Below are 57,671 nucleotides of genomic sequence, written 5' to 3' on the forward strand. Positions count from 1 at the left end.
GTCGGCGAGGGTGACACGATCGTGCATCCGCTTGCCGCCTACCCGACCTACGCGATCGGCGCCGCGATCGCGGGCGCCACGCCCCTGGCCGCCGACGACCCTGCCGAATGGCCGGACTCGACCAAGTTGATCTGGCTGAACAGCCCGGGCAACCCCGACGGGCGGGTACTCTCGGTCGACGAGCTGCGCGCCGCCGTTGACCGCGCGCGCGAACTCGACGCCGTGATCGTGAACGACGAGTGCTACGCCGAACTCGGCTGGGACGCCCCGTATGACATCGAACCGATCCCGAGCATTCTCGACCCCCGCGTCATCGAGGGGGATCAGCGCAAGATCGTCGCGATCTATTCTCTGAGCAAACAGTCCAACATGGCCGGGTACCGTGCGGCCTTCGCTGCCGGTGACAGCGACGTGCTGGGCCGGGTGCTCACGGTGCGCAAGCACGCCGGACTCATGCTGCCGGCACCGCTGCAGGCTGCCATGATCGCTGCCCTCGGCGACGACGAGCACGTCGCCGCGCAAAAGGAACGCTATCGAGCGCGCCGCGCTGTGCTCCGGCCGGCGCTCGAACAGGCCGGTTTTCGAATCGACCGCAGCGAAGCCGGCCTATATCTGTGGGCGACCGAGGGCCGACCAGCCTGGCAATCCATCGAACGGATGGCCTCCCTCGGGATCCTCGCCGGCCCTGGCCCGTTCTATGGTGACGTCTACCCCGAGCACATACGGTTCTCGCTGACCGCGACCGACGAACGCATCGCCGCAGCTGCCGCTCGCTTGCGCGCCTGACCTGTGGATGATCACCAACGAACCGCCCGAACTCTTAGCTGATGCAACAGTAGGCGGCCGGGCAGATTAGGCTGTAGTCGCGACGGAGTCGACCACGGCAGTAAGTTAAAGTGCCGACTCAGTGACGCGTCGCCACATTTCATCCGTCAGTGAGACCCGAGGAGGTTCCGTGACCGACGTTGCGCAGCACATTACAACCGGCGAACCGATGAGCGCTGACCCCAACAAGGTCACGCTTACCTTTCCCGGCGGCAGCGCAGAGTTCCCGATCCTGACCAGCGTGGACGGTGTGTCGAGCATCGACATCTCAACCCTGACTAAGAAGACCGGCCTCACCACGCTGGATTACGGCTTCGTGAACACGGCGGCTACCCGCTCCGCGATCACCTACATCGACGGCGATGCCGGCATCCTGCGCTATCGCGGGTATCCGATCGAACAGATCGCCAAGAACTCGAACTTTCTCGAGACGGCCTGGCTGCTCATCTACGGTGAGCTGCCCAGCGCGAGTGAACTCGCCAACTTTGACGATCGCATCCGTCACCACACTCTTCTGCACGAAGACATGCGCCGCTTCTTCGACTCCCTGCCGCACAAGGCCCACCCGATGAGCGTTCTCGCGTCCGGCGTCTCGGCACTGTCGACGTTCTATCAGGACTCGCTCGACCCGAAGGATCCGGAGCAGGTCGAGATCTCGACCATCCGTCTGCTGGCCAAGCTGCCGGTCATGGCCGCCTACGCGCACAAGAAGAGCATTGGGCAGGCGTTTCTCTACCCCGATAACTCGCTGAGCTTCGTCGACAACTTTCTCAAGCTCAACTTCGGCAACATGGCCGAACCGTACGAGGTCAACCCGGTCGTCAGCAAGGCGCTTGAACGCCTGCTCATGCTGCACGAAGACCACGAGCAGAACGCGAGCACCTCGACGGTGCGCCTGGTCGGTTCGACCGAGGCCAACCTGTTCGCGTCCGTTTCGGCCGGCATCAACGCCCTGTTCGGTCCGCTGCACGGTGGCGCCAACGAAGCAGTGCTCGCGATGCTCGGCGAGATCCAGGCATCCGGTCAGGGCGTCGAGAAGTACGTCGAACGCGTCAAGAACAAAGAGCACGGCGTGAAGCTGATGGGCTTTGGCCACCGGGTCTACAAGAACTACGACCCGCGCGCCACCCTGGTCAAGGAGAGCGCCCACGAGGTGCTCGCGGCTCTCGGCGTCAAGGACGACCTGCTCGACATCGCGCAGGAACTTGAGCACATTGCGCTGAGCGACGACTACTTCAAGGAACGTCGTCTGTACCCCAACGTCGACTTCTACACCGGCGTCATCTACAAGGCGATGGGCTTTCCGACCCGCATGTTCACCGTGCTCTTCGCGATCGGTCGGTTGCCTGGCTGGGTCGCGCACTGGCGTGAAATGAACGAGGATCCGGCCACCAAAATCGGTCGCCCGCAGCAGCTCTACGTGGGCTCCCCGGCCCGGGACTACCCGCGCCGTTAGCGGGTCGGCTGTTTGCCGCCTCGCTGTCCGATCTCGCGTCGTCACCAATTGGGTTGCGGTGGCGTCTCGCCTTCGCTGTGCGCCTGCCTACCCGCCCGACGTGCGTGAGGTGCCACTTGTGGCCTCTTGACCGGGTGGGTTCGAAGGTGAGGTGCCACTTTTGGCCCCTTCGCGAGCCCCTTGAGGACCTCGTCATGGGGCAAAAGATGGCATGTCGCAAGAACGATGGGGCCAGAGTTTGAATCTCGTGCGTCTCGTGCGTCTCGTGCGGCCAGAGTTGGCCGGGACAGTTTCGGCGACTATCCGCTGCACGGTCAGGTGGGGGGAGTCGCGCCGCTGTGGTTAGCAGCCGGGGCCGTGGGGGTTGGCGAGGCAGTCTTCGGCGACGAGTACGGTGGTTTCGTTTGCGGCCATGACGGTGAATGGGGCTGAGGGTATGGTGATGGTGCCGTCGACGGGGCGCCAGCCTTGGTCGCCGAAGCTGTAGTCGGCGTGGTATTCGATGGTGAGGACGACGGAGTAGGTGCCCTTGGCCGTGTACTTATGGCTGGTGTCGGTGGTGGTGAATTCAGGAAGTCCGAGGGCTTCCCAGCTGGCGCCGCCGGTCGGGGAGGTGGCGGTGTTTCCGTCGCCGAAGTCCCAGTGGTAGCCGATCGGGGTGAACATGACCTGCGCGGGTTGGCCGAGGAGGAGACCTTCGCTGATTTGAGTGGATGCGCCGGTCCAGAAGTTGGCGGCGAGTCCGACGATGGCCCAGCCGTTGGGTTCCATGCCTGTTGGAGCGATCGGCGCGGGGAAGTTCCGCAGGTCGGAGATGCGGACGATGGTCGCGGTGGAGCAGAGTGGGCAGGCTGCAGTGGGTGCGGCGATGGTGGGTAGGAACTGGGGGTGTCGTTCCACCATGTCGCTGAGGCCGCCGGTGTTGCAGGGAACCCATTGGCTGGGTTCCGTCGTCGATTTGTGGCTCACGCACATGGCCGGTCGTACCTGGCTGCCCGCCGAGCCGCCGCCGCCGGACCCAGTGGCCTTCCCCGTGCCGTCCGAAGTTGCAGACCCTTCGGCGAATACATCGACGCCGTGGCCATTGTTGAGTCCGCCCGAGACCAGCTCGGGGGGACAGTCTCCGATCAGACGGGACGCAAGTTCACACGCAGACGCACCTGGGACGATTGGCGGACAGAAGGTTAGCAGAGTGCCAATTATCAGTGCTAGCAGAAATTTCTGCCGGACCATACGTCCTCCTTGTCGAGGAGCAATAGCGAAGGGTTCGCCGCGCTCGAAGTAAAGCCCACTTGCAATGGCGTGCGGTTTGTGCGCCCGGCTGGAGTGACGTCAGCGCCTGTTTTGTCAATCAGTCGAACTTCCGAAATGTCTGAACAGAGGTAGAGCTCAATTGAGACTCCTCCACGTGGCTCGACGGAATTGCGTATTAATGAAACATTGTCAAAAGTTGACGAACCACGGCTAATGAAGCCCGTCTTCGAGAATCCAACGAATGAGTCCAACAGGTCCGGTAGGTATTTGGGACTAGCCGCAGGCTCTATCCGATCGCCGCCAGTTCCTCCATCGGCTGTGATTGAGTCTGAAAGCGCTTCGTACGCGGCATAGGCCGCCTCGGCGGCAGCGAGGGCTTCGTCGTTCGAGGCGAAGATCGGAGGAGCTTCAGCGGGAGCGGCCGTCGCTTTCGCGACGGGCGGTGCTGTGTTGGGCGGGACGGGAGCGGCCATGCATCCGCTCAGCGTGCCGGCAAGGAAAAGCACGGCAGCGGTGAGCACAGCTCTGTGCACGGGGCGGCGTCGCGGCGGGTTACGCATGGGGTCACCATAGACCGGATTGCTACAACCCCGTCAAAGTTCTCCACAGGCTGGTGTTCGGGCCAGAATCAGGCTACGCGGCGGGCTCGAGGGTGAGCGTGTCGGCCGCGTCGTCGTTGATGGTGGCGGGGGTGAACAGCCACGGGCGCGTCTCATGGTCGCGCCAGAGCGGTGCTTGATCGGTGTAGTTGGAATGAAAGGCGTGACCGGATGCCCCGGTGAGATTGATCCAGGTGGAGTCGTCGAAGTTCTCCAGGCTGATCACCTGCCGCATCGACGGCACCCAGTCAACCTGGTAGCCCTGGGTGGCATCCCAGCCGACGGCGTTCACGACGGCGGGTCCGCCCGCCAACTCGTAGGGTCCGCGGTTGAACAGCCACTCCAGCGGGGCGATCCCCGACTCACCGAAGCTCGCGTTTTTGAGCTCGAGCGTGTGGATGCTGCCCCACTGCCAGTCGGTCGGGTCGGATCCCATCAGATCGGCACTCTCGGCGGCGGCGTTCGTCATGACCCGCCGCAACATGCTCTCCTGACCGACGGTGCCATAGGTGGGGTTGGACCACCACGGCGAGTCAGGCTGGCTGAGCAGGCTCGTCACGACGGAGAACGCTCGGTCACCACCGGTGAGGTGGGCGCCGTCATCGACCTTTCCGGTGAACATGTCCTTCAGCAACGTGCGCCAGATCACGTTGAAGTAGGCGGCCGCCGCGCTGTCGGCATCCACCTGGTAGTCCCAACCATCGAGCAGCTGCTGCGCCTCAGCTGCTGAACCGGTGAGGCGCACCTCCTGTAGCCGAGGCACCAGCGCAGCCGCGATCGCACTGTAGTTGTCGCCCTGAATGTCGCTCATCAGCTCCGCGGTGAGCGGAGTTCCGACCGCGATGAGTTCTTGCAGTCGAGCGGTGATCTGGTTTGCCCGGTATCCGAGATCCCAGTCGGCGGTCAGCAGGTTCGGGGAGCCCGGGTCGGCGGCGGCGTTATTGGCCGTGACGATGTATCCGCTCGGCGGATTGAACGTACTCGGCAGCGCATCAAAGGGGATGTAGCCGGTCCAGCCGTATTCACTGGTCCAGCCCGGCACCGGGAGGGTGCCGTTACCGCTGGCTCGAATGGGGACGAGCCCGGGAGCCTGATAGCCGATATTGCCCTCGACGTCGGCGTAGGTCAGGTTTTGCGCCGGAACCTCAAACAGTTCAGCGGCCGCCCGAAAGCTGGTCCAGTCGGTCGCCTGGTTGAGTGCGAAAATAGCGGATGCCGTTCGCCCCGGTGTCAGCGCGGTCCACTGCAGGGACAGCTCATACGTCGTTAGGTCAACACCGCTGGCCTCAGCGCCGGACTCTGCTCCGGAGGAAGCGGTCGGCAGTCCAGCCGCTTTCGGATAGTCGCTGGCGATGCGTTGGTACGTGGTGCCGTCGAATCCGCTGAGTAACGGTCCGTGTTCGGTCGAGCGAATCTCGATCTTCACGTCATCGCCGCCGGCCACCGAGATCTTCTCGTCGCGCAGCAGGAGCGGCTTCGCCGCGCCGTCGAATTCGTAGCTGTCGCCGGTGATTTTTTCAATGTAGAGGTCGGCGACGTCGGGTCCGAGGTTGGTGAAACCCCAGGCGATGCGTTCGGTGTGACCGATGATGACGCCGGGCAAACCGGAGAAGCTGTATCCGGCGACGTCGAACGGGCAGTCGGCGGTGATCGACTGGCAGCGCAGCCCGACCTGGTACCAGACCGAGGGCAGCGCCGGCCCGAGGTGCGGGTCGTTGGCCAACAGTGGCATGCCGGTGTTGGTGAGGGAGCCGGCGACGACCCAGGAGTTGGAACCGATCTCGCCGCCGGCCGGCCCGAGCAGCTCCGGAATTGTCGAGAGTGCGGCGCGCAACTCGGTGAGCGCCCCCGCGTAAGAGTCGACGGACGCGGACGCGGGCTCGACGGTCGAATCGAGGCCGGTGCTGGCGGACGGCTCAGCCGTTGGTTCACCGGTCGGCTCGGCAGCCTCCGGCGCCCCGGCCGACGGAACGACGACCGTCTGGCTGCCGGTGATGGTCGGGTGTGCTCCCGCGGGGTACTCGGGGTGCAGCTGGTTTACCTCGGTCGGGGTGAGCGTCGTCGACAGCAGTGCCCGGTCGATCTCATCATCAAGGTTGGAACGCAGGTCCCAGGCCATTGCCTTGAGCCAGGCGACCGAATCCGCCGGAGTCCACGGTTCGACCTCATACCCGGGGTTCTGCAGGCCCAAAACGGCATACTCCAGCGACAGATCGGCGCCGTCATGGGTGTCGAGGTAGGCGTTCACCCCGTCGGCGTAGGACTGGTAATAGCCGAGCGCGACCGGGTCGAGCAGTGCTACCTCCTGTTCGGCGACGGCTCGCCAGCCGAGCGTCCGCACAAACGTGTCGGTGCCCACCTGGCTCTCGCCGAACAGCTCTGACAGTCGGCCGCTGGTCACGTGCCGGCGAAAATCCATCTCCCAGAAGCGGTCCTGGGCGTGCACGTAGCCCTCGGCCAGAAACAGGTCGGCCGCGGTCTTCGCCGTGATTTGAGGTATCCCGGCTTCGTCACGAGTCACGGTCACCGGGTTCGACAAACCCTCGATGTCGACAGAGCCCGACAACGTCGGAAACGACCGTGTCACCGTCCACACCCCGAGCCCGGCCGTGACCAGGACGAGGCTGAGCACCACACCGAGCGCGATCAACAACCGCCGAATGCGGCGATGGCCCTTGCTGCGCGGTGCGTCGGTGCCCACATCACTCCCTCGCGTGTTGGATCTACCCGGATGCTAGCGGAACCCGCCGACATCCGCTCTGCAGCTGCTAAGCGTGCAGCGCGGCGTTCAGCGTGATGCCGCTGCCGCTGCGGGCGAGGACCTCGACGGCGCCGGAGATGGAATTGCGGCGAAAGAGCAGGTTCGGCACGCCGGAAAGCTCCACGGCCTTCACCGTCGGCCGCGCGCCGTCGTCGCCGACCGGCTCGCCGATCAGAATCACCTTGGTTCCGGCCGTGACGTAGAGCCCGGCCTCGACGACGCTGTCGTCGCCGATGGCGATGCCGACCCCGGAGTTGGCGCCGAGCAGGGCGCGGGCACCGATCGAAATGCGCTGGGTACCGCCGCCAGAGAGCGTGCCCATAATGGATGCCCCGCCACCGATATCGGCGCCGTCACCGACCACGACACCCTGCGAAATACGGCCCTCGACCATCGAGGAGCCGAGGGTTCCGGCGTTGAAGTTGACGAAGCCCTCGTGCATCACGGTGGTGCCGGGCGCGAGGTGCGCGCCGAGCCGCACGCGGGAGGCATCCGCTATTCTCACGCCGGCCGGTACAACGTAGTCGAGCAGCGGCGGAAACTTGTCGACGCCGCTGGCCTGTATGCCGGCGCGCTGCAGGGCCGGGCGAAGCCGGGCAAAGTCGACCGGCAGCATCGGGCCGGCGTTGGTCCAGACCACGGTGGGCAGGTGCGCGAAGATACCGTCGAGGTTAATGCTGTTCGGCAGAACGAGCAGGTGGGAGAGCAGGTGCAGCCGCAGATAGGCATCCGAGGTGCTGGCTGGGGCCGCGTCGAGGGTGATCTCCACGGTGACGGCTTCGAGGCGCACCGCGCGACGCACGTCGTCGCCGGCTGCCTCGCTGAGTTCGGCCGGAATGATCCAGCGATCGCGGCCGGTCGGCAGGGCGCCGAGGGCCGGAGTCGGAAACCAGGTGTCGAGCACGGTGCCGTCGGTGGCGACAGAAGCGAGACCATACCCCCACGCCTGGGTCGGAGTGGCGTCAGAAGGGGCGTTTTTGGTCAGAACGGAGGGCATACCTCTAGATTAGTAGGGTGACTTCTAGACTTCCGGCCCCAGCAAAATTCACCGTACTTGACCTGACGGCAACGTCGATCGAACTGACCAGACAAATTTGCGATATGGAGTCGGTCTCCGGCAATGAGACCGCCCTGGCCGATGCGATCGTCGCCGCGCTGGAGGGCTTCGACCACCTCGAAATCATTCGCGACGGCGACACCGTCGTCGCTCGCACCAACCTGAATCGTGCCCAGCGCGTCGTCATCGCCGGCCACATCGACACCGTGCCGCTCAACGACAACCTGCCGACGCGCTACGAGACCATCGACGGCATCGACTACCTGTGGGGCCGCGGCACCACCGACATGAAGGCCGGCGTAGCCGTGCAACTCAAGCTCGCCGCCGAACTGAGCGACCCCGGCGTCGACGTGACCTGGATGTGGTACGACCACGAAGAAGTCTCCGACGAGCTCAACGGCCTCGGCCGTCTGGCCCGCAACCGGTCCGACCTGTTCACGGGTGATTTCGCCATTCTCGGCGAACCGACCAAGAGCCAGATCGAGGGCGGTTGCAACGGCAACCTGCGGGTCGAGATCCGCACGTTCGGACTGCGCTCGCACTCCGCGCGCAGCTGGGTCGGCGAGAACGCCATCCACAAGGCCGCACCCATCCTGAACATTTTAGCCGGGTATCAGGCCCGCGAGGTTGAGGTTGAGGGCCTGGTCTACCGCGAAGGACTCAACGCGGTCGGCATCACCGGCGGTGTCGCCGGCAATATCATCCCGGATGAGTGCATGGTGCACGTCAACTACCGTTTTGCGCCGAGCCGCAGCGGCGATGAGGCCGTCGCCCACCTGCGCGAGCTGTTCGCCGGCTACGATCTGACGGTCGTGGACCGGGCCGAGGGAGCGCGCCCCGGCCTCGACGCCCCGCTCGCCCGCGAATTCCTCGCTGCCGTCGGCGGCGTGGCCACGCCCAAATACGGCTGGACCGACGTCGCGCGCTTCTCCGCCCTCGGCGTTCCGGCCGTCAACTACGGCCCCGGCGACCCGCTGAAGGCGCACGCCGACGACGAGCGCGTGGCCGTAGAAGAGATCACGGCCTGCGAGATCGGACTGCGCGCCTGGCTGAGCGCATCCGTTCGCTAACGCAGCGGCAGAACGATGACTGAGCGGACGCTGCGTTCCCGCAACCAAGCCGCTCGCCGCCCAGACCCCCACCGCCCGCCCGCCCGACGGCTGCCCGCTGCGTGGCAGGCCCGCTATCGGCTGACGCCGTGGTGGGGCAAGGTGATCGTGGTCTGGGCGCTGTCGCGCGTGGTCACGACGAGCCTGGTCCTCATTCTGGCGAGCGTGCAGGGCCCCAACGCCTGGACCGGCGCGAGCCCGAAATACACCGACTTCGCCAATATGTGGGACGGCAACTGGTACAACATCGTCGCCGTTGTCGGCTACCCGAGTGTGCTGCCGGAAACCTCGACCGGCCAGATCGGCGAGAACGCCTGGGCGTTCATGCCGGGGTACCCGGTACTGGCGCGCCTGCTTATGGAACTAACCGGGTTATCCTGGGCGCCGGTGGCGGTGTTCGTCTCGGTCGCCTTCAGCCTCGGCACCGCGCTGCTGTTCTACCGGCTGATGGCCCGGGTTCAGTCGCCGGCCACGGCCCTGTTCGCGGTCGTTCTGTTCTGTGCCGCCCCGCTGTCGCCCATGCTGCAGTTCGCCTACGCCGAGTCGATGTACCTCTTCTTTCTGACCCTCGCGCTCTACCTGCTGCTCGAACGCCGCTACTGGCTGCTGTTTCCGGTGATCGCGGTGATGGCCCTGACCCGGCCGAGCGGGCTGGCCTTCGCGCTCGCGCTCGGGCTGCACGTGATCTATCGGTTCGTCACGCGCGCGCGTGATCCTTTTGCACCGCGAGAGCGGATGCTGGCGGCATCCGTTACCCTGTTCAGCGCTCTGATGGGACTGGCCTGGCCGCTCGCTGCGTGGGCGGCGACCGGCGACCTGATGGCCTACACCGACACGGAACTGGCGTGGCGAGCACCGTACATCGGCTATCAGGAGCTCGTGCCGTTCACGGCCTGGTTCCAGAGCGGCGTCTGGTGGCTCGGCAGCCCGTTGGGTATCGTCGTGGTGACCGCCCTGATTCTGGCCTTCGCGCTGCTGCTGTTCACCCCCGCCGTGCGACGCCTCGGCGTTGACCTGCGGCTGTGGCTGGCGAGTTACGCCCTGTACCTGCTTGCGGTGTTCTTTCCGCAGTCCAGCACGTTTCGGCTGCTCATGCCGATGTTTCCGCTGCTCGGCGCGGCCGCGATGCCGCGTAACCGGGCCTATCGCGTGGCGATCGTTCTGGTCTGCGTGGCCGGGCAGTGGGGCTGGCTGCTGATCTGCTGGGGCGTCGACGGCTACGACTGGACACCGCCTTAAACGACCGCGATCAGGCCCTAATTTACGTCTCGGGCCGAGATAGTCGATAATGGGTATACAAAGACGAATGGAAGGGGAGTTCATGGCGGCCATGAAGCCACGAACCGGAGACGGTCCAATGGAGGCGGTAAAAGAGGGGCGCCTAATCATAGTGCGTGTACCGCTCGAAGGTGGGGGTCGGCTCGTTGTCTCAGTCAACGACGCCGAGGCCAAGGAACTTCACGATGCACTCGCAGGGGTTGTCGCTGCGGCGAAGTAGCGTTCCTCTAGTTCGAAACAGAAAAGAACGGCTGCGCGAGCAGCCGTTCTTTTCTATGTGCGGTCGGTTAAGCGCTCAGCTTGGTGATCTGCAGCAGCCCATCGCCGACGGGGGAGAGCGCGCTGATCACGGCACTCGACCCGGCGATCTCGGTCAGCAGCGTGCGAAAACCGGTGGCCACGTCGTCGCGCTGCGCCGGGTCGGCGACGCGGCCGCGCCACAGGGCGTGCGCCACGAGTACGGTTCCGCCCGGGCGGGCCAGGCGCAGGCCGTGTTCAACGTATTCGATGACCGACTGCGGGTCGGCGTCAACGAACACAATGTCGTAAGAATTCTCGTTCATGCGGGGCAGCACCTCGCCGGCCTTGCCTGTGATCAGGCGAACCCGGTTGGCCGGAATCTTCGCCTCGGCGAAATTGGCTTTGGCGTGCTGTAGATGATCGACCTCGGTATCGATCGAGGTCAGGGTAGCGCCGGGCGCGCCGGTGAGCAGCCAGATCCCCGACACTCCGGCCCCGGTGCCGACCTCGAGGATGCTGCGGGCCCCGGTGGCGGCGGCGATCACGGCGGACTGTGCGCCCACCGAGGGTGCAATCGCGTCGATCCCGAGTTCGAGGGATTGTTGACGCGCGCGCGCGATGGCTTCGGATTCGACGACACAGTCGTCGGAGAACTTCCAGTTCAATTCAATGTCAGACACAAATAACTCCAGTAGATGATTAGCTCAAGACTAGGGCCGAGGTGGACTGGTCCATGGATGCCCCGCCGGGCAGATATTCTAGGGACATGTTTGGGCTGACGTTCGAAAAGATTCTGCTGATCGGGATCATCGCTGTCTTCTTGCTTGGCCCAGACAAGTTGCCGCACTACGCCGCCCAGCTTGCTCGCCTGGTACGCCAGCTGCGCGACATGGCCAATGGTGCCAAAGATCGCATGCGCGACGAGATGGGTCCGGAGTTCGACGATCTGGACTGGAAAAAACTCGACCCACGCCAGTACGATCCCCGCCGCATCATTCGAGAAGCCCTCGCCGATGAGGACCCGGTCAAGGAGCAATCCGCGTCAATTTCCCGGGCCGAGCCGAACCCCGACGGCGCCTATTTGAAACGCAAACGTGCCAGGGAAGCCGCCCTGGCCGCGCTCGAGCCGGCCCCGTTCGACTCTGAGGCGACGTAACGCTCCAAGGAGAACGGATGAGCGAGTTGAAGCAGCCCAAGCGAGTAAAAAAGTCCGTCTACGAGACCGAACTCGCCCGGCTGCAGGCCGAACTGGTCACGATGCAGCAGTGGGTGAAGGCATCCGGTGCCCGCATCGTGGTGATCTTCGAGGGCCGCGATGCTGCCGGCAAGGGTTCGGCGATCAAGCGCATCACCGAATATCTCAACCCCCGGGTGGCGCGCATCGTCGCGCTGCCGATGCCGACCGAGCGCCAGCGCGGCCAATGGTATTTTCAGCGCTACATCGAGCACCTGCCCTCGACCGGAGAGATCGTGCTGATGGACCGCTCCTGGTACAACCGGGCTGGCGTCGAGCGGGTGATGGGCTACTGCACTTCCGATGAATACCGTCGGTTTCTGCACCAGGCACCCCTGTTCGAACGGATGCTGGTCGAAGACGGAATTTTGCTGGTCAAGTACTGGTTCTCGGTGTCTGACCTGGAGCAGGAACGACGGTTTCGCTCCCGGCTGAAGGACCCGATGCGGCGTTGGAAGCTCTCCGAAACGGATGTGCTGTCGATCACCCAGTGGGTCGAGTATTCCAAGGCGAAGGATGAGATGTTCGTGCACACCGACATCGCCGAAGCGCCCTGGTGGGTGGTCGAGAGCGAGGACAAGCGGGCCAGCCGGTTGAACGTGATCAGCCATCTGCTCTCGCTCGTGCCGTACGAGAAAACGGACCCGCCGAAGGTACACATTCCGCCCAGGCCGCCGGCTTCGGACTATGAACGGCCGCCGCGGGAGGAGAACCACCAGGTTCCCGACCATGCCGCGACGCTGGTGAAGCCGAAGGAATAAGGATTCCCGGGCGGTTTCACCGGGCCGGCTAGCGCGGTGTGAGGCCCAGGCTGAGGCCGGCCAGTCCGCGGGCCCGCGTCTTCATACGGTGCGCGAGCTCCAGAATGGCGCGAGCGGCCGGGTCGTCGGGCGCGCCGAGCACGACCGGGAGCCCGGCATCACCGCCGCTGCGCAGGGCCAGGCTCAGCGGAACCTGTGCTAGCACCGGCACCGGCGCGGGCTGCCCGACGGAGAGGCGCCTGGCGACCTCGTCGCCGCCGCCCGAACCGAACAGCTCGAGCAAGCTGCCGTCGGGCTGCACCATCGCCGACATGTTCTCGATCACGCCGTAGACGCTCTGCCCGGTCTGGCGGGCCACGACGCCGCTGCGTTCGGCCACATCGGCCGCTGCGGACTGCGGCGTGGTCACGACGATGACCTCGGCGTGGGGGAGCAGCTGGCCGACCGTGATGGCGACGTCGCCGGTGCCCGGTGGCAGGTCGAGCAGCAGCACGTCGAGGTCGCCGAAGTACACATCGGTGAGAAACTGCTTGATCGTGCGGTGAAGCATCGGTCCGCGCCAGGCGACCGCGGCCGACGCGTCGTCGATGAACATGCCGATCGAGATGACCTTCACGTCGTGCGCGATCGGCGGCAAAATCATGTCGCCGACCTGGGTTGGTTTGACCGCGAGGCCGTCGTGCACCAGGCCGAGCAGGCCGGGAATGCTGAAGCCGTGCACGTCGGCGTCGACGATTCCCACTCGCAGGCCTTCGCCGGCCAGCGCCACGGCCAGGTTCGCGGTGACGGTGGACTTGCCGACGCCGCCCTTGCCGCTCGTGATCGCGTAAACGCGGGTGAGCGACTCCGGGCCGAACTGCACGCTGCGTGCCACCTGGCCGCCGCGCAGCTTCTCAGTTAGCGCGGTGCGTTGCTCGCGGGTCATGATCGCCACCTCGACGCTCGCGCGCCCCGGCCCGGACACCGACTCGGCGGCCGCGAGAACGTCGCTCTCGATCCGCGCAGCGGCCGGACAACCGGCAATGGTCAAGCGGATGCCGACGCTCACCTGACCGTCATCGCTCACGCTCACCCCGGACACCATGTCGAGGTCGGTGATGGGCTTGCGAATCTCGGGGTCAGTCACCCGGGCTAGGGCGGTGAAGACGCGGGAGCGGATGCTGTCGGGCGTTGGGATCAGCGGGTCAGGAGTCATACGGTGGGGCGGCTTTCCGTGTTGCTGTCTGGGTCTGGTGTTCGTCACTGCGCTCGTCCAGATGACTGCGCTCATCCAGATGCTCGAGCAACGCGCGCAGTTCCGCGCGAATGAAGTCCTTCGACGCCATGTCCTTGATGGCGATGCGCAGCGCCACAACCTCGCGGGCGAGGTATTCGGTATCGGCGAGGGTGCGCTCGGCCCGCTGCCGGTCCTGTTCGAATTGCACCCGGTCGCGGTCGTCCTGCCGGTTCTGTGCGAGCAGGATCATCGGCGCAGCGTAGGAAGCCTGCATCGAGAGCACGAGGGTCAGCGCGATGAAGCCGAGCGCAACCGAGTCGAACCGCCACGCCTCCGGCGCGAGGGTGTTCCAGGAGATCCAGGCGACGGCGAACAGGGTGAGCCCGAGCAAAAACCAGGGGGTTCCCATGCCACGGGCGATGGCCTCGGTGAAGCGGCCGAACCGGTCCCGGCTGTGGCCGCCGTTGCGCCCGAGACCCACGATGTTGCCGGTTCGCAGCCCCTTGGGCGCATCGAGGCGCAGGTCGGCGCGATTATTGCGGGCCACGAGTCGTCCTTTGCGCTCCGGGGAGCGGGATGCTGCCGGTTCTCAGCTCGCTGCGGGCGGCGGCGCGGCGACGCACATCGTCATTCCCGTCGTGGCTGCGCCAGTCGTCGGGCAGCAGGTAATCGAGCACGTCATCAATCGTCACCACCCCGACCAGTCGGTAATTCTCATCGACCACGGGCACCGACACAAGGTCGTAGCTCGCCAGAATACGGCTGACTTCGGCGGCCGACGTGTCGGCGGTCACCGGATCCAGACCCGCGTCGAGCAGCGTGCCGAGCCGCTCGTGGGGCGGATAGCGCAGCATCCGCTGAAAATGCACCATGCCCAGAAAACGACCGGTGGGAGCTTCGTAGGGGGGCAGGGTCACGCAAATCGCCGCACCGAGCGCCGGGGCAAGATCATGACGACGGATGCGCGCGAGCCCCTCGGCGACGGTGGCATCGGCCGAGACGATGATCGGCTCGGTCGTCATGAGGCCGCCGGCCGTGTCGGGAGCGTAGGAGAGCAGAAACCGCACGTCTTCGGCTTCTTCGGGCTCCATCAGGTCGAGCAGCTGCTCGCCGCGCTCCTCGGGCAGCTGGGCGATGAGGTCGGCCGCATCGTCGGGCTGCATCTGATCGAGCACATCGGCGGCGCGGGCATCGCCGAGGCTGGTCAGAATACCGACCTGATCGGTCTCTGGCATCTCCTCGAGCACGTCGGCGAGGCGATCGTCGGGCAGCTCGCCGGCCACCTCGAACATGCGCTCGCGCGGCAGGTCGAGCAGGGTATTGGCGAGGTCGGCCGGTTTCAAATCGGAATAGGTCGCGATGAGATGTTCGGCGGACTGCGCCTGGCCTTCGGTCGTTTTCTCGCGCACCTCTGCCCAGGTTGCAAAGGTCGTGACGCCCTTGACGAAGGGGGAGGCACTGGTCTTGGGGCGACGCACGAACAGCTGGCTGATCGCCCAGTCGGCCTCCGTGCCCTCCTTGATCGCGACGTCTTCAATGGTCGCGTCGCCCGAGCCGTCGGTGAAGAGCACCTTGCGGCCGAGGAGTTCGGCGATGACGCGCACCTCGCCGCCGCGCTGCTCATAGCGGCGAACATTGATGAGGCCGGTCGTGATGATCTGGCCGCTGCCGATGCTGGTGACCCGGTTGATCGACACGAAGACGCGTCGTTTACCGGGGATCTCCACGATCAGGCCGACGACGCTGGGCGGGTCGTTTTTTCGATACACCACGAGAACATCGCGCACCTTGCCCACGCGGTCGCCCGCGGGGTCGAAAACGGTGCACCCGGCCAGTCGGGCGACAAAAACTCTGGTGGCACTCACAATATAAATGTAGGCCACTGGCCCGACATTGGTGGCCCGGCACGACTTCCCGTGTCGGCCACCAGCCCGACGATGGTGACCAGGCACGAATTGCCGGCACGGAATAGGGTTGCGCTCATGACCGTTTGCGAACTTGCCCATGATTCCCGACAAAAGTTCACTGCGCGGTGCTCGGCCGGGCCCGCTTTCCGGGCGCAGGGCGAACGTTGAGCTTTCCGGCGAAGGACGGCATTCCGCCGGCGAGGCGAGCCGTGCAATTGATCTGGAGCGGAGTGGCACCCGACTACGGCAAAGTCAAAGACAGCGCCGCCGCCGGCCGGGCGCTCACCGGTCTCCTGAACGCAGCCCACGACATTCTCGCCTATCGGCAATTATCGGTCAAGGCCGAATCAATCCACCTGGTCTCCGGCGACCGGATGAGCTACCTGAAATTTGCGGTCGCAACCGGTCGCACCGCAGACAATGCCGTCTCGCTGTCCCACCTCCTGGCGGTCAACGCTGAGGAGGCACGGGGTCTCGGCGACCTGATCGGCGGGAACCCGCCGTTTCGCTCACTCCGAATCGTCATCCGCTCTTTGGAGGGCGACTTCGCCATCAACCGGCTCGACCTGGACCCCGAAAGCCCGGGCGGTGTCTCGTGGTACGGCCCGTTCGACCGCGAGCTCTTCAACGACATTGCTCTGGGCTTTGCACTCTTCGTCACCCACATGGTGGCCAATGTCTTTGACGACGACGACGGTGAGGAGACGTTCGCCGAGTCCATTGAATGGATTACCTGAGGTGGCACGATCGGGCATGTCAACAGGTCTGCGTGAAAGAATACCGGAATGAGCAACCAGAGTCTGTTTCCCCGGCGTCGCCCAGTTTTGCCTCCTGTGTTGCCGCGCGGAGAGGTACTCGCGACGTACAGCACCTACGCCGATGCGCAGAGCGCGGTCGACACGCTCGCCAAGGCGGACTTTCCGGTGAAGCAGCTGGCGATTGTCGGCAACGACCTCAAGAGTGTCGAGCGAGTGACCGGCAAACTCACCTACGGCCGGGTCGCGCTCGCTGGCGCGGCATCCGGTGCCTGGTTGGGAATCTTCTTCGGGATTCTGTTCTTTTTGTTCTCGCCGACCGGATCGAGCCTACCGTTCGTCTTCGCCGCCCTGATCATGGGTGCCGGATTCGGCATGCTGCTCGGCATTGCGAGCTACGCGATCAACCGCCGCCGCCGCGACTTCACCTCGACCATGCAGGTCATCGCGACCAACTACCAGATCATCGTCGACGCCGAACTGGTCAACCGAGCCCGCAACCTGCTCTCGGGCTTCCGCGAGGCCGAGCCAGCAGCGCCTGCTGCGCCCCCGGTAGATCCTCCGACCCTCCCGTAGTCGCCCCACCGATCCCCTCCGAATAGCCAACCTGTTTAGCTTTGCTTCGCGGCGATCCAGGCTTCAACTTCATTCGCGGTGCGGGGAATAGCTGCGGAGAGGTTTTCGGCTCCCGTGGCGGTCACCAGGATGTCGTCTTCGATGCGCACGCCGATGCCGCGGAATTCGGCCGGCACGGTGAGGTCGTCGGGCTGAAAATATAGTCCGGGTTCGATCGTGAAGACCATGCCCGGTTCGAGCACGCCGTCCATATACATGTCGCGGCGTGCCTGCGCGCAGTCGTGCACGTCGATGCCGAGGTGGTGGCTGGTGCCGTGCACCATGTAACGGCGGTGTTGGCCGTTGTCCGGAAGAAGGGCCTCCTCCGCGGTGACCGGGAGCATTCCCCACTCGGCGGTGCGCCTCGCGATGACCTGCATCGCGGCGGCGTGCACGTCGCGAAAGATGGCACCGGGGCGAACGACGGCGAGGGCGGCATCCGCTGCCTCGCGCACGGTTTCGTAGACCTGGCGCTGGACGTCGCTGTAGACGCCATTCACCGGGAGGGTGCGGGTAATGTCGGCGGTGTAGTAGCTGTCGAGTTCGACGCCGGCGTCGATGAGAATCAGGTCACCGGCGGCGACAACGCCGTCATTGCGGGTCCAGTGCAGAATGCAGGCGTGCGGGCCCGAAGCGGCGATGGTGTCGTAGCCGACCGTGTTGCCGTCGCTGCGGGCGCGGGTGTTGAACACACCCTCGACGAGGCGTTCGCCGCGGGCGTGCTGGCTGGATCGGGGGAGGTCGGCGATGACGTCGTCGAATCCGCGGGCGGTGGCGGCGACAGCGAGGCGCATTTGCGCGATCTCCCAGGCGTCCTTCACGAGGCGCAGTTCGGACAGATCCCGGGCCAGGCCGGCGTCGGGCTCATGCTGGGCATTGATCTCGATGCTGAACGGAGAGTCGGTGGCGTTGCTGCTGAGCACCCGCTCGGCGGCGAAACGCAGGCGGGCCTCGTCGACCTGCTCGGTGAAGGTCGGGTCGGCTTCACGCAACACGAGGGTTTCGCTGTCGACCGCCTTCAGCACTGCGGCGAGGTCGGCGATGCCGCGCACCTCGACGGCGAGGTCGCTGGCGACCTGGGCGACGGATGGACGCGGTCCGATCCAGAATTCGCCGATGTCGGGGTTGGCGTAGAACTCGTCGGAGTCGCGGCCGGCCCGCTCGCGAAAGTACAGGGTCGCGTCGTGGCCGACAGCGGCCGCTGGTTCCAGCACGAGCACGGCACCGGGTTCGCTGTCGCTGCCCCAGCCGGTGAGGTGGGCGAAGGCCGAGTGGGCGCGGAAGGCGTAGTCAGTGTCGTTGGAGCGCTGCTTGAGGCGGCCGGCCGGAATGATCAGTCGCTGGCCCGGGTACTGCGCGGATAGCCGGGCGCGACGTGCGGCGGCGAACGGTGCCTGCTCGCGAGCTGGAGGCAGAACGTCGGTGCGTTCGGCCCATCCGCTCGCGATGAAAGCTTTGAAGCCGGTAGACCCGGGAGTGGTCGAACGGTTCTGGTTCGAACGCGCGGCAGGAATAAGTGCGGGAGCAGTGGTATCAGCCATTCCCCCATTCTCACACCGCACTCTGGGCGGCGCCCGATCGGGTGCTGCAGATGCTGCGACGAGCGGATGCTGCGCGGCTGTCCGAAACTAACTGGCCGGCGTCAGCGTCGCCACGATCGGTCGGTGATCGCTTCCGGCCTCGTCCAGTGACTCGATCACCTGCAGGCCCAAGACCCGCCAGTTCGGGGTGGCCATCACGTGATCGATCGGGCTGCCGAGCAGCGCGGGCATCGCGGTCGGCCACGTGCCGACGGATGCCGAACCGACCGACAGGGCAGCATCCGAGCAGTTGCCGAGAACCGAGCCGCCGCCGCTCGCGCGCCCCGCCATATGGTCGAGCGTGGAATTGAAGTCGCCCGCCATGATCACATCGTCGCCCAGGCACTGGGTGGCGAGCCAGTCGAGATCGCTGCGCCAGTTCGACATCTCATACTGAATCGGTGCAACGGCATGCACCGCCACAATGGTCGGGCCGGTCCCGTCGACCGGTTCGGCCACCACGGTCGGCAGCACGTTGGTGTTGCCGGGCGGCCCGGACCCGGCCGCGTTGGTGACCGTGTAGTCGCCCAGGTCGGGGCTGATCAGCACGGTGGTGGAGCGGGCCTTGGAGACCAGATCGAAGGCCAGGGTGTGCACCCACATTGGGCGGCCGGCGTCGCGCATCGCTTCGGCGATCAGAATGCCGGTCTCTTCCGTCGTTTCGGGCAGGGTCACGACGTCGGCGTTTTGGGCCAGCGCTTGCGCGGCGATGACCGCGGCGCCGGGAGCGTCTCCGAGCGTGTTCCAACTGAGTACGGTGACGGAGTAGGCATCCGCTTCGGCGCTGAGCTGACCCTGGGTGGGCGAAACCGTGGTCGTGAAACCGCGGGAGGCCAGAATGCCGACGTTGGCGATACCGAACAGGGCGAGCAGCACCATGGCCATTCCCAATGTTCGACGCAGCGGGCGAATGAACCGCAGTACCCCGAGCAGGACGAGCCCGACGACCGCGCCGATGACGGCCACGGCGCGAAAGGACACCAGATGGGCGACCACCCAGCTGTTGTGCAGGCCGAACGCCTGCGGCCAGGTCACCACCAGCAGGATGACGGCGGCACCGATCAGAATCAGTGCCCGAAGGAGTCTGGAGAACATTGTTCTGAACCCTAGATCAGTATTCTGGGGAATCCCCAGTGCCGTGGTCAGCAACGAACGGGCGCTGGTGTCCAACTAGCATGGGAGCATGGCAGTCGCGCGGCAATTTCGGGGTCCGATCGACCTTCACGCACACTCGAGCGTGTCGGACGGCACCGAGACTCCGGCGGAGCTCGTGCACGCCGCAGCCGCGGCGGGGCTCGGCACGATCGCCCTCACCGACCACGATTCGACGGCCGGCTGGGCCGAGGCTTCCGCGGCCGCACGCACCGAGCACCTGACACTTATTCCGGGAATGGAATTCAGCACCCGCGTGCGGTACGCCAGTGTGCACCTTTTGGCATATCTTTTTGACCCTGACGATTCGGCGCTGCTGGCGGAGATGACCCGCGTGCGCGCAGCCCGGCTCAGCCGGGCTGAGCAGATGGTCGCCCGCATCGGCGCGGACTACGACCTGAGCTGGGACGATGTGCTCGCCCAGACCACTCCTGAGGCCACGGTCGGCCGGCCACATATCGCCGATGCCCTCGTGGCCCGCGGGCACGCCCTCAATCGCAGCGCGGCTTTCGCCGACATTCTGCACTGGAAGGCCGGCTACTTTCAGCCGCACTACGCTCCCGATCCGGTGCGAGCGATCGAGCTCGTGCGCGCCGCTGGGGGAGTGCCAGTCATCGCCCACCCCGCCACCCGTGGCATCGGCGACGTCGTCGCTGAATCCAGCTTGAAGACGATGGTCGAGGCCGGACTGTTCGGGCTTGAACTGGAGCATCGCGAGAACAATCCGGAACCCACCAAACGGCTGTACGAGCTCGCCGCCAAATTCGGGCTGTCCGTCACCGGTTCGAGCGACTATCACGGCACCGGCAAGCCCAACCTGCTCGGCGAGAACACCACAGCCCCCGACGTTCTCGACCGCATCATCGCCGAGGGCCGCGGCGCGGCTCCGGTTTACGGTTGATCCCCTGAAGCGGATGCCGCAGCACTGAACGCAAACGCGCCCCACCCCCGAGGCTGCCGAAGCCGAAGCGAGGGCAGCCCGGGTGCCGGGCGCGAGCGGTGCTGAGCAGCTATTAGATCGCGCTGCCGGTCTGCGGCGAGCGACGACGGGTGCGGCTGCGACGCAGCGGGGCGTTGTTGCCGTCGTGGTGCTCCGCTCCGCCGCCATCGTGCGTGCCGGCGGCCGGAGTTGCCGCCGGGGCGTCCGGGTTCGTGCTGGAGCCGACGCGGGTGCGTGACCGGGCGGGGCGACTGGCGTCGTCGGCAACCGGGCTCGTCGCTGGCCGGTCAGAACCGGTGCGCGCAGAGTCGCCACGGCCGGAGCCACGACCGCCCTCGGAGCGCCCGCTCTCCGAACGACCAGAGCGTGCCGCGCCGGATCGGCTGCCCGCTCCGGCGGAACGCGACCCGCCGGTACGTCCGGCCCCGCCGGTGCGAGCGTCACCCGCGGTGACCTCCTTCACCGGGGTGGCGCGCAAGCGGCCCTTGGAGCCGGCTGGAATGTTCAGGTCGGTGTAGAGGTGCGGTGACGAGGAGTAGGTTTCCATCGGTTCCGGCTGGCCGAAGTCGAGCGCCTTGTTGATGAGCGACCACTTGTGCAGGTCGTCCCAGTCGACGAAGGTGACGGCGATTCCGGTCTTGCCGGCGCGACCCGTGCGGCCGACGCGGTGCAGGTACGCCTTCTCGTCTTCGGGAATGGTGTGGTTGATCACGTGGGTGACGTCTTCCACGTCGATGCCGCGAGCGGCGACATCCGTTGCAATCAGAATCTCTTTCTTGCCGCTCTTGAAGCTGGCCATGGCGCGTTCGCGCTGTTCCTGGTTTAGGTCGCCGTGCACGGCGGTGGCGTTGAAGCCACGGTCGCCGAGTTCTTCGACGAGCTTCGCGGCGGCACGCTTGGTGCGGGTGAAGATGATGGTCTTGCCACGGCCCTCAGCCATGAGGATGCGGCCGATGACCTCATCCTTGTCCATGTTGTGCGCGCGGTAGACCAGGTGTTCGATGTTGGCCTGCATGAGGCCTTCGTCGGGGTCGGTCGCGCGAATGTGAATCGGGCGGTTCATGAAGCGGCGGGCCAGGGCAACGATCGGTCCGGGCATCGTCGCCGAGAACAGCATTGTGTGGCGGGTCACCGGGGTCTGCGCGAACAGCTTCTCAATGTCGGAGAGGAAGCCGAGGTCGAGCATCTTGTCGGCCTCATCGAGCACCATCTCGCGCACGTTGGCGAGGGTGAGCAAACGCTGGCCGGCGAGGTCGAGCAGACGGCCGGGGGTGCCGACGACGATCTGAGCGCCAGCCTTAAGCTGTTCGATCTGACCCTCATAGGCCTTGCCGCCGTAGATGGAGACGATCTTGGTATTACGGTTCGCCGCGGCGAGTTCGAGGTCTTCGGAGACCTGCACGCACAGTTCGCGCGTCGGAACGACGATGAGCGCCTGCACACCGGGCTCCGGGTCGAGTCCGAGGCGCTGAATCACCGGAAGCCCGAAGCCGAAGGTCTTTCCGGTGCCGGTCTTGGCCTGGCCGATGATGTCCTGGCCGGCGAGAGCGAGCGGGATGGTCTGGGTCTGAATGGGGAACGGTTCGAGGATGCCCTTGGCAGCAAGGGAGTCGACCATGTCCTGGTCAATATTAAGTTCGGAGAAAGTCACGAATGTATGCCTGTCATTAACTGGAAGCGAAATGCGCCCGTTTTTGCGTCTCGGGCAGCGGCCGCCGATCCTTGTCGGCGACGTAATTCCACCTTACTGCCCCGTCTGGACAGCGGCCACAGGCGCGCTGTTCTAAGCTAAGCCCGTGGTCACGTGGTTCGGTCGGCGCCCGCAGCGCAATGAAGCTCCGAGGCTTTCGGCCCGCGGGGCACCCCAGCCAACCGAAAAAGTGGACATCAGTTCGCTCGCGCCGGGCGTGCAGCATTTTCTTGGTCAGGCCGCGTACAGCGAGCTCGGCGAATTCGAAAGCCTCGCCCGTGCGGTGGCGACCGCACCGAACCTCGCCGTCAAAGAAGGCCTCAGCGCCGCTGCCGGTCGGGCGCTTAGCAAGCACCACGGACTGATCACCGAGATTCGTCGCCGCGGCCACGAGCCGGCCGTCGAGATGGCACCGTTCGTCGTGAGCCTCGATGCGTTCCGCGCGAAGACCGCCGGTGTCGACTGGCACGAATTACTGCTGAGCTGCTACCTCGTCGGTGGCTTGCTCGATGACTTCTTCATTCGGCTATCCGACGGCCTGCCGCGGGATATCGGGCCTCGCGTCGCGCAATTGCTCGGCGAGGATTCCGGTACCGACGTGCTCGTTCACGAGCTCCAGACCGCGATCGAAAACGACCGGGCGCTCGGCTCACAGCTGGCGATGTGGGGCCGTCGGCTCGTCGGTGACACCCTGCTCGTGGCCCGGTCGGCGATGCCGGCCACGGATCCCACTAACGGCCGCGCGGGCAGCAATGAGTCACGCATCGAACCGGTCTTCACCGAACTCATCGCGGCGCACACCCGCCGTATGGACGGCCTCGGCCTCACGGCTTAAGAATGTGAGATTAGGCCGTGCCGGTTTTGGCCAGGGCCTGAAGCATCCGCTGATCGGCATGAATGCGTCGCCGGCTGATCATAAGATTCAGCACCACGGATGCAGCGACGGCGGCACCGAGAGACACCCACCAGATCCACCCCCCGGCCCAATTCCAGCCGAGCCAGGTCAGCCCGACCCAGACCAAGGATGCCGCGGCCGTTCCGATCGCGGGGACCAGCACCGAGCCCTGGGTTGAGCGTCCGGGCAGGAAGTACCGTGCGCCGAGGCCGATGAGCGTGCCGAACAGCGCGACGAACAACAGCTCCATGGCGTTTTAGGCGACGAAGCCGACGCGGCGCGATTCTTCGCTGCCGAGTTCGACGTAGGCGAGCCCCACGGTTGGAACGATGTAGACGCGACCCTTGCTGTCGCTGAGCTTCAGATAGCCGGTCTGACCGGAGAGGGCCGCCGCAACGGTTTCCTCAATCTCGGTCGCTGGCTGCGAAGTCTCAAAACCGATCTCACGGGGAGAGTTGAAAATACCAATGCGAATATCCACCGAACTGCCTTTCGTAGCCTTGCGCCCAGATTACGACAGAACGCGCCCTCGCCCTGACCGATTTCACTGTCGGCGCAACCCGTTACCGTTGAAATGTGACCAACCACGACCTCGACGCCGACCAGCAGGCTGTTCTCGACCTCCCCGACGCGGTGAGCGCCGCCGTTATCGGCGCGCCCGGCTCCGGCAAGACCAGCACGCTCGTCGAACTCGTCGCCGACCGGGTGTTGAACCGGGGGTATTCGCCGAGCGCGGTGCTGGTGTTGGTGCCGACGCGCGCCGGTGCCACCGCGCTGCGCGACCGGATCGCGCTGCGCCTGGCCGTGCCGACCAACGGGCCGCTCGCTCGCAGCGCCAACTCCGTGGCCTTTCAGATCGTGCGCTCCGCGGTCGCCCAGGCCGGTGGGCCCACTCCGACCCTGCTCACCGGCGGCGAGCAGGACCAGATCATCGCCGAACTGCTGCAGGGCCACCTGGACGACGAGACGGCCGGAGCGCCGAGCGGCCCGGTCTGGCCAGACACCCTGGGCGCCGACGTACGCCAGTTGCGGGGATTTCGTACCGAACTGCGCGATCTCATGATGCGCGCCGTGGAATATGGCGTCACTCCGGGCCAGCTGGAGCGTTTCGGCCTCGGGCGGCCGGAGTGGGTGGCCGCTGCCGAGTTCATTCGCGGTTACGAAGAGGCCAAAGACCAGGCCCGCCCCGGGCAGTATGACTCCACCGAGCTGGCCCGCTATGCCGCGGCGATTGTGGCCGGAGCCGAGGTAGGCCCGGCCGGGGCGGCGACGCTCGGTACCCTGGCCGGACTGCGCCTGATCGTGCTCGACGATGCCCAGGAAGTCACCCAGGCCACGCTCACCTTGCTGGCCCAGTTTCAGGCGCGCGGAGTCGCGATCATCGCCGTCGGCGACCCGGATATCAGCACCGGATCATTCCACGGTGCGCATCCGGATGCCCTCGGTCGCCTCGGTCCGTACCTCGGCCTAGGCCCGGTCGGGGCGCCGGTGGGGTCATCGACCGGCCCCGCGGCGGCTTCGCCGTCCGGCGGGATCGCACCGCCGATCGTACTCGGCACCGTCTACCGACACGGCGCGGGCATCCGTCAGGTGATTCAGCAGATCACGAGTCGCATCGGCGCGGCTGCGGCCGGCACCCAGCGTGCGGCGGGCAGCGCGCAGGCCGAACCCGACGCGGTGAGCGAGATTGCTGTCGACGGCTCCGATGATCCTGCGCTCTCGGCTCCGAGTGCCGTGACCGCGCCCGAGACGCTGACCGCGACGGACGCCGTCCCCGAACCGTCCGTGCACACCGTCATCGCGACCAGCCCGGCCGACCAGCTCGCGGTGATCGCCCGGCTGCTGCGCGAACGCCACGTGATCGACGAAACTCCGTGGTCGCGCATGGCCGTGATCGTGCGCACCGGTTCACTCGTTCCCTCGATCTCCAAGGGGCTCGCCGCGCTCGAAGTGCCGACCCAGGTGTCGACCGCGAGCACGGCCCTGCGCGACGAGTACGCGGTGAAAGCGTTCATCGTAGCCCTCGAGGTAACCCTCGGACGCAAAGCGCTCAACTCCCAAGCGGCGATTGAGCTGCTGCGCGGTCCGCTCGGCGGCCTCGACCCGATCACCCTGCGTCGGCTGCGCGCGGCACTGCGTCAACAGGAATTGGCCACCGACACGCCCACCCCGCGCAGCGCCAATGACCTGCTCGTCGCAGCTTTGCATGACCCCGAGCTGCTCGCCACCATCGACAACCGCACCGCCCGCCGCGCGGCCGGTTGCGGAGCGAGCCTGCGCCAAGCCGCCATCGAGTACGCGGCCGGCGCCACCATCGAAGAACTGCTCTGGGGTCTCTGGCAGCGCAGCGGTCTCGACCGCGAATGGAAGGAGCAATCCACCGGCACCGGAATCGTCGCCGACGAGGCCAACCACAACCTCGATGCCGTCGTCGCCCTGTTCTCCGCCGCCCAGCGTTACGTCGAACGCACCCCGTCGGCCCCGCCGGTATTGTTCCTCGAACACCTCGTCGACACCGACGTGCCCGAAGACACCCTGGCGCCGCGCGCCGGCGGCGCGGCCGTCACCGTGTCCACGCCGAGCGGCACCATCGGGCGCTCCTGGGATGTCGTCGTGCTCGCCGGTGTGCAGGCCAACGTCTGGCCCGACCTGCGCATTCGCGGCTCCTTGCTCGGCGCCGGCGACCTCGCCCTCATCGCCTCCGGGCAAGACGCATCCGGCACCGACGCCCGCACCGCGGTGCTCCACGACGAACTGCGCATGTTCGCTCAGGCGGCCAGCCGGGCCACGACCGAACTACTCGTCACCGCCGTCAACAACGAAGAGAACGAACCATCGGTGTTCTTTCGCCTGTTGCCGCAGCCTGCTCCCGCTCTGGGCGCCGACGACCCCGCCCACTACCCCGTGTCGCTTCGCGGTCTGACCGGAAGGCTGCGGCGCGACCTGACCCGCGCCATCCACTCGCCGGGTCGGGTCGACTCCGCCACCCGGGCAGCGGATGCCGCAGCCACGCTCGCCCGGCTCGCCGACGAAAACGTGCCAGGTGCCTCGCCCGACGAGTGGTACGGCCTGGCCGACCCGAGCACCGTGCGCCCACTCAACGACCCGGAGGCCGGCGACCAACCGGTGCGGGTATCGCCGTCGCGCATGGCAGCCTTTGAAACCTGCCCGCTGCACTGGCTGATCGGTCAGGTCGGTGGCGGCGATTCCAACACCGCAGCCAACCTCGGCACGATCATCCACAAGGTCATGGAAGACGCCACCGATCGGCGCCCAGAAGCCCTGTGGCAGGGGGTGGAGGCCCGCTGGAACGAGCTCGACTTCGACGCCGACTGGCAGTCCCGGGTGCAGAAAGTTGCAGCCCGGGAGCTCACCGATCGGCTCGCCTCCTACCTGCTGGATTTCGAGAACGGCGGCGGAGAGCTGTTGAGCGCCGAGGGCACCTTTCAGCTCGAAGTGAGCGGTGCCGTGCTGTCGGGCACCATCGACCGGGTCGAACGCCAGGCCGACGGCCGGGCCGTGATCGTCGACCTCAAAACGGGCAAGGGCGATGCGACGAGCGATACCGGAGTCGCGGAGCATCCGCAGCTCGGCGCCTACCAACTGGCCTTTCAAGAAGGCGCCATCGACGGTGTGTCCTCGGACATGGCCCTGGCCGGTGCACGATTGGTCATCGTCTCCTCGGGCACCGTCAAGCAGAACTATCGCAATCCCACCCAGCCCGCTTTCACTCCGGAGCAGCTCGAGGCCTTTCGCACCCGCGTCGGTGACGACGCTGCCGGCATGGGCGGCGCCACCTTCATCGCCGAAATCACCTCGCACTGTCTCGACCCCAGATCCCACGGGTCCTGCCGCATCCACGTCATCAAGCAGGTCAGCTCATGAGTCTTCTCAGCACCGCCACCACGGTCTCCGCCCTCGATATCGCGGCGGCGCTCAACATGTTTGCGCCGACTATCGAGCAGCAGGCGGTCATCGAAGCGCCGCTCACGCCGACCCTCGTCGTCGCCGGAGCCGGCAGCGGCAAGACCGAGACCATGGCCAACCGGGTGCTTTGGCTGCTCGCCAACGGCCACGCCCGCCCCGACCAGATTCTCGGACTCACCTTCACCCGCAAAGCCGCCGGCGAGCTCAGTGAGCGCATCAACAAACGCATCAGCGATCTCGAAACGGCCGGCCTCATGCCGATCGCCGCCGACCCCGACTCCGCCCATGGCACGGCCGCCGAGTCGTCCGACCTGTTCAACACCCCGAGCGTGTCCACCTACAACTCCTTCGCCAGCCGCCTGTTCACCGACAACGCCCTGTTGCTCGGCCGCGAACCCGAGTCGGTGCTGCTGAGCGAAACCAGTGCCTGGCTCCTGGCCCGTCGCATCGTCATCGACTTCGGCGACGGGCGGCTCGTGCCTTTCGGCAAAAGCCTCGACCTCGTCACCGATGCCGTGCTGCAGCTCAGCCGTGCCCTGGCCGAGAATCCGCCCGCCGTTCACCTTGGTCAGCCCGGAGCTCCCCACGACCTCAGGGCGCTGGTCGACAGTTTCGGCTACCTGCCCGATTTGCCCTACGGTAATCCGCGCAAGAAGACACCGTACGGGTCGGTCACTGACTCCCTGGCCGCGGTCGCCCCGCTTCCGGTGCTGGCCGAGTTGGCCGCTCGCTACAGCAGCGAGAAGCGTCGCCTCGGACTCATCGAGTTCTCCGATCAAGTAGCCCTGGCACTGCAGGTCTGCCAAAAGGTCGACGCCGTCGTCGACCGCTACCGTGACCAGTACCGCGTGGTGCTCCTCGACGAATACCAGGACACCTCGGTCCTGCAAACCGAGCTGTTGCACACCCTGTTTCGCAACCACCCGGTGATGGCCGTCGGTGATCCCCACCAATCCATCTACGGATGGCGCGGCGCCAGCAGTGCAAACCTGCTCGGCTTCGGCCGAGACTTCAACACCGGAGACTTCAGCCGAGCAGCAGCCCCGACCATGTCGCTGTCCTTCACCTGGCGCAACCCGGCGCTCGTCCTCGACGCTGCCAACGCCCTCGTCGCCCCGCTGAGCGCCGCGCTTCGCGCAAAACCGGGCGGAATCCAGGTCGAAACGCTCAAGGTTCCCGCTGGCACCCGGCCCGGCGCGGTCGACGCGCTCATGGCTGAAACCATCGCTGAGGAGGCCGGAGCCATCGCCGACTGGTTCGCCACCCGTCTGGTCGGCGAACACAGCGGCGCGATGCTGTTTCGGGCCCGCCGCGAGATGGAATACTTCGCCGAGGTACTACGGGCGCACGGCGTGCGTGCCCACGTGCTCGGACTCGGTGGGTTGCTCTCTACCCCCGAGGTCGCCGACGTTGTGAGCGTGCTGCGCGTGGTGCACGACCCCGCCGCCGGCAGCGAACTCGTGCGTCTGCTCAGCGGTGCCCGCTACCGTGTTGGTGCGCGCGACCTGCAAGCGCTCGCCGACGTGGCGCGCTGGCTGGCCGGGCATGACTGGGCCCAGAAAGCGATCTCGGCCGATCTGCGCGGCAAGCTGCGGGCATCCGTCGCCGGCGATGAGGGCAGCTCGCTCGTGGATGCACTCGACTTTCTCGGGTCAGCGCCCGACTCGCACGGCCAGCTCGCCGGGTTCAGCGACCTCGGCCGGGCCCGGGTGCAGTCGGCCGGCCGTCAGCTGGCCTGGCTGCGCTCCCGCGCTGGCCTGCCTCTGCTCGACTTTGTACGCCTGATCGAGCAGGAATTTCGGCTCGACGTCGAGCTGATCGCGAACGAGGCCAACGACCTCGGCCTGGCCAACCTGTATTCCTTCCACGACACCGTCTCGGCCTTTCTCGACAGCGACGAGCAGGGCACACTGGCGAGCTTTCTGCGCTGGCTCAAACGGGCCGAACTGCAGGACGATCTCGGCCCGCGCGCTGAACTGTCGGAGCAGGGCACCGTGCAGCTGCTGACCGTTCACGGCGCCAAGGGCCTCGAATGGGATTTCGTCGCCATTCCCAACCTGACCGAGAAGAGCCTGCCCGCCGCCTCTCGCGATACGAGCGGATGGTTGCGCTTCGGCGAACTGCCCTATGCGTTCCGCGGCGACCGGTCCGAGCTGCCCGATCTCGATATCGTCGGCCACGACACCCAGTTCGACTTCGACCTGGCGTTCCAGGCCTACAAGGCCGAGCTGGCCGACCGGCACGACGACGAGGAGCGCCGCCTCATCTACGTCGCGACCACCCGCGCCAAGCGCGAGCTGCTGCTGACCGGCTCATTCTGGGGCCCCGGAGTCACCGCTCGCAAGCCCAGCCGTTACCTCACGGAACTCGCCCTGGCCGGGCTGATCGCCGAGATCCCCGACGCGCCCGCCGAGTCTGAGAAGCCCGCCTCGGCTTCCAGTGGCACCGAACTGTGGCCGTTCGACCCACTCGGCGGCAGACGGGCGCTGGTCGAGGCTGCCGCAGCGAGGGTGAGCGCGAGCGAAGCGGATGTCCCCACTCGCTGGTCGCACGCCGTCACCCTGCTGCTTACGGAGCGAGCCCTGCGCCTCACCGGCGGCGAGGTTGCCCCGGTGCCCACCCGCATCCCGGCCTCCCGGTTCAAGGACTACGTCGACGATCCAGCCGGTGTCGCGGCGGAGCTGCGCCGCCCGATGCCGCAGCGTCCGTACCGGGCCACTCGGCTCGGCACGCTGTTCCATTCCTGGGTCGAGCGTCGGGCGGGGGGAGCCACCGGCACCGACCGCGTCGATGCCAGCCTGTTTGACCTCGATCTGGCAGACGAAGACCAGGGCACCGGCACACTCGAGCAGCTTGACGTGCCGGAGCAAGAGCAGTTCGCGGTTCTCCAGGCCACCTTCGAACGCTCCGAATGGGCCGAGCGCAAACCCGTCGACGTGGAGATTGAAATTCACCATGTGCTCGCCGGGCAGGTTTTCGTCTGCAAGCTCGACGCCGTCTACCGCACCGAAACCGGCTACCAGGTCGTCGACTGGAAAACCGGGCGGGCACCCAAGAGCGCTGCAGACCTGGAACTCAAGCAGACTCAGCTTGCGCTGTACCGGCTCGCGTACGCCCGCTGGAAGGGGATCGATCCGAGCATCGTCGACGCCGTCTTCTACTTCGTCGCCGACGACACCGTCGTCGCCCCCGAGCGGCTCTACTCGGAGGCTGACCTTTTGGCGGCCTGGTCCGGGGCGATGGCCCCGGTGCTGGAATCGTCAGAATCAGAATCAGAATCAGAATCGACGGTCAGTCCCGAAAAGTTGTAGCTGTCGGTGTGCATCGCCGCGTGCTGGTCGTAATCGCGGGCGGCGCGCGGCATGTGGTCGAGCATATTCTCCACGTCGCCGACGCTCATGATCGGGCCGGTTTCGGGCGAGAGCGGCTGCTGGGTGTGGCTGTGCACCGTGTCGACCAGGCCGTCGAGCATGGCGACGGCGTCATCGACGATGGACTGGTCGTGGCTGCTGGAGCCGTGCAGCAGCCAACGGGCCAGTTCCAGCTCGGCATAGAGCATGGCGCGCTGGGTGATGTGCGTGTCGCTGCCCTGGCGGGCGCTGGAATAGGCGTCGATGGCCAGTTCGGCGGCGTCACCGCGCGCGGCGAGTAGCCAGTGCAGGTCGCGCGCCGGGTCGCCGACGGCCAGCCCGGACCAGCCGAGAATCCCCGACACGGCGTCGTCGGTGATCAGAATGGAATCGGCCGAGATCGACCCGTGCACCACGGCCGGCGCGAACTGCCACAGGGCCTCGTCGTCGGTGGCCTGCTCCCAGCGGCGCAGCAACGCGGCGGGCAGGTAGCCGGTGCCCGCGGCTCGATCGATCAGGTCGATGGCGTCCTTGCGGCACTGTTCGGCGCTCTGCTGCGGCAGCCCGGCGGTGCCGATGAAGGCGCTCGGCAACGAGTGGATGGCGGCGATCGCGCGCCCGATCGACCCGGCGACGCCCTCATGCCCGGTGAGGGCATCCGCATCAAAACTGTCACCAGCCAGCAGCTCATAGACCACCGCACGGGTGCCCTGAATCGGCGTCTGGCCGACATACTCGGGCACGTCGAACGGCAGCCGGCTGCGATTGCCAGTGGTGAGCGCGCGCAGCGCCACGAGGTCCGCGGACTGCTCGGTTTCGGCCGACTGGCTGGTGGGAACGCGAATAATGAGCGCCCGACCGGCCTTGTCGATGACGAGCGCCGAGTCGAAGAGTCCGTGCGCGCCGGCACTGTGCTTGCGGGCGTAGGCCACGTCGAGCCCCGGAACAGCGGAGGTGGCTAACGCGGCTAGAGTGAGTTGAGTTCTGGCCATGCCTACTAGGTTAGATCGACTTGCGGTCTGGCGGTTATTCGCCACGCCTCCACCCACGTTCTTGCAGAGCTCGGAGATATACCATGTCGTTCACTTTCACGACGCGGTTGCCGCTGTCTCGCCAGGCGGTCGACCGCGACCACCTCACCCGCGGCCTGCCGGACCTGTTCGACCAGCTCTGGGCGGATGCCGCCACCCGCGTTCTGCCCGTCTGGCACGGCAAAATTCTGCTCGCGCCGCACGATGCGGCCAGCACCGACCCGGCCAACACCGGTGTGCACCTCGCCCTGCTGCCGCCCACGAGTCTGCACAATGCCGGCCTGCGGGTCTACCTCGGCCGGTCCCTGCCCTCCGACCTGCCCGAGACTGCCGGTACCCGCATCGTTGCCGTGCAGCTCGATGATGACGCTGCAGCCCGGCTGGAGCCCGACGAGAGTCGCTGGGTGGGCCTGCGCACCGTCGCGACCGTGCTCGATGACCGTGACGCCGGCCTGTTCACCGAGGCCCTCGGCGTGCTCAACTGGCACGCTTCGCACGGCCACTGCCCGCGCTGCGGCGCCGCCACCCTGGTCGAGGAAGGTGGCTGGGTACGCCGCTGCCCGGTCGACAACAGCCAGGTCTTTCCGCGCACCGACCCGGCCGTCATCGTGCTCATCACCGACGCCGACGACCGCATTCTGCTCGGCTCCAACGCCATGTGGGAGATCAATCGGTACTCGCTCCTCGCCGGATTCGTCGAGCCCGGCGAGGCCCTCGAAACGGCCGTGATCCGCGAAATGTTCGAAGAATCCGGCCTGCGCGTGACCGATCCGGCCTACGTCGGCTCCCAGCCGTGGCCCTTCCCGGCCTCGGTCATGTTCGGGTTCACCGCCCGCCTCGCCGACGACCAGCAGGCCCACGATCTGCTGCCCGACGGAGCCGAGATTCTCGCGCTGCGCTGGTTCAGCCGAAAAGACCTGCTCGATGCCGGTGAGTGGATGCTGCTGCCCGGCCCGTCCTCCATCGCGCACGCCATGATCGAGCGTTGGCTCGGCGCGCCGTTGCCCGCCGCGACGGAATTGATTCGTCCGTGACGGCCACCGCCGACTCGCTGCTCCAAGGCCTCGATGAACAGCAGCGCATTGCGGCCGAAGCGCTGATCGGTCCGGTCTGCATGCTCGCCGGCGCCGGAACCGGCAAGACGCGCGCCATTACCCACCGCATCGCGCTTGGCGTGCTGACCGGCGCCTACGCCCCCAACCGGGTCATGGCGCTCACCTTCACGAGCCGTTCGGCCGCCGAACTGCGCGGGCGCCTGCGTCAGCTCGGCGCCGGGGGAGTGGCTGCGCGCACCTTTCACGCCGCAGCGCTGTCCCAGCTGAACTATTTCTGGCCGCACGTCGTCGGCGGGCAGGCGCCGCGCATCCTCGACGGCAAGGGCCGCATTCTCGGGCACGCCGCCGAGGCTCTGCACCTCAAACTCGACACCGCCACGCTGCGCGACCTCGCCGCCGAGGTGGAATGGCGCAAAACCAGCGGCCTGAGCATCGAGCAGTACGCGGCCGGCATAGCCCGCCGCAGCCTGCCGGGCCGACTCGACGTCGACCAGGTCGTCGCCCTGCAGCAGACCTACGAGAAGCTCAAAGACGATCGCAAGCAGATCGACTTCGAAGACGTCCTGCTCGCCATGGCCGGCATGATCGAGGCCGAACCCTCCGTGGCCCTGCAGGTGCGCGAACAGTACCGGTTCTTCGTCGTCGACGAATACCAGGACGTCTCGCCGCTGCAACACGACCTGCTCGCCCTCTGGCTTGGCGACCGCCGCGATCTCTGCGTCGTCGGCGACGCGAGCCAGACCATTTACTCCTTCGCCGGCGCTCGCAGCGACTACCTGCTGGACTTTCCGAAGCACTACGAAGACGCCACCGTGGTGCGGCTCGAACAGAACTATCGCTCGACCGCGCCGATCGTCGCCACCGCGAACCAGCTGATGCGTGGCCGGTCCGGCGCCCTGACCCTGCAGGCTGCCCAGACCGACAGCGGCCCCCACCCAACGGTGCGCGGCTACGCCTCCGACATGGCCGAGGCCCGCGGCGTGGCCGAGCAGATTCTGCAGCTCATCGACGCGGGCACCAAACCCGAAGACGTGGCCATCTTATTCCGAGTCAACGTGCAGGCCGCGCTGCTCGAAACGGCTCTGACCGAGGTGGGGGTGAGCTACCAGATTCGCGGTGCCAAACGGTTCTTCGACCTCCCAGAGGTGAAGCAGGCGGTGATGAGCCTGCGGGCGGCATCCGTTTCAATCATTGGGGAACCACTGTTCAAATCGGTCAGTGACGTGCTGCGGTCGCTGGGCTGGAGCCAGACCGCCCCGGAGACCCGCGGCGCCGTGCAGGCGCGGTGGGAATCGCTCAACGCACTGATGGGCCTGGTCGACCAGGCCGCTGCCGGAACCACATTCCGACAGTTCACCGATGAGCTGATGGAACGTCAGGCCGGCCAGCACGAACCGACGGTGTCGGCCGTGACGCTCGCCACGATGCACTCCGCCAAGGGCCTTGAGTGGGACGCGGTGTTCGTGGTCGGCCTGAGCGAGGGCCTGGTTCCGATCAGCTATGCGAGCACGTTCGAGCAGATCGACGAGGAACGCCGGCTGCTCTACGTCGGCATCACCCGCGCCCGGAAGCGACTCGCGCTGAGCTGGTCATCCTCTGGGGCACAGGCGCGGGCAGCTCGCGAACGCTCCCGTTTTCTGGAAGAGCTTGGCAGCCGCACCGCTCGTGCAGCCGGTGTACGGAGCCCGTGACCGCACCGCCCCGCGCGTCCAGGCGCAGTGACCGGGTGAACAACACGGATCGGCCTGTTTCCAGGCGATCCTGAACGAGTCCGGCCACCCGGGCGGCGAGCTCGAAGCTCAGCCGCGGAGTTTCGCTCGGGGCCTCGCGCAGCACGAGTTGACAGGCCATGGCGGGCCAGGACGGATCCGTGTCGACGTGGGCGAGCTCCAGACAGGTCAGGCAGGGTCCGCGGCCGGGTTCGACGAGCGGTCCCACCCGCGCGGCGCTGTCGCTGAAGACCACCGGCAGGTGCGGAATATCGCGGCGCAGCCAATGCCCGTGCCGTTCAGGCGCGAAGACGTACTGCCCGATCAACACGGCCAGCTCGGGGTCGTCTCCTGGAGCCGGCTCCTCTATTCCGAGGTTGGCCAGCAGCGCGCGCAGCCGGGTCGCGGTCGGTCCGTGGCCGTCAACCAGCACGGTGCGGGGCAGCGGGGTTACCGGTGCCGGCGCATCGTCTGGCACGTACAACAGTGCCGGTTCGAGCAGGTCGAGCAGGTGTGTCACTTCGACAGCGGATGCCCCGGCGGCCGTTCCGAGCAGCATCGCGCCCGATCGATGAACCCCCGCAGAAAGCGCGGACAGCACAGCCTCGTGAGCGGGCGTCAACCCGCCGATCGTGACAATGGCTTGGTCGATGCCGAGCTGCACGCAATTCGGTGTGCGCCACACCAGCGGATACCACGGATTCAGTCTGAGGGCCATGCCGACATGATGACGCGTCTGGCGGTCGCGCGTAAAAGTTATCCACAGACGGGTGCGGGCCCGCTTCCACCGAATATTGGGATTCGGTGGTCACGCGGCCCGCACCGTCAGATTTCTTCAGTAGCGGATGACGACGCGACCGTCGATCTTGCCGTGCTTCATCTCGTCGAGCACCTCGTTGACCTCGTCGATGCGGCGCTCAGAGACCGTGGGGTGGATCTGGCCGCGCGCGTAGAACTGCAGGGCTTCCTCCATGTCCTGGCGGGTGCCCACGATGGAGCCGCGAATGGTGAGGCCCTTGAGCACGATGTCGAAGATCGGGGCGGGGAAGTCTCCCGGCGGCAGACCGTTGAAGACGATGGTGCCGCCACGGCGGGTCATGCCGATGGCCTGGCCGAATGCGGCCGGGTGTACTGCGGTCACGAGCACGCCGTGCACACCACCGGTGGCTTTTTGAATGGCGGCGACCGGGTCTTCGTCCAGCGCATTGATTACGAGCTCGGCGCCGTGTTTGCGGGCCAGGGCGAGCTTGTCGTCGGCGATATCGACGGCCGCGACGCGCAGCCCCATCGCCTTGGCGTACTGCACGGCGATGTGGCCGAGGCCGCCGATGCCGGAGATGACTACCCACTGGCCCGGGCGGGCCTCGGTCATTTTGAGGCCCTTGTAGACGGTGACGCCGGCGCACAGCACCGGGGCGATCTCGATCGGGTCGGCGCCGTGGGGAATGCGCACGGCGAAGCGGGCGTCGACGAGCATGTACTGCCCGAACGAACCGTCCACGCTGTAGCCGCCGTTCTGCTGCGCTTCGCACAGGGTTTCCCAGCCGGTGCGGCAGTACTGGCAGCTGCCGCAGGCGCTCCAGAGCCAGGCGTTACCGACCAGGTCGCCGATGGCGAGGTCTTCGACGCCGTCACCGAGGAGGACGACTTCGCCGACCCCTTCGTGGCCCGGAATGAACGGCGGGCTCGGCTTGACCGGCCAGTCGCCTTCCACGGCGTGCAGATCGGTGTGGCAAACTCCGCTGCTGATCAGTTTGACCAGGGCCTGGCCGGGGCCGGGGCTCGGAACGGGCACTTCGTCAATGCTGAGGCCCTGGCCGAACTCGTGCACGACGGCCGCGTGCATGGTCGTCGGCACCCGGGTGGATTCGTAGCGCGCCTTGAACTCGTCCGTCGTGGTGGTGGTGGTCTCGGTTATCGTCATTGCCAAACTCCTTCGTTTGGGACATTTCGTCCGTTGAACGACGGTAGATCGGCACAGGTTGCGGCAACGTTGCGCGCCGTTACTCCTCGTGCGGGCGCTCGGCTCCGTCGTCGCGCAGCAGGTCTTCGAGAGCCTGGTCGACGTCGTCGAGCACCTCGGGCCCCCCGCGGGCTGCGCTGGTCAGCCGAATGATCAGCGGCTGGGGATCGTCGATGTCTTCCGAAGTGGGCAACAGGTCGGGGTGCGACCAGAGCGCGTCGCGCGCCTCGTTGCCCACGGCATCCGTCACGGCCTGCCACATCGCTGCAGCCTCCCGCAGGCGGCGGGGGCGCAGTTCGAGACCGACCAGGGTCGCGAAAGCGGATTCCGCCGGACCGCCTGAGGCCCGGCGGCGTTTGACCGTCTCGGCGATAGCATCCGCTTTGGGAAGTCGAATCGTGGCACGAGCGGTAACGACGTCGACCCAGCCCTCGACCAGGGCGAGCATCGTTTCGAGGCGGGACAGGGCCGACAGCTGCGACTCGGACTTCTGCTGAATGAGCGAACCGTCGACCATTGCCTGGCGCAGGTCTTCGGGGTTGGACGGGTCGAAACTTCCGGCCAGTTCTTCGAGCCGGCTCGAGTCGATGCTGATGCCGCGCGCGTAGGCGGTGACCGCGCTGGTCAGGTGCAGGCGCAGCCAGCGGGCGTGGCGGAACAGTCGCGCGTGGGCGATCTCGCGCACGGCGAGGTAGATCTGCACCTGGTCGGCCGGAACGTCGATGCCGGCTCCGAAGTCGGCAACGTTCTGGGGGAGCAGGGCGGCCTGCTGCTCACCGAGCAGCGGAATGCCGACATCGCCGCCGCTGACGACCTCGCTCGCCAGCTGGCCGACGACCTGGCCGAGCTGCATGGCGAACAGGGTGCCGCCGATGCTGCGCACGAGCTGGCTCGCGTTGGCGACCATGCCCTGCATCTCTTCGGGAACCTGTTCGGCGAAGACCCGGGTGAGGGAGTCGGAGATGCTCGTGGCGACGGGTTCGGCGAGCTGGGTCCAGAGCGGCATGGTCACGGTGACCCATTCGCGGCGGGTCATCAGGCGCGGTTCGACGGTGAGTTCGGCCACGGTAATGACGTCATCGAGCCAGAGCGCCGCAATGTGAAAGGCCTGGCGCAGCTGGGTCTGCTGTTCATCGGTCGCGCTGAGCTGACCGGTGGCCGCTCGCTGTTCACCCTGGGTGAGGGCGATCTTCCAGTCGACGCCGGTGCCCTGGGAGTTCATGGCGCCCTGCAGCTGCTGCATGAGCGCGGCCACACTGGCCGGATCATTGGGCAGACCGGCAGCGCCAGCGAGCTGGCTCGGGTCGATGCCGCTATTGCCGCTCAGAATGTCGCGCAGCATGTCACGAAACTCGTCGCTGGGTTCGCCGGGATTCTGATTGTTCGGGTTCTGATCGTTCGGGGGTAGGGAGTCGTCGGCCACTTCAGGCCCCTCTCAGTTGCATACTTCTACGCTAGTGCGAGTAGCCCGCTCGGGGCTGGAAAATATCCTAGGCTGAATGGCTTGCTGTGCGCCCGTCGCGAACACGACCCGCAACCTGGCACGAATCAACACTCAAAGGACCACGATGGCGCTCTTCACCAATGCACCGGCACCTCGACGTGCCGGACGCTCTGGCCCGTCCCTCGGTTGGACGGCACTGCTGATCGCCCTCGTCGCCGGAGTGATTCTCGGCATCATGCCGGCGCCCTACGTCATCGAGAAGCCGGGTCCGGTGTTCAACACCCTCGGCACCGCCACCTACGACGACGTCGAAACCGCTCTCATCACCATCCCCGACGAGACCGTCTACCCGACCGGCGGCACCCTCGATCTGCTCACCGTGTCGCTCTTCGGCAACCGGGAAGACCGGCCGAGCTGGCTCGCCGTGGCCGGTGCCTGGCTCGACCCGAGCGAGGCCGTCCTCCCCATTGACCAGGTTTTTCCCGACAATGTCAGCACCGAGCAGCGCGATGCTCGCAGCAGCGCCGACATGATTAATTCCCAACAGGATGCCATCGCTGCCGCACTCACTCATCTCGGCTACGACTACCCCACGACGGTGTCGGTGGTGAGCCTGCCCGACGGTTCTCCGGCCGCGGGCGTGATCGAACCCGACGATGAAGTGACCGCCGTGAACGGTATCGCGGTGGCCAATGTCGCCGAACTGCGCGCGGCTTTGCAGGACAACGGTGCCGAGACCGCGGCGAGCGTCGACATTGTGCGGGGCGGCCTCGCCCGGACCGTCGAGGTCACCCCGATCGACAACGACGGCACGATCGTGGCCGGCGTCAACGTGTCGGTCGCCTACGAATTTCCGTTCGAGGTGCAGATCCAGCTCGACAAGGTCGGCGGCCCGAGCGCCGGCATGATGTTCGCCCTCGGAATCATCGACAAGCTCACTTCCGGCGAGCTGCAGGGCGGCGAGAACGTGGCCGGCACCGGAACCATCGACCAATCCGGCGCGATCGGCCCGATCGGCGGCATCCAGCAGAAGCTCTATGGCGCGCTCGAGAGCGGCGCGACCTGGTTTCTCGCCCCCGCCGAGAATTGCGGGGAGGTAACCGGAAATATCCCCGACGGCCTGACAGTGTTCTCGGTCGCCACCCTCGACGACGCGCTCGACGCGCTCGACGCTATCAAGACCGGTGCCGACGCGAGCGACCTGCCGAGCTGCCCGGCCAGTTGACCCTTGGCGAACGAGCAAGAGTGATGACTCTCTCAGGGCCGCCAAAGTATGATGGTGCAAGACCCTGATCCTGCAGCAAATGATCACCCTGTATCTAATAACTGAGCGCAAGAGGCCAATTCGTGACTTCATCATCAGCCGACAACGCCCCACGGCGTAGCCGAGCCCCGCTAGCAATTACCGCAGCCATCATCGCAGGGTTGGTGATCCTGTTCTTTATCTTCGCCGGACTGTATACCGATGTGCTGTGGTTCGACCAGCTGGGGTTCGTCAACGTTCTGACCACCCAGTGGATCGCCGGAACCGTGCTGTTTTTGATCGGCTTCGTCACGATGGCCGTTCCGGTCTGGGTGAGTATTCAACTGGCCTACCGTCTGCGCCCGGTCTACGCCAAGCTCAACGCGCAGCTCGATCGCTACCAGCAGGTGATCGAGCCGCTCCGTCGCCTCGCGATGTACGGCATTCCGGCCCTCCTCGGCCTGTTTGCCGGTGTGGCCGCCGCCACTCGTTGGCAGACGGTGCTCATGTGGCTCAACCGCACCGAAACCGGTCGAGTTGACCCGCAGTTCAACTTCGACATCTCCTTCTATCTGATGGACCTGCCGTTCTATCAGGCCGTGCTCGCCTTCGCATCCGCTGTTGTGCTGATTTCGGCGCTCGTCTCGGTCGCGACCAGCTACCTGTACGGATCCATTCGAGTGTCCGGGCGTGAAGTGCTCATCTCCAAGGCCGCGCGCGTGCAGATCGCCATCACCGCAGCCCTCTATCTGCTGCTGCAGGCCGTGAGTATCTGGTTTGACCAGTACTCCACCCTGACCAACAACAACGCCCTGATCACCGGTGCCGGCTACACCGACGTCAACGCGACCATCCCTGGCCGCGCGATCCTTGCCGGCATCGCCGCCGTCGTCGCCCTGCTCTTCATTCTCACGGCCATCATCGGCCGCTGGCGTCTGCCGGTCATCGGCACGGCGCTGCTCATTGTGTCGAGCCTGCTCATCGGTTCGCTGTACCCGTGGGTGGTGGAGCGTTTCCAGGTGGAGCCGAGCGCGAAGGCACTCGAGGCCGAATATATCGAACGCAATATTGATCTCACCCGGGATGCCTACGGCGTCGCGGACATCGAGGAGATTCCCTACAACGCGAAAACTACCGCCGAGCCCGGCGCGCTGCGTGCCGACGCCGCGACCACGGCCAATATTCGTATTCTCGACCCGGCCCTGGTGAGCGACTCGTTCGGCCAGCTCGAGCAGTTCCGCCAGTACTACCAGTTCCCGGACAACCTCGACGTTGACCGCTACGTGATCGATGGCACCTCGCAGGACACCGTCGTCGCCGTGCGTGACCTGAATATCGACGGCTTGAACACCGGTAACACCTGGGTCAACTCGAAGACCGTATACACCCACGGCTACGGCGTGGTGGCCGCTTACGGCAACCAGCGCTCGGTTGACGGGCAGCCGGTGTTCCTCGAATCCGGCATTCCCACCAGCGGTGCGCTCGGCGACTTTGAACCGCGCATTTACTTCGGCGAGTCTTCGCCAGAGTACTCCATCGTCGGTGCCGAAAAGGGCGTCGATCCGATCGAACTTGATTACCCGTCGGGCGCAGAAGGTGCCGGACAGACCTACACTACATTCTCCGGCGACGGCGGCCCGAAGCTCGACAACGCGTTCAAAAAGCTCATCTACGCGCTCAAATTCCAGTCCGAGCAGATCTTCCTGGCGGCATCGGTCAACGACAAGTCCGAGATTCTCTACGACCGTGACCCGGTTACGCGCGTGCAGAAGGTCGCGCCGTACCTCACGCTCGACTCCGACGCTTATCCCTCGGTCGTTGACGGTCGCGTGAAGTGGATCGTAGACGGCTACACAACGTCGGCGAGCTACCCGTACTCGACACCGGTCAGCCTGAGCGAGGCCATCGCCGACACCCAGACGCCGGCGCAGCCCTACGCGCTCGACAGCATCAACTACATGCGCAACTCCGTCAAGGCCACCGTAGATGCGTACAGCGGCGAGGTCACCCTCTATGCCTGGGACGACAAAGAGCCGCTGCTGCAGACCTGGCAGAAGATCTTCCCGTCGACGCTCAAGCCGATGAGCGAGATGAGCGGCGATCTGATGAGTCACGTGCGTTACCCGGCCGACCTCTTCAAGGTGCAGCGGTCCATCCTCGGTCAGTACCACGTCACCGACCCGGGCTCGTTCTATTCCAAGGACGACGCCTGGATCTCGCCGAATGACCCGGACTCCCCGGCCACGAACCCGACCCTGCAGCCGCCGTACTACCTCACCATGCAGGTACCCGGATCTGACAAGCCGTCGTTCTCGCTCTACTCGACCTTCCAGCCGGAAGCGACCGGAGCCTCCAGTCGCAACGTGCTCTACGGCTACCTCGCCGTGGACGCCGACGCCGGATCTGCCGACGGTGTGCGCGCCGACGGCTATGGTCAGTTGAGATTGCTGAACTTGCCAAAGGACGGAACGGTGCCCGGCCCCGGCCAGGTGCAGAACGTCTTTAACGCCGACCCGACGGTGTCGACCGAACTCAACCTGTTGCGGCAGGGATCCTCGACCGTGCTCAACGGAAACCTGCTGACCCTCCCGGTCGGTGGCGGCCTGCTCTACGTGCAGCCGGTGTACGTGAAGTCAACGGGTGAGACCAGCTATCCGCTGCTGCAGAAGGTGCTCGTGGCCTTCGGCGACCAGATCGCGTTCGAGGACACCCTCAACGGTGCACTCGACGTGCTGTTTGGTGGCGACTCGGGTGCCACCGCCGGTGATACCGCTGTGCCTGACCAGGGTGCGACGGATGCCGCCGCTGGCGGAACCACGGGCGGCTCGACAGGCGGCACTACCGGCAGCACCGACGTGCCGACCGGGTCAACCGGCAATGAGGCAACGGATGCCCAACTCAAGTCGCTGCTCGCCGTCGCCAAGATCGCGCTCGCCGACAAGGCAACCGCCCTCGCCGCCGGCAACTTCGCCGACTACGGTACCGCGGACGCCAAGCTCGCCGAGACGATCGCGAGCATGCTCGCCCTGCTCGGGGAGTAGCCAGGCCGCACCACACAGGCCGCAAGCGTTCACTCTCTCGGGTGGGGGCTTGCGGCCTTTGGTATTGGAGGGCAGAGCGCGCCCGCCAGACGTGAGCGAGCGATGTGAGAAGCCGAAGATTCGGCCGGTCTCGACAACGGCTCCCTTCCACTCTCCGAGGCTGCCGAAACGGCCACAGTCACGAAACTTACCAATCTCGACAACGCCACCATTCCGTCGTCCGTCTCTCAACAGGCTCTAGAACCGGGTCGAGACCTCCATAGCCCTGCGCTGGCTGTCTGCTCAGCGCGGCCATCCCGTTGGCCGCGCACGCGACCGCGCGGGCCTACTTTTCCCAGTTGGGTTTCTCGGCCGGGGTGGCGGCACGGTTTTGGCCAGCAGGGCGCCAGGTTTGAGTGGGGTCGAAGATGAGCGGTCCGCGCACCCAGGGGCGGCCGTCTCTCATGTCAATGTCCCAGCCGGATGTTTCGATGCTCGCATGCCCGGCGTTACAGATCAGTACGGCGTTGTCGATACGTTGCTAATACGACCCCAACCTTGGCCTGTGGCGAGGTATGATGCGCCTTCGGTGCCTAATTCGTTGCCTTCAATCGCCCTACCGGGCTCCCGAGTTACGTTGCTTATTCAAGCTCAGGCGGGCTTTCTGAGCAAATGTGATCCCTTTTCGCTCGCCCATAGCGAACGCTCTTTGTCATTATTCAGGGGGTGGCGAAACGGGTGGCCATCATCATTCAGGATTTGGTGTGGCCCACGAGGCGGATGTTGCTGGTGGGACAGCGCCCCGGCCCTCGAAGGTCATGCTGGCCAGATACTCCTAAATTCTGACGGTCGCACCGCCCAGGAACTCCCGAATGGTGAAAGGGAAAGGGGCCGGGATGCTGGCGGCATCCGATCCCCGCCAGTCGCGCTACTGCTTGTTGAGTGGCAGCAGGATTCCCTTCACCGACGGATCGGTCGCGAGGAACTTCTGCACGGCCGGGTCCTGGAAGGCCGCGACGAGCTTCTTGATGTTGTCGGTGTCGGCGTAGTCGCTGCCGATCGTGAGCTGGCCGGCGAAGTCGTCCGGTGCGGCGGGGGCGAAGATTTGCTGCTCGAGCGGGATCTTTGCGGCGAGGTAGTACTCGGTGTACCCGGCGGCGGCATCGATGTCGGGCAGCGCGCGCGACTGGGCGGCGAAGTCGAGCAGCACGAACTTCAGGTTCTTCGGATTCGACGCGATGTCGTCCTGGGTCGCGGTGCCGGCGGTTGCGCCGTCCTTGAGGGTGATGAGCCCGGCGTTCTCGAGCAGCCATAGCCCCTGTGCCTCGTTGGCGGGGTCGGAGTAGAGCGAGATGGTGGCGCCATCCGGGATCTCCTCGACGCTGCCCCACTTCTCGGACCATAGCCCGAAGCCCCACCGGAAGACCGGTGTCGCCGCCGTCTCCCGGAAGTCGGGGTTGGCCTCGAGCACCTGGCTCAGCCAGAGCTTGTGCTGGTAGATCGTGCCGGCGACCTCGCCCTCGCTCACCGCACGGTTGATCGTGTTGCTGTCGGAGAGTCCCCTGAAGGCGACCGTGATCCCATAGTCGGCGGCCACGTTCTTGGCGACGAACTCGACGAGGGCCTGCTCGGCCGCGTTGCCCTCCGCCGTCGCGATGACGAGCGTGGCGCCCGCGACCTCGTTCGGCGAGACGCTCGGATTGAGCAGCGGGATGCCGATCGCGGCGGCGACCGCGACGACGGCCACCGAGGCGCCGGCGATCCAGGGCCAGCGGCGGCGCGTCTTGAGCTCGAAGCCGTGCGGCTCGTCGGGGTCCTGCGAGGTGGGTTTGGTGATCGTGCCTTGGGAAATGGTGTTTCCTTTCGAGGTGCTGGAGTCGTGGTGACGCAGTGGCGTGAACGGGCGGGTGGCAGGGTCGAGCGGATGCCGGGTGGGGAGGCTCATGCCAGGCAAAAGTGGTTCGGCGGAAGCGTCCCCGCGCTCAGCGTGGGACGGGCATCGACTTCGCGCGCCTCGGCTGGCGCTCGCGGGCGTGCGGCGTCGCCAGTCGCACGAGCCGGTCTCCGAGCAGCTGCACCGTGGCGACCGTCGCGACGAGGATGATGATCGTCGCGAGCATGACGGTGTTGTCGAAGCGCTGGTAGCCGTAGGTCACCGCCACGTATCCGATGCCGCCGGCGCCGATCGTGCCGGCGATCGCCGAGTACTCGATCATCGCGATCGTGTTGATCGTGAGCCCGCCAATGATCGCGGGCAGCGCCTCGCTCAACTGCGCGGTGCGGACGATCTGCAGAGGCGACGCACCGGACGCCCTCGCGACCCGCACGAGCGTGGGCGGTACGCCACGCAGCGAGTTCTCGACAATGCGGGTGAAGAACGCGATCCCGGCGATCGCCATCGGCACGACGGCCGCGGCGATGCCGATGTTGGTTCCGGTGATGAAGCGCGTGAACGGAACGATCGCCGCCATCAGGATGAGGAACGGCAGCGACCGGCCGATGCTGACGATCCAGCTGATCGACTGGTGTAGCGCGGGGTTCTCGACTAGGCCGCCAGGCGCGAGGTTGTGCACGAGCGCGCCAAGCGGCACCCCGACCAGCACGACGATGACCATGACGATGCCGACCATGATGAGGGTGTCGATCAGCGCCGGGAACACGAGCGCCGGGATCTCGGCGTTCGGCACGTTGTTGTTCGTCGGAAGGGCCGTGCGGATGCCGGTGGCGAGCACGCTCAGGGCAGCGCTCATGCAACACGCTCCAGTGCGGGCACTGTGGACGAGATCGAGGCCGCCGGGGTTGTGTCGCCTGCCGCAGCCGGGGCGGACGCATCCGCGGACGTCGAACGCCCGCCATCCGAGGACCTCGAAGACTCCTCCGCCGACCGGTCGGCCAGAGCCGCAGCCTCCGGATCCTCGGGCACGGGCCGGGCATCCAGCCCCAGGCGGCGGGCAGTCTCAACAAGCAGGGCCGGGTCGACCGCGCGCACGCCGATGTTCGCGTGCCCGACCGTCTGGCCGGCGACGGTCTCGATCGACGCGCCGAGCACGGAGACCGGGGCGTCGAGCTCGCTGGCCAGCCGTAGCACCCAGTCGGCCGGCACCGCGCCGGAGGTGTAGCTCACGAACCAGTGCGTCTCGCCCAGCTGCGGTGTGGCGTGCGGGCGGGCCGGGCGGAGGGCGCGGCCGAGGGCGGATGCCGGGTCGCGCAGCAAGTCGACGATGCGCCCGGACTCGACGATGTGGCCGTGGTCGAGACGGGCGACGGCGTCCGCAACCTGGAGCACGGTGTCCATCTCGTGGGTGATGAACAGGATGGAGAGGTCGAGGTCGTCACGAAGCTCCTTGAGCAGGGAGACGATGGATGCCGTCGACTTGGGGTCGAGGCCGGATGTCGCCTCGTCGGAGAGCAGCACCTGCGGGCGCAACGCGAGCGCGCGGGCGATACCGACGCGCTGGCGCTGGCCGCCGGAGAGCTGGTGCGGGTAGTGTCCGGCGCGGTCGGAGAGCCCGACGCGGTCGAGCAATTCGGCGACGCGGCGCTTCGCCTCGGCGGTGGTGACGCCGAGGTATTCGAGCGGTAACGCGACATTCTGGGCCGCCGTGCGACGGCTGTAGAGGCCGTCGGACTGGAAGATCGTTCCGATGCGGCGGCGGGCCGCGCGCAGCTGGCGCTCGCCGAGCTGGGAGAGGTTCTCACCGTTGACAAGCACCGAACCGGACGTGGGCCGCTCGAGCAGGTTGACGCACTGCGCGAGGGTCGACTTGCCGGCGCCGCTCGGTCCGACGACGGCGAAGATCTCGGCGGCGTCGACGCGGAAGTCGAGCCGGTCGAGGACGACCGTCGCCTTGGCGCCGTGACCGTAGACCTTGGTCAGTTGTTCGATGCTGATCATGGCCGTGAGCCTATTGTCGGCGCGGCGCGGCGCCTAACCGCGGCGAAACAATGTTGCGTCGCGTGACGATGTGTGACGCGAACGACTTCCGCTGGTTGAGCAGGTCTCGGAGCGATCGTCTCGAAATCAGAAGATGCGGCGGGGTTTCGACTCGTGCCAGAGCGCGTTGCTCAACCAGCAGAAAACAGCCCGGGGGTCGTGGTGGTCTCGGTACGAAAAGTTTCCAGCGGCGCTTGGGTTTGCGGCTGGGGTCGATGCTCGCTGGTGGGGCGAACCAGCGCACGTTGTCGACGACCTGCACCCTTCAGCCTCTATGGATCACGTGGTGGTGGCTGGGGCCGGGCAGCGTGCCGTTGTCGTTGTCGATGTCGGTGAGGCCGCCCTTGCGCCAGGGCACGACGTGGTGCGCTTGGGTTAAATGCGGTGGCACGGTACAGCCGGGGATGACGCAGCCGCCGTCGCGGGCGGCCAATGCGCGGCGCTGACTGGCGGTGAAGAACCGGTTGCTGTCGCCGAGGTGCAAAACCTGACCCTTGTGGCCGAACAACACGGGCTGATACCCGCCGGCGCAGAGCAGCTCATCGACTTGTTTCACGGTGAGGGGTCCGTCGATGCCGTCGATCCAGCCGGCGCCGCGGTCGGCGAGGAGGTCGTTGATATTGATGTGCACGAGTACCGTCGGTGCCGCGCCGCCCATCGTTGGGGTGCCCGGCTGCCGGGCGGCCGCTTCGAACACCGCGCGGAGGATCCCGGCCTGCTTCTCACTGATCGACCGGGTATCGGCGGGTTCCTGCGGGCAGAGGCTGAGGGCCTGGCCCGCGTTTGCTCCGGTCCGCTCGTCGTAGCCCTGTTCGCAGCCCTGTTCGTAGCCCTGGGCGTGGCCGATCGGGCCGTTCTCGTCGTCGGCCTGCCCGTGCTGGCCCCCGGTCTGCTCGCCGCTTTCGCAGTGCTCGACCGGGACGTTGTTCGAGGCCTGCGCGCCACGGTCATCGTTGGCGCCAATCGCGAGGACGTCGCTGGCGCTGCTATCAGTGCTGGTGCTTGCTTTGCTGTCATTACCGTCGCTGTCCGTGATGCCGTCGGTTTCATCGTTGTGCGTGCTGTCCGCATCGGATAGTTCGCACGGTTCGGTCTCGTGGAAGGCGACCGTGGCTCGGGGTACCGCGCCGGGAACGGGGTTTACGGCAGCGGAGGAGAGGTAGGCGTCGAAGACGGTGCCGATGATGGCCCGGTCGAGAGTGGTCAGCCAGCCGTTCAGGCTGTAGCCGCCGTTATTCAGTCCACCGAAGGCGAACCAGCTGCGCCGTTCCGCCGTGGCCTCGCCCGGCGCGCACCCGTCGGGCGCGAGGCGCGCCTGCCACGCGATGCCCTGCTGCCGGAGTAACTCCGGCGCAAATGCGATACCGGCGCCGGGCAGTCCCTCGGTCTCCGGGGTGATGGCGCCGGACGCGCTCGCTACCAGGGAGCGTTCGACGCGGTCGAGGTCGTCCACCAGCACCGAGGCGCGTAGGCCGTCGAGCACGGACACGATGACGCGGGCTTGCTCGACACCGAGCTCCCCGCCCTGCAGCGCCTCACCCACCACGGGGTAGGTCGGTGCGAGGGGCCGGCCGAGCAGCATCCGCTCGCCGGCATTCTTACCCAGTGACGCGCGCTGCCGCACCTCACTGCGGGACAACCGCGCCAGGGTGGACACCAGCACGAGGCCGCTGCGGCAGCCGAGCCGGCGGGCCAGAGACACCGCGCCAGCCGCTTCTATCTCGGTCTGATCGGCGGTCATCGTCGCGGCAGTCGTGGCCACGGACGCATCAAGGTATTCGGAGCGGCGCAGCACATCCGTCGTCGACAGCACCCGGGCACCATCAACAACCCGGCCGACGCTCTCGAGGGCGAGCAATATGCTCAAGGATTCTTCATCACCCAGCGACCCGAACGACACCGAACCCAACGCTTTCAGGAGAATCTCCCGAGCCTGCCCGACCGCCACAATGACAGCATTCGGACTGGCCTCACCGGTGTTTTCCATGAACATGGGCGCCATTGCCTCCTTCGCAACGATTCTACTCCGAATCGAATACAAAAGCGAGAGCAACTCATTTTCGATTTGTGCGGAGAAATTTCAAACTCCAGTGGTCCGATCCGCAGTTCTACGTGATTCACCTTTGAATAAGCGGGATCTCACTGGCGGTCATCATTTGAGGCGGTTGGTCAAGTTGATAGTAAATCGAATATATAAATGAAACTTTTACACTGTTTGTTTACATGGCCAACACTGCGGAGTAATGCATTCCACACCACACTTCGGGTGAGCTGCGATACCGGGCCGAGGATCGGACAGTGGACCCAGCCATCGCTGGGCCCGGAATAGGGCGTCTCTGAGATGCGGCGAGGCCGGGAGCGCTGAGACGCCCGGAAGTGGTGCACTGGGAACGCCGCGGACCCGTGGCGTGCAGCGGCAAGGTGGAAGGCCGTGGATCTTCCCGTGAATCGATTCCGACTACACCGGGTTAGAGCATCTGTCCATACCTGAACACCTGTTGGTGCGGAGAATGGCGATCACTTGCGGCTGTCCTGCTTGATGGTGTTTGATGCCAGTAGAGGAACCCATTTTCGGCGCCCAACTGGAAATATCACCACAAGTGGTCGACCGAGCTTTCAGGGTGTGCTAAATTTGTTCTTGTAGCGCGGGGTGGAGCAGTTCGGTAGCTCGCTGGGCTCATAACCCAGAGGTCGTAGGTTCAAATCCTGCCCCCGCAACAGATGCCCCCGGAACCCTTGGTTCCGGGGGCTTTTTTGTGCCCGCCGTGGCAGCTTCCGACCAGGACGCCCACCGCTCGTCCGCTGATCCAACCCGTCGAGATCGCCATCGACCAACGCGAGCAAATGTTGCCGACTCGGCCATTCTGCTGATCGGGCCGGACCGTCCGCGGATCGAGCATGCCTATCCGCAGATCGAAATGTCGACAAGCGCGATCCGAGGCTGGTCCAGATCGCCATCGACCACGGGCGCAATCAGGGTGACCCGTCCGTTCCGCATCCGCTCTAAAATATCGACTTGTGAATATGTCATGACATTAAGCGTAAAGAGCGCTACTGTGGAGATACCGGCGACCGCGTCGGTCCCTCCTAGCTCAGAAAGTTGTACATCGGAGTATGACGACTTCACCTCGCACCCCGCACGATGTGCTGACCATTGGCCGCGTCAGCGTTGACATCTATCCCTTGCAGGATGGCGTCGGCCTCGAAGACGTCTCAACCTTCGGCAAATACCTCGGTGGCAGTGCCACCAACGTTGCCGTAGCTGCGGCGCGGCACGGACTGAACTCGGCCGTGGTCACCCGCACCGGAAACGACCCGTTCGGCAACTACATCCACCAGGAACTCCGCCGCCTCGGCGTGAGCGACGAGTACGTCTCTGGAGTGCCCGACCTGAACACCCCCGTTGTGTTCTGCGAGATCTTTCCGCCGGACGACTTTCCGCTCTACTTCTACCGCGCGCCGAAAGCCCCCGACCTCGTCATCAACCCCGACGAACTCGACCTCGAGGCCATCAAGAAAGCCCGCATCTATTGGTCAACCGTGACCGGCCTCAGCGAGGAGCCCAGCCGATCCGCTCATTTCTCTGCCTGGGAAGCTCGCGGTCGTAGCCCGCTGACCATTCTCGACCTCGACTACCGACCCATGTTCTGGGCATCGCCCGCCGAGGCCAGCGCCCAGGTGGCACTCGCCCTCGGTCATGCAACGGTCGCGGTCGGCAATAAAGAGGAGTGTGAGGTTGCCGTCGGTGAGACCGAACCGCTGCGCGCCGCCGACGCCCTGCTGGAACGCGGCATCGAACTCGCCATCGTTAAACAGGGTCCCAAGGGCGTGTTGGCGAAAACTCGCACCGAAACCGTCGAGGTACCGCCGTACTTCGTCGACGTCGTCAACGGCCTCGGCGCCGGCGACAGCTTCGGCGGGGCACTCTGCTACGGGTTGCTGCAGGACTGGCCGCTGCGCCGCATCCTGCAATTCGCGAACGTGGCCGGCGCCATCGTCGCCAGCCGCCGGGAATGCTCGACCGCCATGCCCACGACCAATGAGGTCGAAGAGATTCTGAAGGGACTGCCAGCATGACCGGGCTTGACTTCGACGCGCTGCGGCATGCCCGTGCGGCGCACCCCGAGCGCATCGGCGAGATTCTGGCCAGCCGCACCCGGCGCGAGCTGATTCGCGGCGACGGCCGGCTGTTCATCGTCGCCGCCGATCACCGTGCGCGTGGCGCCCTGGGCGTGCGTAAGGACGCCACAGCTATGGCCAACCGCTACGCCCTGCTCGAAAGCCTCGCCACCGCGCTTCGCCGCCCGGGCGTTGACGGTGTGCTGGGCACCCCCGACATCATCGACGACCTGGCCCTGCTCGGTCTGCTCGACGACAAGATCGTCGTCGGTTCGATGAACCGCGGCGGGCTGTGGGGTTCCTCCTTCGAGATGGACGACCGCTACACCGCCTACGACATCGACAAAATCCAGCGCGACCGCCTCGACTTTGCCAAGAACCTCGTGCGCATCAACCTCGAAGACGCCGGCTCGCTGGCCACCCTCGAGGCGACAGCCCTCGCCGTGAGCGAAGCGGCCAAGTCCGGCATTCCGATCATGCTCGAACCGTTCATGAGCTCCTGGGTCAACGGTCGGGTCAAAAATGACCTGACAGCGGATGCCGTCATCCTCTCGATTGCCATCGCCGAGGGCCTCGGCAACTCCAGCGCCTACTCGTGGCTGAAGCTGCCGGTCGTTCCCGACATGGATCGCGTCATGGCCGCCACCACCCTACCGACCCTGCTCCTGGGCGGTGACCCGGTGGGTGACCAGAACGAAACCTTCGAATCCTGGCGCCACGCCCTCGCCCTTCCGGGCGTGCGCGGCCTGGTCGTGGGCCGCAGCCTGCTCTACCCGCGCGACGGCAACGTCGAGGCAGCCATCGATACCGCTGCGGAACTCGTGCACGGCGCCTAAAAACCTCTCATTCATTCCACTCTCGTTCAGAAGGAAGCAACCATGCCCGCAATTGCAACTGATTTAGCCCTCGTCGCGCACTGGATCGACGGAAAAGAACAGCCGGGAGTCTCCGGTCGCATCGCGCCGGTCTTCGATCCCGCGCTCGGCACGGTCAGCAAGAACGTGTCGCTCGCCAACCAGGCCGAGATTGCGGCCGCCATCGCCAGCGCCAAGGCCGCCTTCCCGGCCTGGCGCGACCTGTCCATGGCCAAGCGCCAGCAGGTGCTGTTCAGCTTTCGTGAACTGCTAAACGCCCGCAAGGGTGAAATGGCCGAGATCATCACGAGCGAGCACGGCAAGGTACTCTCCGACGCCCTCGGCGAGATCTCGCGTGGCCAGGAGGTCGTGGAATTCGCCTGCGGTATCCCGCACCTGCTCAAGGGCGACTACTCCGAGAACGTCTCCACCGGCGTCGACGTGTACTCCACCCGTCAGGCCCTCGGCGTCGTCGCCGTGATCAGCCCGTTCAACTTTCCGGCGATGGTGCCGATGTGGTTCTTCCCCCTCGCCCTCGCGGCCGGCAACACCGTCATTCTCAAGCCGAGCGAGAAAGACCCAAGCTCCGCCATCTGGATGGCCAAGCTGCTCCAGGAGGCCGGCCTCCCCGACGGTGTATTCACGGTGCTGCAGGGCGACAAGGAATCCGTCGACGGCCTGCTCGAACACCCCGACGTGAAGGCCATCTCCTTCGTCGGCTCGACCCCCATCGCCCAGTACGTCTACGAAACCGGCACCCGCCACGGCAAGCGCATCCAGGCCCTCGGCGGAGCCAAAAACCACATGCTCGTGCTGCCCGACGCCGATCTCGACCTCGTCGCCGACTCCGCCATTAACGCCGGCTTCGGCAGTGCCGGGGAGCGCTGCATGGCCATCAGCGTCATCGTCGCCGTTGAACCCGTCGCCGACGTGCTGATCGAGAAGATCGTCAGCCGCATGAACACCCTCACCGTGGGCGACGGCCGTCGCTCCTGCGACATGGGCCCGCTCGTCACCGAGGTGCACCGGGACAAGGTCGCCAGTTACATTGACATTGCCGCCGAGGACGGCGCGACGATCGTCGTCGACGGCCGCGGCATCGAGGTGAACGGCGACCCGAACGGGTTCTGGCTCGGCCCGACCCTGATCGATGCCCTGCCGGTGACCTCCAAGGCGTACACGGAAGAGATCTTCGGACCGGTACTCTCAGTGGTACGCGTTGCGAGCTACGAAGAGGGCGTCGACCTGATCAATTCCGGCGCCTTTGGCAACGGAACCGCCATCTTCACCAACGACGGCGGCGCGGCTCGCCGTTTTCAGAACGAGATTGAGGTGGGCATGATCGGCATCAACGTGCCTATCCCTGTGCCCGTTTCCTACTTCTCCTTCGGTGGCTGGAAGAACTCGCTGTTCGGCGACACCAAAGCTCACGGCGTCGAGGGCGTGCACTTCTTCACGCGCGGCAAGGCCATCACCAGCCGCTGGCTCGACCCGAGCCACGGCGGCATCAACCTCGGCTTTCCCGAGAACAACTAACGATGACGATGCCATCCGCGCACTGGTTCTACGCCCGGGGCTCCCTCGAGCGTGACGGCTGGGAGACGGTCGTCGACACCGCCATCAGCGGATGGCGTTACACCGGAATCCGCGTCGCCGCCCTGGCCTCGGGGGACTCCTCGACACTGCCCGCCGAAGCCGTCGAACGCATCGTGGTGCCCCTCGCCGGGTCTTTCACGGTGCGCTACACCCTCGCGGGGGAGACCGAGGTGCGAGTGCAAGTTCTCGCTGGGCGAGCATCCGTTTTTCACGGCCCGACCGACACGCTCTACCTGCCCACCGGCACGGCTCTTTCGATTGAAGGCGCTGGGCGGGTGGCGGTGGCCGAAGCGCCGACCGACCAGGTGCTGCCGGTGACGTATATTCCGAAAGCGGATGTTCCGATCGAGTTGCGCGGGGCCGGTCGGTCCAGCCGTCAGGTGCACAACTTCGGTACCCCGGCCAGCCTCACGGCCGACCGATTGATCGTGTGTGAAGTGATCACCCCGGCCGAGAACTGGTCGAGCTACCCGCCGCACAAGCACGACGAATACCGGGAGGGCATGGAGTCGCGGCTCGAGGAGATCTACTACTTCGAGAGTGCCGTCACCCGCGGCCAGAGCGCGCCGCAGACGGCGAGCCCGTTCGGCCTCATGCGCACGTATTCATCCGAGGCCGGAGACATCGACATCTCGGCGGAGGTGCACACCGGCGACGTCGCGCTCGTTCCCTTCGGCTGGCACGGCCCCTGCGTTGCAGCCCCAGGCTACGACCTCTACTACCTCAACGTGATGGCCGGGCCGGATCCCGACCGATCATGGCGCATCAGCGATGATCCGGCGCACGGCTGGATTCGCGATACCTGGGTAGGCCAGGACTTCGACTCCCGGCTTCCCTACACGTCTTAATTCTCTACCGGCAGCACCCCGAAAGGACACAACGTAGTGACTACTCGTCGTATGACAGTCAGCCAGGCACTCATCGAGTTTCTCGCCCACCAGTACACGGTCGACGGCTCCGTCCGTGAGCGCACGATCGTCGGCACCTTCGGCATCTTCGGTCATGGGAACGTCGCCGGCATCGGCCAGGCCCTCAAACAGCTCTCCGTCCAGGACCCCACGCTGATGCCGTACCACCAGGCCCGCAACGAGCAGGGAATGGTGCACGAGTCAGTGGCTTTTGCCCGGATGCGTCGGCGTCGGTCGACCTTCGCCTGCACCGCCTCGGTCGGGCCCGGTGCCACCAACATGCTCACCGGTGCCGCCCTCGCCACGATCAACCGCTTGCCCGTGCTCCTACTTCCCTCCGACACCTTCGCCACCCGGGTGGCCGACCCGGTGCTGCAGCAGTTGGAACTGCCCCAAGACGCGAGCATTAGCGTGAACGATGCCTTTAAGCCGCTGTCGCGCTTCTTCGACCGGGTGCAGCGCCCGGAGCAGCTCTTTTCCGCTGTCATCGGCGCCCTGCGGGTGCTCACCGACCCGGTCGAAACCGGCGCGGTCACGCTGTGCCTTCCCGAAGATGTGCAGGCGCAGGCGCTGGACGTGCCGGTGGAGTTTCTGGCCGATCGTGAGTGGCAGATCCGTCGCCCCCGGCCGGATCGGGGCGTCATTGACCAGGTCGTGCGCGCCATCCGTGAGGCCAAGCGGCCCATGATCGTCGCGGGCGGCGGCGTCATCTACTCCGATGCTGCAGCTGCGCTCGCCGCATTCGTTGAACTGACCGGCATTCCGGTGGGCACCTCGCAGGCCGGTGTCGGATCGCTGCTGTGGGACCACCCGCAGAGCCTCGGCGCCGTGGGCGCCACGGGAACGACCGCCGCCAACCGAATCGCCCGTGATGCTGACCTGATCATCGGAATCGGCACTCGGTACAGTGACTTCACGACCGGCAGCCGCACCGCGTTCCAGCACCCGGGCGTGCGCTTCATTAACATCAACGTGGCATCATTCGACGCGATCAAGCATGGCGCAGCCATCGCGGTGGTAGCGGATGCCCGTGAGGCACTGCTGGAACTGACCGAGGGTCTCGATCGCTACCAGGTCGATGCTGAATTCGCCGATCGCATCCGCTTGGAGAAGACGGAGTGGAATGCGGTCGTCGACGCGGCCATCGCCCCGAGTGGGCGGCCATTTCCCGCCCAGTCCGAGATTATTGGTGCCGTGCAGCGGGCCTCGGAGCCGCGCGACGTGGTCGTCTGCGCGGCCGGGTCGCTGCCCGGCGACCTGCACAAGCTCTGGCGGGTGCGCGACGAACTCGGCTATCACGTGGAATACGGCTTTTCCTGCATGGGCTACGAGATCGCCGGAGGCATCGGTGTACGCCGAGCGGCCCCTGACCGCGATTCCATCGTCATGGTCGGCGACGGCTCGTATCTCATGATGCACACCGAGATCGTGTCGGCCGTGGCCGAGGGGCTCAAATTCATCGTCGTGCTGGTGCAGAACCACGGCTACGCCTCCATCGGGCACCTCAGCGACACGGTGGGCTCGCAACGGTATGGCACGCAGTATCGTTTTCAAGACAAGGCTCACAACAACTTTGAAACGGATGCGACGCTGCCGATCGACCTGGCAGCCAACGCGGCAAGTCTCGGGATAGCCGTGATCAGGGTGGAGCCCGGGGTGAACGCCATCGCCGACCTGGCTGCGGCCGTGGCCACGGCGAAGGCTTCCAGCACGGCGACCCTGATTCATATCAACAGCGATCCTTTGCTGTTTTCGCCCGATACGGAGAGTTGGTGGGACGTGCCGGTGGCCGAGGTATCGGCCCTGGAGAGCACCACGCACGCGCGGATCGACTACGTTGCCCAACGTGCGATTCAGCGCCCCTATCTCGGGGCCCAGCTTGTCTCGAAAAAACAATTGTAAGTATGTCCAGACAAACCCTTGACGCCGGCTTGACAGCCGTATAGCGTTGTCAAAAGCAACACATCAGGACATTAAAACAAACTCAAGGTGGAGGCAATAAAGTGCGATTCGTAGTTCTGGGTGCCGGCAGGATCGGGCTGTCTCACGTCGGCACGTTGAAGGCGCAGGTCGGTGTCACCGACCTCCTGATCGCTGACCTCGATCCAGCCCGCGCAGCTGCTGCGGCTGCTTCGGTCGGCTCGGCGTCAGCCACCATCGAGGAGGCATTCGCATCGAAGCCAGACGGCATCGTCATTGCCGCGCCGACCTCGGCCCACGCCGAGCTCATTGTGCGGGCCGTGCGCGCCGGCATCCCGACCTTCTGTGAGAAGCCCCTCGCCGAGAACCTCAGCTCCAGCATCGCGCTTGTCGAGGAGGTCGAGCGTCACGACGTTCCCGTTCAGATCGGGTTCCAGCGCCGTTTCGACGCTGGTTATACCGAGGCCAAACTGGCTCTGCAGAACGGTGACATCGGCGAACTGCGCCGCATGCACGTGCTGACTTGCGACCCGACGCCGCCCCCGGCCGAGTACATTTCCACCAGCGGTGGAATCTACCGCGACTGCCACATTCACGACTTCGACATTCTGCGTTGGGTCACCGGCCGCGAGGTCGCTACGGTCTTCGCGACCGGTGCCAACCGTGGAGCGTCCTTCTTTGGCGATGCCGGCGACGTTGACGAATCCGCAGCACTGCTGACACTCGATGACGGAACCCTGGTCACTGTGCAGGGCTCGCGTTACAACGGTGCCGGCTACGACGTGCGGATGGAGCTCGCTGGAAGTCTCGGAAACCGTTCGGTCGGACTCGACGAGCGCGTGCCGCTGACCAGCGCCGAGCCGGGCGTCAGCTTTCCCACCGGTTCAGCCTGGCCCAACTTTCAGGAAAGGTTCGCTTCGGCCTACGCAGCAGAGCTGGCCCGATTCGTCACCGTCGCCTCCGGCGAGACCGTCAGCCCGTGCACCCCGCGAGATGCATTGGAAGCGCTCTACATCGCCGAGGCCGCCGAGCTGTCCCGCGCCGAAGGACGCCCCGTGCGCCTCGACGAAGTCAAGCGGTGACTGTGTCCGAGACACGTCTCCTGAGCCGCATTGCCGCCGCACCCATTTCCTGGGGTGTGTGCGAGGTTCCCGACTGGGGTTTTCAACTCACCCCTGAGCGGGTGCTCGGTGAGATGCGCGAGCTGGGCGTCGTGGCCACCGAGTTCGGTCCCGAAGGTTTCCTTCCGGTGAGTCCGAGCGATAAAGCTGCGACCTTGGCGGATGCCGGGCTGAAAGCCGTCGGAGGATTTGTCCCGATTGTGCTTCACGATGCCGACCGCGATCCCGTTCCGGTCATTGAAGGCGAACTCGACTCGTTTGTGGCGGCAGGGGCAACCAGACTCGTTCTCGCCGCCGACACCGGACAGACCGGCTACGACTCGCGGCCGACGCTGAGTGAGCAGGAATGGGACACGCTCCTGACCAACCTCGATCGGCTCGTGCAGACGGCGGCCGCGCGGGGCGTCGTGGCATCCATCCACCCCCACGTCGGAACGATGATCGAATCTAGCGACGATGTCGAGCGCGTGCTTAACGCCTCGCAGATCGGGCTCTGCCTCGACACCGGACACCTGTTGATCGGTGGCACCGACCCGGTCGAACTGGCCCGTAGCGACGCCGCTCGGATCAGTCACGTGCACCTCAAAGACGTGCGCCGCGACCTGGCCAAGAAGGTGCAGCGCAAGGAGCTGACCTACACCGACGCGGTCCGCCTGGGCCTGTACACACCGCTCGGCACCGGCGACATCGACATCGCGACAATTGTCACCTGCCTCGAGGCTGCCGGCTATGCGGGCTATTACGTACTCGAGCAGGACACGATTCTGAGCGAGAATCCGCCCGTGGGCCAGGGCCCATTCGCGGATGTGCGTACCAGCATCGATTTCATCGCCAGTTTGGCGACTTCCTAAGACTCTTCACGACCGACAGCACGATCCGCACCACACACGGCACGGCATCAGTCACAATGTATCCAATGGAGGATCCACTCATGAAGCTCAAATCTCGCTGGATGGCGGCGCTCGTCGTCCTTCCGTTCGCCCTCACCGGTTGCACGTCCACCACCAACACAGCAGCCACCACCGACGTTGCTGCTTCCGGTGACAAGGTCACGATCGCCGTCGTCACCCACGGCTCACCGGGCGACACCTTCTGGGACGTCGTCAAGAGCGGCGCAGAGCAGGCCGGCACAGATCTCGGTGCCACGGTCACC

The 57,671-nt window shown here is 65.9% G+C and carries 44 protein-coding genes and 1 tRNA gene (2 of these 45 only partly in view); 26 read left to right on the forward strand and 19 right to left on the reverse strand.

The annotated features are described in order from the left end of the window. On the forward strand, nt 1-786 hold the 3' portion of the coding sequence (gene dapC / locus E3T31_RS03150) for a succinyldiaminopimelate transaminase (RefSeq protein WP_304993877.1). Its footprint begins 315 nt before the window's first position; the window shows 786 of its 1,101 coding nt (coding positions 316-1,101); its start codon lies off the left edge, out of view; it ends in the stop codon at nt 784-786. A gap of 208 nt (nt 787-994) precedes the next feature. Then, on the forward strand, nt 995-2,281 hold the full coding sequence (locus E3T31_RS03155) for a citrate synthase (protein ID WP_134442015.1): 1,287 nt from the start codon (nt 995-997) through the stop codon (nt 2,279-2,281). A 342-nt stretch (nt 2,282-2,623) separates the two neighbouring features. Here E3T31_RS03155 and E3T31_RS03160 read toward each other — a convergent pair whose 3' ends face one another. The 3 genes from E3T31_RS03160 to dapD all read right to left on the reverse strand — a co-directional run bounded on the left by E3T31_RS03160 (nt 2,624) and on the right by dapD (nt 7,892). Beyond that, nucleotides 2,624-3,250: a PKD domain-containing protein gene (locus tag E3T31_RS03160; RefSeq protein ID WP_134467428.1), complete on the reverse strand. Its 627-nt coding sequence runs from the start codon at nt 3,248-3,250 to the stop codon at nt 2,624-2,626. A 918-nt stretch (nt 3,251-4,168) separates the two neighbouring features. Next, nucleotides 4,169-6,835 (reverse strand): penicillin acylase family protein, encoded by a 2,667-nt coding sequence (locus E3T31_RS03165; protein WP_134467429.1) that lies wholly within the window; start codon nt 6,833-6,835, stop codon nt 4,169-4,171. A 67-nt stretch (nt 6,836-6,902) separates the two neighbouring features. Further along, nucleotides 6,903-7,892, reverse strand: a complete 990-nt coding sequence (dapD, locus tag E3T31_RS03170) for a 2,3,4,5-tetrahydropyridine-2,6-dicarboxylate N-succinyltransferase (protein WP_092450260.1) — start codon at nt 7,890-7,892, stop codon at nt 6,903-6,905. A gap of 17 nt (nt 7,893-7,909) precedes the next feature. On the opposite strand from dapD, the gene dapE reads away from it, so the two are divergent. The 3 genes from dapE to E3T31_RS03185 all read left to right on the forward strand — a co-directional run bounded on the left by dapE (nt 7,910) and on the right by E3T31_RS03185 (nt 10,559). Continuing rightward, on the forward strand, nt 7,910-9,022 hold the full coding sequence (gene dapE, locus E3T31_RS03175) for a succinyl-diaminopimelate desuccinylase (protein ID WP_134467430.1): 1,113 nt from the start codon (nt 7,910-7,912) through the stop codon (nt 9,020-9,022). 15 nt (nt 9,023-9,037) lie between these two features. Further along, complete coding sequence (locus tag E3T31_RS03180; protein WP_241977558.1) at nt 9,038-10,300, forward strand: hypothetical protein; 1,263 nt, start codon at nt 9,038-9,040, stop codon at nt 10,298-10,300. An 82-nt stretch (nt 10,301-10,382) separates the two neighbouring features. After that, entirely contained in the window at nt 10,383-10,559 is a 177-nt protein-coding gene (locus E3T31_RS03185; RefSeq protein ID WP_092108645.1) for a DUF3117 domain-containing protein, read from the forward strand. A gap of 67 nt (nt 10,560-10,626) precedes the next feature. Here E3T31_RS03185 and E3T31_RS03190 read toward each other — a convergent pair whose 3' ends face one another. After that, nucleotides 10,627-11,259, reverse strand: coding sequence for an O-methyltransferase (locus E3T31_RS03190; protein WP_092450256.1), 633 nt, complete (start codon nt 11,257-11,259; stop codon nt 10,627-10,629). An 86-nt stretch (nt 11,260-11,345) separates the two neighbouring features. Between E3T31_RS03190 and E3T31_RS03195 the strand changes: the two genes are divergently transcribed. Both E3T31_RS03195 and ppk2 read left to right on the forward strand, forming a co-directional pair. Beyond that, nucleotides 11,346-11,735, forward strand: coding sequence for a sec-independent translocase (locus E3T31_RS03195; protein WP_092450254.1), 390 nt, complete (start codon nt 11,346-11,348; stop codon nt 11,733-11,735). Nucleotides 11,736-11,752: 17 nt separating this feature from the next. Next, nucleotides 11,753-12,574, forward strand: coding sequence for a polyphosphate kinase 2 (gene ppk2, locus E3T31_RS03200; RefSeq protein ID WP_134467431.1), 822 nt, complete (start codon nt 11,753-11,755; stop codon nt 12,572-12,574). A 28-nt stretch (nt 12,575-12,602) separates the two neighbouring features. On the opposite strand, the gene E3T31_RS03205 is transcribed toward ppk2, so the two are convergent. Genes E3T31_RS03205 through E3T31_RS03215 form a run of 3 tightly spaced genes read right to left on the reverse strand, consistent with a single transcriptional unit; the run spans nt 12,603 to nt 15,655 of the window. Then, complete coding sequence (locus E3T31_RS03205) at nt 12,603-13,769, reverse strand: Mrp/NBP35 family ATP-binding protein (RefSeq protein WP_134467432.1); 1,167 nt, start codon at nt 13,767-13,769, stop codon at nt 12,603-12,605. Next, entirely contained in the window at nt 13,759-14,337 is a 579-nt protein-coding gene (locus E3T31_RS03210) for a DUF1003 domain-containing protein (protein ID WP_134467433.1), read from the reverse strand. Before E3T31_RS03210 ends, E3T31_RS03205 begins: the two co-directional genes overlap by 11 nt. Beyond that, a complete protein-coding gene (locus tag E3T31_RS03215; RefSeq protein WP_134467434.1) occupies nt 14,324-15,655 on the reverse strand; it encodes a magnesium transporter MgtE N-terminal domain-containing protein in 1,332 nt (443 codons plus the stop codon). The genes E3T31_RS03210 and E3T31_RS03215 overlap by 14 nt, the downstream gene beginning before the upstream one ends. A 251-nt stretch (nt 15,656-15,906) precedes the next feature. Between E3T31_RS03215 and E3T31_RS03220 the strand changes: the two genes are divergently transcribed. After that, nucleotides 15,907-16,434, forward strand: coding sequence for a hypothetical protein (locus E3T31_RS03220; protein ID WP_134467435.1), 528 nt, complete (start codon nt 15,907-15,909; stop codon nt 16,432-16,434). A gap of 48 nt (nt 16,435-16,482) precedes the next feature. Beyond that, nucleotides 16,483-17,028, forward strand: a complete 546-nt coding sequence (locus E3T31_RS03225) for a general stress protein (RefSeq protein ID WP_241977560.1) — start codon at nt 16,483-16,485, stop codon at nt 17,026-17,028. 35 nt (nt 17,029-17,063) lie between these two features. On the opposite strand, the gene E3T31_RS03230 is transcribed toward E3T31_RS03225, so the two are convergent. After that, nucleotides 17,064-18,608, reverse strand: a complete 1,545-nt coding sequence (locus E3T31_RS03230) for an aminopeptidase P family protein (RefSeq protein WP_134467436.1) — start codon at nt 18,606-18,608, stop codon at nt 17,064-17,066. An 87-nt stretch (nt 18,609-18,695) separates the two neighbouring features. After that, entirely contained in the window at nt 18,696-19,742 is a 1,047-nt protein-coding gene (locus E3T31_RS03235; protein ID WP_134467437.1) for an endonuclease/exonuclease/phosphatase family protein, read from the reverse strand. Nucleotides 19,743-19,830: 88 nt separating this feature from the next. Between E3T31_RS03235 and E3T31_RS03240 the strand changes: the two genes are divergently transcribed. Beyond that, the gene (locus tag E3T31_RS03240; protein ID WP_134467438.1) at nt 19,831-20,700 is read left to right on the forward strand and encodes a PHP domain-containing protein; all 870 of its coding nucleotides are present in this window, start codon (nt 19,831-19,833) and stop codon (nt 20,698-20,700) included. A 112-nt stretch (nt 20,701-20,812) separates the two neighbouring features. Here E3T31_RS03240 and E3T31_RS03245 read toward each other — a convergent pair whose 3' ends face one another. Further along, entirely contained in the window at nt 20,813-22,390 is a 1,578-nt protein-coding gene (locus E3T31_RS03245; RefSeq protein WP_134467439.1) for a DEAD/DEAH box helicase, read from the reverse strand. A gap of 229 nt (nt 22,391-22,619) precedes the next feature. Here E3T31_RS03245 and E3T31_RS03250 point away from each other — a divergent pair, with 229 nt between their 5' ends. Next, nucleotides 22,620-23,264: a ferritin-like fold-containing protein gene (locus E3T31_RS03250; RefSeq protein ID WP_241977562.1), complete on the forward strand. Its 645-nt coding sequence runs from the start codon at nt 22,620-22,622 to the stop codon at nt 23,262-23,264. Nucleotides 23,265-23,274: 10 nt separating this feature from the next. Here E3T31_RS03250 and E3T31_RS03255 read toward each other — a convergent pair whose 3' ends face one another. Both E3T31_RS03255 and E3T31_RS03260 read right to left on the reverse strand, forming a co-directional pair. Further along, nucleotides 23,275-23,574 carry a hypothetical protein gene (locus E3T31_RS03255; RefSeq protein ID WP_134467441.1) on the reverse strand — a complete coding sequence of 100 codons (300 nt, stop codon included), beginning with the start codon at nt 23,572-23,574 and terminating at the stop codon, nt 23,275-23,277. A gap of 6 nt (nt 23,575-23,580) precedes the next feature. Then, nucleotides 23,581-23,805, reverse strand: coding sequence for a DUF3107 domain-containing protein (locus tag E3T31_RS03260; RefSeq protein ID WP_092108379.1), 225 nt, complete (start codon nt 23,803-23,805; stop codon nt 23,581-23,583). A gap of 95 nt (nt 23,806-23,900) precedes the next feature. Between E3T31_RS03260 and E3T31_RS03265 the strand changes: the two genes are divergently transcribed. Together E3T31_RS03265 and E3T31_RS03270 are read left to right on the forward strand one after the other, a co-directional pair. Next, entirely contained in the window at nt 23,901-27,209 is a 3,309-nt protein-coding gene (locus E3T31_RS03265; protein ID WP_134467442.1) for an ATP-dependent DNA helicase, read from the forward strand. Then, on the forward strand, nt 27,206-30,562 hold the full coding sequence (locus E3T31_RS03270) for an ATP-dependent DNA helicase (protein ID WP_134467443.1): 3,357 nt from the start codon (nt 27,206-27,208) through the stop codon (nt 30,560-30,562). Before E3T31_RS03265 ends, E3T31_RS03270 begins: the two co-directional genes overlap by 4 nt. Here E3T31_RS03270 and E3T31_RS03275 read toward each other — a convergent pair. Beyond that, nucleotides 30,451-31,593, reverse strand: a complete 1,143-nt coding sequence (locus E3T31_RS03275; RefSeq protein ID WP_134467444.1) for a phosphotransferase — start codon at nt 31,591-31,593, stop codon at nt 30,451-30,453. The two genes, E3T31_RS03270 and E3T31_RS03275, sit on opposite strands and share 112 nt — an antisense overlap. Nucleotides 31,594-31,676: 83 nt before the next feature. On the opposite strand from E3T31_RS03275, the gene nudC reads away from it, so the two are divergent. After that, a complete protein-coding gene (gene nudC, locus E3T31_RS03280; RefSeq protein WP_134467445.1) occupies nt 31,677-32,666 on the forward strand; it encodes an NAD(+) diphosphatase in 990 nt (329 codons plus the stop codon). After that, on the forward strand, nt 32,663-34,378 hold the full coding sequence (locus E3T31_RS03285) for an ATP-dependent helicase (RefSeq protein ID WP_134467446.1): 1,716 nt from the start codon (nt 32,663-32,665) through the stop codon (nt 34,376-34,378). Before nudC ends, E3T31_RS03285 begins: the two co-directional genes overlap by 4 nt. Before the next feature lie 853 nt (nt 34,379-35,231). On the opposite strand, the gene adhP is transcribed toward E3T31_RS03285, so the two are convergent. Next, nucleotides 35,232-36,242, reverse strand: a complete 1,011-nt coding sequence (gene adhP / locus E3T31_RS03290; protein ID WP_134467543.1) for an alcohol dehydrogenase AdhP — start codon at nt 36,240-36,242, stop codon at nt 35,232-35,234. Nucleotides 36,243-36,399: 157 nt separating this feature from the next. Then, complete coding sequence (locus tag E3T31_RS03295; protein WP_134467544.1) at nt 36,400-37,701, reverse strand: zinc-dependent metalloprotease; 1,302 nt, start codon at nt 37,699-37,701, stop codon at nt 36,400-36,402. Nucleotides 37,702-37,927: 226 nt separating this feature from the next. On the opposite strand from E3T31_RS03295, the gene E3T31_RS03300 reads away from it, so the two are divergent. After that, the gene (locus E3T31_RS03300) at nt 37,928-39,028 is read left to right on the forward strand and encodes a PDZ domain-containing protein (protein ID WP_134467447.1); all 1,101 of its coding nucleotides are present in this window, start codon (nt 37,928-37,930) and stop codon (nt 39,026-39,028) included. A 122-nt stretch (nt 39,029-39,150) separates the two neighbouring features. Then, nucleotides 39,151-42,087, forward strand: coding sequence for a UPF0182 family protein (locus E3T31_RS03305; RefSeq protein WP_174844839.1), 2,937 nt, complete (start codon nt 39,151-39,153; stop codon nt 42,085-42,087). A gap of 907 nt (nt 42,088-42,994) precedes the next feature. On the opposite strand, the gene E3T31_RS03310 is transcribed toward E3T31_RS03305, so the two are convergent. From E3T31_RS03310 to E3T31_RS03325, 4 genes are all read right to left on the reverse strand, one after another. Beyond that, on the reverse strand, nt 42,995-44,011 hold the full coding sequence (locus E3T31_RS03310; RefSeq protein WP_134467448.1) for a MetQ/NlpA family ABC transporter substrate-binding protein: 1,017 nt from the start codon (nt 44,009-44,011) through the stop codon (nt 42,995-42,997). Nucleotides 44,012-44,048: 37 nt separating this feature from the next. After that, complete coding sequence (locus E3T31_RS03315) at nt 44,049-44,798, reverse strand: methionine ABC transporter permease (protein ID WP_241977564.1); 750 nt, start codon at nt 44,796-44,798, stop codon at nt 44,049-44,051. 14 nt (nt 44,799-44,812) lie between these two features. Further along, nucleotides 44,813-45,961 (reverse strand): methionine ABC transporter ATP-binding protein, encoded by a 1,149-nt coding sequence (locus tag E3T31_RS03320; RefSeq protein ID WP_134467450.1) that lies wholly within the window; start codon nt 45,959-45,961, stop codon nt 44,813-44,815. 304 nt (nt 45,962-46,265) lie between these two features. Then, nucleotides 46,266-48,002 carry an HNH endonuclease signature motif containing protein gene (locus tag E3T31_RS03325; protein WP_134467451.1) on the reverse strand — a complete coding sequence of 579 codons (1,737 nt, stop codon included), beginning with the start codon at nt 48,000-48,002 and terminating at the stop codon, nt 46,266-46,268. Nucleotides 48,003-48,644: 642 nt separating this feature from the next. Here E3T31_RS03325 and E3T31_RS03330 point away from each other — a divergent pair. The 9 genes from E3T31_RS03330 to E3T31_RS03370 form a co-directional block, all read left to right on the forward strand. After that, nucleotides 48,645-48,718 (forward strand) — tRNA-Met (locus tag E3T31_RS03330). 396 nt (nt 48,719-49,114) lie between these two features. Next, complete coding sequence (gene iolC / locus E3T31_RS03335; RefSeq protein WP_134467452.1) at nt 49,115-50,077, forward strand: 5-dehydro-2-deoxygluconokinase; 963 nt, start codon at nt 49,115-49,117, stop codon at nt 50,075-50,077. Then, entirely contained in the window at nt 50,074-50,955 is an 882-nt protein-coding gene (locus E3T31_RS03340) for a class I fructose-bisphosphate aldolase (RefSeq protein ID WP_134467453.1), read from the forward strand. The genes iolC and E3T31_RS03340 overlap by 4 nt, the downstream gene beginning before the upstream one ends. A gap of 42 nt (nt 50,956-50,997) precedes the next feature. After that, nucleotides 50,998-52,509, forward strand: coding sequence for a CoA-acylating methylmalonate-semialdehyde dehydrogenase (locus E3T31_RS03345; protein ID WP_134467454.1), 1,512 nt, complete (start codon nt 50,998-51,000; stop codon nt 52,507-52,509). 2 nt (nt 52,510-52,511) lie between these two features. After that, on the forward strand, nt 52,512-53,417 hold the full coding sequence (gene iolB / locus E3T31_RS03350) for a 5-deoxy-glucuronate isomerase (RefSeq protein WP_166788372.1): 906 nt from the start codon (nt 52,512-52,514) through the stop codon (nt 53,415-53,417). Nucleotides 53,418-53,468: 51 nt separating this feature from the next. Continuing rightward, nucleotides 53,469-55,379: a 3D-(3,5/4)-trihydroxycyclohexane-1,2-dione acylhydrolase (decyclizing) gene (gene iolD / locus E3T31_RS03355; protein WP_134467547.1), complete on the forward strand. Its 1,911-nt coding sequence runs from the start codon at nt 53,469-53,471 to the stop codon at nt 55,377-55,379. A 101-nt stretch (nt 55,380-55,480) separates the two neighbouring features. Next, the gene (locus E3T31_RS03360) at nt 55,481-56,479 is read left to right on the forward strand and encodes a Gfo/Idh/MocA family oxidoreductase (RefSeq protein ID WP_134467455.1); all 999 of its coding nucleotides are present in this window, start codon (nt 55,481-55,483) and stop codon (nt 56,477-56,479) included. Between the two features lie 2 nt (nt 56,480-56,481). Continuing rightward, nucleotides 56,482-57,369, forward strand: coding sequence for a TIM barrel protein (locus E3T31_RS03365; protein ID WP_241977566.1), 888 nt, complete (start codon nt 56,482-56,484; stop codon nt 57,367-57,369). A gap of 80 nt (nt 57,370-57,449) precedes the next feature. Next, nucleotides 57,450-57,671: the 5' portion of a sugar ABC transporter substrate-binding protein gene (locus tag E3T31_RS03370; RefSeq protein WP_241977568.1), read on the forward strand. The gene runs 750 nt beyond the window's last position; 222 of the gene's 972 nt are visible here — the first part of the coding sequence; the start codon lies at nt 57,450-57,452; the stop codon falls past the right edge of the window.

Source organism: Cryobacterium sp. TMS1-13-1 (assembly GCF_004403125.1).
Taxonomy (GTDB): Bacteria; Actinomycetota; Actinomycetes; order Actinomycetales; family Microbacteriaceae; genus Cryobacterium; species Cryobacterium levicorallinum.

Bases quoted from the DNA above. Each gene is read 5' to 3' on its own strand.
- iolC (WP_134467452.1), top strand. From the start codon at position 49,115: ATGACGACTTCACCTCGCACCCCGCACGATGTGCTGACCATTGGCCGC.
- E3T31_RS03180 (WP_241977558.1), top strand. From the start codon at position 9,038: ATGACTGAGCGGACGCTGCGTTCCCGCAACCAAGCCGCTCGCCGCCCA.
- E3T31_RS03230 (WP_134467436.1), bottom strand. From the start codon at position 18,608: ATGGCTGATACCACTGCTCCCGCACTTATTCCTGCCGCGCGTTCGAAC.
- E3T31_RS03240 (WP_134467438.1), top strand. From the start codon at position 19,831: ATGGCAGTCGCGCGGCAATTTCGGGGTCCGATCGACCTTCACGCACAC.
- E3T31_RS03295 (WP_134467544.1), bottom strand. From the start codon at position 37,701: ATGCTGCGCGACATTCTGAGCGGCAATAGCGGCATCGACCCGAGCCAG.
- E3T31_RS03300 (WP_134467447.1), top strand. From the start codon at position 37,928: ATGGCGCTCTTCACCAATGCACCGGCACCTCGACGTGCCGGACGCTCT.
- ppk2 (WP_134467431.1), top strand. From the start codon at position 11,753: ATGAGCGAGTTGAAGCAGCCCAAGCGAGTAAAAAAGTCCGTCTACGAG.
- iolB (WP_166788372.1), top strand. From the start codon at position 52,512: ATGACGATGCCATCCGCGCACTGGTTCTACGCCCGGGGCTCCCTCGAG.
- E3T31_RS03155 (WP_134442015.1), top strand. From the start codon at position 995: ATGAGCGCTGACCCCAACAAGGTCACGCTTACCTTTCCCGGCGGCAGC.
- dapD (WP_092450260.1), bottom strand. From the start codon at position 7,892: ATGCCCTCCGTTCTGACCAAAAACGCCCCTTCTGACGCCACTCCGACC.
- E3T31_RS03255 (WP_134467441.1), bottom strand. From the start codon at position 23,574: ATGGAGCTGTTGTTCGTCGCGCTGTTCGGCACGCTCATCGGCCTCGGC.
- adhP (WP_134467543.1), bottom strand. From the start codon at position 36,242: ATGCACGCGGCCGTCGTGCACGAGTTCGGCCAGGGCCTCAGCATTGAC.
- E3T31_RS03195 (WP_092450254.1), top strand. From the start codon at position 11,346: ATGTTTGGGCTGACGTTCGAAAAGATTCTGCTGATCGGGATCATCGCT.
- E3T31_RS03235 (WP_134467437.1), bottom strand. From the start codon at position 19,742: ATGTTCTCCAGACTCCTTCGGGCACTGATTCTGATCGGTGCCGCCGTC.
- E3T31_RS03225 (WP_241977560.1), top strand. From the start codon at position 16,483: ATGAGCAACCAGAGTCTGTTTCCCCGGCGTCGCCCAGTTTTGCCTCCT.
- E3T31_RS03345 (WP_134467454.1), top strand. From the start codon at position 50,998: ATGCCCGCAATTGCAACTGATTTAGCCCTCGTCGCGCACTGGATCGAC.
- E3T31_RS03275 (WP_134467444.1), bottom strand. From the start codon at position 31,593: ATGGCCAGAACTCAACTCACTCTAGCCGCGTTAGCCACCTCCGCTGTT.
- E3T31_RS03320 (WP_134467450.1), bottom strand. From the start codon at position 45,961: ATGATCAGCATCGAACAACTGACCAAGGTCTACGGTCACGGCGCCAAG.
- iolD (WP_134467547.1), top strand. From the start codon at position 53,469: ATGACAGTCAGCCAGGCACTCATCGAGTTTCTCGCCCACCAGTACACG.
- E3T31_RS03185 (WP_092108645.1), top strand. From the start codon at position 10,383: ATGGCGGCCATGAAGCCACGAACCGGAGACGGTCCAATGGAGGCGGTA.
- E3T31_RS03310 (WP_134467448.1), bottom strand. From the start codon at position 44,011: ATGAGCCTCCCCACCCGGCATCCGCTCGACCCTGCCACCCGCCCGTTC.
- E3T31_RS03325 (WP_134467451.1), bottom strand. From the start codon at position 48,002: ATGGCGCCCATGTTCATGGAAAACACCGGTGAGGCCAGTCCGAATGCT.
- nudC (WP_134467445.1), top strand. From the start codon at position 31,677: ATGTCGTTCACTTTCACGACGCGGTTGCCGCTGTCTCGCCAGGCGGTC.
- E3T31_RS03205 (WP_134467432.1), bottom strand. From the start codon at position 13,769: ATGACTCCTGACCCGCTGATCCCAACGCCCGACAGCATCCGCTCCCGC.
- E3T31_RS03270 (WP_134467443.1), top strand. From the start codon at position 27,206: ATGAGTCTTCTCAGCACCGCCACCACGGTCTCCGCCCTCGATATCGCG.
- E3T31_RS03340 (WP_134467453.1), top strand. From the start codon at position 50,074: ATGACCGGGCTTGACTTCGACGCGCTGCGGCATGCCCGTGCGGCGCAC.